The 55,444-nt window shown below is 63.6% G+C and carries 58 protein-coding genes (2 of these 58 running past the window's edge); 19 read left to right on the forward strand and 39 right to left on the reverse strand.

Features of this window, described 5'->3' with window-relative positions:
• A protein-coding gene (locus AC1A0G_RS04125; RefSeq protein ID WP_476527754.1) for a hypothetical protein crosses the window boundary here: on the reverse strand, positions 1-785 show its 5' portion. The gene continues 286 nt to the left of window position 1, outside the view; the window shows 785 of its 1,071 coding nt (coding positions 1-785); its start codon is at positions 783-785; its stop codon lies beyond the left edge, outside the window.
• On the reverse strand, positions 782-1,801 hold the full coding sequence (locus AC1A0G_RS04130) for a hypothetical protein (RefSeq protein ID WP_476527757.1): 1,020 nt from the start codon (positions 1,799-1,801) through the stop codon (positions 782-784). The genes AC1A0G_RS04125 and AC1A0G_RS04130 overlap by 4 nt, the downstream gene beginning before the upstream one ends.
• Positions 1,802-1,993: 192 nt before the next feature.
• Between AC1A0G_RS04130 and AC1A0G_RS04135 the strand changes: the two genes are divergently transcribed.
• Both AC1A0G_RS04135 and AC1A0G_RS04140 read left to right on the forward strand, forming a co-directional pair.
• Positions 1,994-2,692 carry a response regulator gene (locus tag AC1A0G_RS04135; RefSeq protein WP_476527759.1) on the forward strand — a complete coding sequence of 233 codons (699 nt, stop codon included), beginning with the start codon at positions 1,994-1,996 and terminating at the stop codon, positions 2,690-2,692.
• Positions 2,668-3,867, forward strand: coding sequence for a histidine kinase (locus AC1A0G_RS04140; RefSeq protein WP_476527760.1), 1,200 nt, complete (start codon positions 2,668-2,670; stop codon positions 3,865-3,867). Before AC1A0G_RS04135 ends, AC1A0G_RS04140 begins: the two co-directional genes overlap by 25 nt.
• Positions 3,868-3,893: 26 nt before the next feature.
• On the opposite strand, the gene AC1A0G_RS04145 is transcribed toward AC1A0G_RS04140, so the two are convergent.
• From AC1A0G_RS04145 to AC1A0G_RS04175, 7 genes are all read right to left on the reverse strand, one after another.
• Entirely contained in the window at positions 3,894-4,169 is a 276-nt protein-coding gene (locus AC1A0G_RS04145) for a hypothetical protein (RefSeq protein WP_476527762.1), read from the reverse strand.
• A 136-nt stretch (positions 4,170-4,305) separates the two neighbouring features.
• Positions 4,306-5,058, reverse strand: coding sequence for a hypothetical protein (locus AC1A0G_RS04150; RefSeq protein ID WP_476527764.1), 753 nt, complete (start codon positions 5,056-5,058; stop codon positions 4,306-4,308).
• A gap of 29 nt (positions 5,059-5,087) precedes the next feature.
• On the reverse strand, positions 5,088-6,029 hold the full coding sequence (locus AC1A0G_RS04155) for an ABC transporter ATP-binding protein (protein WP_476527765.1): 942 nt from the start codon (positions 6,027-6,029) through the stop codon (positions 5,088-5,090).
• Entirely contained in the window at positions 6,026-6,553 is a 528-nt protein-coding gene (locus AC1A0G_RS04160) for a hypothetical protein (RefSeq protein WP_476527767.1), read from the reverse strand. Before AC1A0G_RS04160 ends, AC1A0G_RS04155 begins: the two co-directional genes overlap by 4 nt.
• 148 nt (positions 6,554-6,701) lie before the next feature.
• Positions 6,702-7,358 carry an ATP-binding cassette domain-containing protein gene (locus tag AC1A0G_RS04165; protein ID WP_476527769.1) on the reverse strand — a complete coding sequence of 219 codons (657 nt, stop codon included), beginning with the start codon at positions 7,356-7,358 and terminating at the stop codon, positions 6,702-6,704.
• 3 nt (positions 7,359-7,361) lie between these two features.
• Positions 7,362-9,458, reverse strand: a complete 2,097-nt coding sequence (locus AC1A0G_RS04170; protein ID WP_476527771.1) for a hypothetical protein — start codon at positions 9,456-9,458, stop codon at positions 7,362-7,364.
• A gap of 13 nt (positions 9,459-9,471) precedes the next feature.
• Positions 9,472-9,855: a hypothetical protein gene (locus AC1A0G_RS04175; RefSeq protein WP_476527772.1), complete on the reverse strand. Its 384-nt coding sequence runs from the start codon at positions 9,853-9,855 to the stop codon at positions 9,472-9,474.
• A 234-nt stretch (positions 9,856-10,089) separates the two neighbouring features.
• On the opposite strand from AC1A0G_RS04175, the gene AC1A0G_RS04180 reads away from it, so the two are divergent.
• The 6 genes from AC1A0G_RS04180 to AC1A0G_RS04205 all read left to right on the forward strand — a co-directional run bounded on the left by AC1A0G_RS04180 (position 10,090) and on the right by AC1A0G_RS04205 (position 15,985).
• Positions 10,090-10,728 (forward strand): GNAT family N-acetyltransferase, encoded by a 639-nt coding sequence (locus AC1A0G_RS04180; protein ID WP_476527774.1) that lies wholly within the window; start codon positions 10,090-10,092, stop codon positions 10,726-10,728.
• Between the two features lie 118 nt (positions 10,729-10,846).
• Positions 10,847-12,172, forward strand: a complete 1,326-nt coding sequence (locus AC1A0G_RS04185) for a Fic family protein (RefSeq protein WP_476527776.1) — start codon at positions 10,847-10,849, stop codon at positions 12,170-12,172.
• Positions 12,173-12,353: 181 nt separating this feature from the next.
• Entirely contained in the window at positions 12,354-13,055 is a 702-nt protein-coding gene (locus AC1A0G_RS04190; RefSeq protein WP_476527778.1) for a LuxR C-terminal-related transcriptional regulator, read from the forward strand.
• 104 nt (positions 13,056-13,159) lie between these two features.
• Entirely contained in the window at positions 13,160-14,353 is a 1,194-nt protein-coding gene (locus AC1A0G_RS04195; protein WP_476527780.1) for a sensor histidine kinase, read from the forward strand.
• 402 nt (positions 14,354-14,755) lie between these two features.
• Positions 14,756-15,643 (forward strand): DsbA family protein, encoded by an 888-nt coding sequence (locus tag AC1A0G_RS04200; protein WP_476527781.1) that lies wholly within the window; start codon positions 14,756-14,758, stop codon positions 15,641-15,643.
• A 48-nt stretch (positions 15,644-15,691) separates the two neighbouring features.
• Entirely contained in the window at positions 15,692-15,985 is a 294-nt protein-coding gene (locus AC1A0G_RS04205; protein WP_476527783.1) for a chorismate mutase, read from the forward strand.
• 26 nt (positions 15,986-16,011) lie between these two features.
• Here the strand turns inward: AC1A0G_RS04205 and AC1A0G_RS04210 are convergent, their stop codons facing one another.
• Both AC1A0G_RS04210 and AC1A0G_RS04215 read right to left on the reverse strand, forming a co-directional pair.
• Positions 16,012-16,341, reverse strand: coding sequence for a hypothetical protein (locus AC1A0G_RS04210; RefSeq protein WP_476527785.1), 330 nt, complete (start codon positions 16,339-16,341; stop codon positions 16,012-16,014).
• A gap of 72 nt (positions 16,342-16,413) precedes the next feature.
• A complete protein-coding gene (locus AC1A0G_RS04215; RefSeq protein WP_476527787.1) occupies positions 16,414-17,346 on the reverse strand; it encodes a DUF2142 domain-containing protein in 933 nt (310 codons plus the stop codon).
• A 148-nt stretch (positions 17,347-17,494) separates the two neighbouring features.
• On the opposite strand from AC1A0G_RS04215, the gene AC1A0G_RS04220 reads away from it, so the two are divergent.
• From AC1A0G_RS04220 to AC1A0G_RS04230, 3 genes are all read left to right on the forward strand, one after another.
• The gene (locus AC1A0G_RS04220; protein WP_476527789.1) at positions 17,495-18,016 is read left to right on the forward strand and encodes a GNAT family N-acetyltransferase; all 522 of its coding nucleotides are present in this window, start codon (positions 17,495-17,497) and stop codon (positions 18,014-18,016) included.
• Positions 18,017-18,131: 115 nt separating this feature from the next.
• Complete coding sequence (locus AC1A0G_RS04225; RefSeq protein ID WP_476527791.1) at positions 18,132-18,620, forward strand: N-acetyltransferase family protein; 489 nt, start codon at positions 18,132-18,134, stop codon at positions 18,618-18,620.
• A gap of 604 nt (positions 18,621-19,224) precedes the next feature.
• The gene (locus AC1A0G_RS04230) at positions 19,225-20,547 is read left to right on the forward strand and encodes an MFS transporter (protein WP_476527792.1); all 1,323 of its coding nucleotides are present in this window, start codon (positions 19,225-19,227) and stop codon (positions 20,545-20,547) included.
• Between the two features lie 130 nt (positions 20,548-20,677).
• On the opposite strand, the gene AC1A0G_RS04235 is transcribed toward AC1A0G_RS04230, so the two are convergent.
• Positions 20,678-21,382, reverse strand: a complete 705-nt coding sequence (locus AC1A0G_RS04235) for a GNAT family N-acetyltransferase (RefSeq protein ID WP_476527794.1) — start codon at positions 21,380-21,382, stop codon at positions 20,678-20,680.
• A gap of 85 nt (positions 21,383-21,467) precedes the next feature.
• Here AC1A0G_RS04235 and AC1A0G_RS04240 point away from each other — a divergent pair, with 85 nt between their 5' ends.
• Positions 21,468-21,884: a peptide deformylase gene (locus AC1A0G_RS04240; RefSeq protein WP_476527797.1), complete on the forward strand. Its 417-nt coding sequence runs from the start codon at positions 21,468-21,470 to the stop codon at positions 21,882-21,884.
• 36 nt (positions 21,885-21,920) lie between these two features.
• Here the strand turns inward: AC1A0G_RS04240 and AC1A0G_RS04245 are convergent, their stop codons facing one another.
• Positions 21,921-22,394, reverse strand: a complete 474-nt coding sequence (locus AC1A0G_RS04245; RefSeq protein WP_476527799.1) for an aminoacyl-tRNA deacylase — start codon at positions 22,392-22,394, stop codon at positions 21,921-21,923.
• Positions 22,395-22,572: 178 nt separating this feature from the next.
• Here AC1A0G_RS04245 and AC1A0G_RS04250 point away from each other — a divergent pair, with 178 nt between their 5' ends.
• Together AC1A0G_RS04250 and AC1A0G_RS04255 are read left to right on the forward strand one after the other, a co-directional pair.
• Complete coding sequence (locus AC1A0G_RS04250; protein ID WP_476527801.1) at positions 22,573-23,961, forward strand: MATE family efflux transporter; 1,389 nt, start codon at positions 22,573-22,575, stop codon at positions 23,959-23,961.
• Positions 23,962-24,178: 217 nt separating this feature from the next.
• Positions 24,179-24,568: a winged helix-turn-helix transcriptional regulator gene (locus tag AC1A0G_RS04255; RefSeq protein ID WP_476527803.1), complete on the forward strand. Its 390-nt coding sequence runs from the start codon at positions 24,179-24,181 to the stop codon at positions 24,566-24,568.
• Between the two features lie 87 nt (positions 24,569-24,655).
• Here AC1A0G_RS04255 and AC1A0G_RS04260 read toward each other — a convergent pair whose 3' ends face one another.
• The 14 genes from AC1A0G_RS04260 to AC1A0G_RS04325 all read right to left on the reverse strand — a co-directional run bounded on the left by AC1A0G_RS04260 (position 24,656) and on the right by AC1A0G_RS04325 (position 35,494).
• Positions 24,656-25,036, reverse strand: a complete 381-nt coding sequence (locus AC1A0G_RS04260; RefSeq protein ID WP_476527804.1) for a hypothetical protein — start codon at positions 25,034-25,036, stop codon at positions 24,656-24,658.
• A 108-nt stretch (positions 25,037-25,144) separates the two neighbouring features.
• Positions 25,145-25,510: a C4-dicarboxylate ABC transporter gene (locus AC1A0G_RS04265; RefSeq protein WP_476527805.1), complete on the reverse strand. Its 366-nt coding sequence runs from the start codon at positions 25,508-25,510 to the stop codon at positions 25,145-25,147.
• Positions 25,507-26,100 carry a MerR family transcriptional regulator gene (locus AC1A0G_RS04270; RefSeq protein ID WP_476527807.1) on the reverse strand — a complete coding sequence of 198 codons (594 nt, stop codon included), beginning with the start codon at positions 26,098-26,100 and terminating at the stop codon, positions 25,507-25,509. The genes AC1A0G_RS04265 and AC1A0G_RS04270 overlap by 4 nt, the downstream gene beginning before the upstream one ends.
• A 52-nt stretch (positions 26,101-26,152) precedes the next feature.
• Positions 26,153-26,590 (reverse strand): FHA domain-containing protein, encoded by a 438-nt coding sequence (locus AC1A0G_RS04275; RefSeq protein ID WP_476527808.1) that lies wholly within the window; start codon positions 26,588-26,590, stop codon positions 26,153-26,155.
• Positions 26,591-26,603: 13 nt separating this feature from the next.
• Positions 26,604-27,440 carry a DUF881 domain-containing protein gene (locus AC1A0G_RS04280; RefSeq protein WP_476527810.1) on the reverse strand — a complete coding sequence of 279 codons (837 nt, stop codon included), beginning with the start codon at positions 27,438-27,440 and terminating at the stop codon, positions 26,604-26,606.
• 6 nt (positions 27,441-27,446) lie between these two features.
• Positions 27,447-27,779: a small basic family protein gene (locus tag AC1A0G_RS04285; protein ID WP_476527811.1), complete on the reverse strand. Its 333-nt coding sequence runs from the start codon at positions 27,777-27,779 to the stop codon at positions 27,447-27,449.
• 2 nt (positions 27,780-27,781) lie between these two features.
• A complete protein-coding gene (locus AC1A0G_RS04290) occupies positions 27,782-28,771 on the reverse strand; it encodes a DUF881 domain-containing protein (RefSeq protein ID WP_476527812.1) in 990 nt (329 codons plus the stop codon).
• Positions 28,768-29,424 (reverse strand): CDP-alcohol phosphatidyltransferase family protein, encoded by a 657-nt coding sequence (locus AC1A0G_RS04295; protein ID WP_476527814.1) that lies wholly within the window; start codon positions 29,422-29,424, stop codon positions 28,768-28,770. The genes AC1A0G_RS04290 and AC1A0G_RS04295 overlap by 4 nt, the downstream gene beginning before the upstream one ends.
• Before the next feature lie 12 nt (positions 29,425-29,436).
• Positions 29,437-30,288 carry an ATP phosphoribosyltransferase gene (hisG, locus tag AC1A0G_RS04300; protein ID WP_476527816.1) on the reverse strand — a complete coding sequence of 284 codons (852 nt, stop codon included), beginning with the start codon at positions 30,286-30,288 and terminating at the stop codon, positions 29,437-29,439.
• Positions 30,289-30,366: 78 nt separating this feature from the next.
• The gene (locus AC1A0G_RS04305; protein WP_094729938.1) at positions 30,367-30,630 is read right to left on the reverse strand and encodes a phosphoribosyl-ATP diphosphatase; all 264 of its coding nucleotides are present in this window, start codon (positions 30,628-30,630) and stop codon (positions 30,367-30,369) included.
• 108 nt (positions 30,631-30,738) lie between these two features.
• Positions 30,739-31,407, reverse strand: coding sequence for a ribulose-phosphate 3-epimerase (rpe, locus tag AC1A0G_RS04310; RefSeq protein WP_476527817.1), 669 nt, complete (start codon positions 31,405-31,407; stop codon positions 30,739-30,741).
• A 65-nt stretch (positions 31,408-31,472) separates the two neighbouring features.
• A complete protein-coding gene (gene lgt, locus AC1A0G_RS04315; RefSeq protein WP_476527819.1) occupies positions 31,473-32,399 on the reverse strand; it encodes a prolipoprotein diacylglyceryl transferase in 927 nt (308 codons plus the stop codon).
• Between the two features lie 116 nt (positions 32,400-32,515).
• Positions 32,516-33,385 carry a tryptophan synthase subunit alpha gene (trpA, locus tag AC1A0G_RS04320; RefSeq protein WP_476527821.1) on the reverse strand — a complete coding sequence of 290 codons (870 nt, stop codon included), beginning with the start codon at positions 33,383-33,385 and terminating at the stop codon, positions 32,516-32,518.
• 21 nt (positions 33,386-33,406) lie between these two features.
• Positions 33,407-35,494, reverse strand: a complete 2,088-nt coding sequence (locus AC1A0G_RS04325) for a bifunctional indole-3-glycerol phosphate synthase/tryptophan synthase subunit beta (protein ID WP_476527823.1) — start codon at positions 35,492-35,494, stop codon at positions 33,407-33,409.
• 153 nt (positions 35,495-35,647) lie between these two features.
• Between AC1A0G_RS04325 and AC1A0G_RS04330 the strand changes: the two genes are divergently transcribed.
• Complete coding sequence (locus AC1A0G_RS04330; RefSeq protein WP_476527826.1) at positions 35,648-36,013, forward strand: phage holin family protein; 366 nt, start codon at positions 35,648-35,650, stop codon at positions 36,011-36,013.
• A gap of 85 nt (positions 36,014-36,098) precedes the next feature.
• Here AC1A0G_RS04330 and AC1A0G_RS04335 read toward each other — a convergent pair whose 3' ends face one another.
• From AC1A0G_RS04335 to AC1A0G_RS04370, 8 genes are all read right to left on the reverse strand, one after another.
• Complete coding sequence (locus AC1A0G_RS04335) at positions 36,099-37,181, reverse strand: Wadjet anti-phage system protein JetD domain-containing protein (protein WP_476527828.1); 1,083 nt, start codon at positions 37,179-37,181, stop codon at positions 36,099-36,101.
• Between the two features lie 62 nt (positions 37,182-37,243).
• The gene (locus AC1A0G_RS04340; RefSeq protein ID WP_476527829.1) at positions 37,244-40,789 is read right to left on the reverse strand and encodes an ATP-binding protein; all 3,546 of its coding nucleotides are present in this window, start codon (positions 40,787-40,789) and stop codon (positions 37,244-37,246) included.
• A gap of 1 nt (position 40,790) precedes the next feature.
• Positions 40,791-41,483: a DUF4194 domain-containing protein gene (locus AC1A0G_RS04345; RefSeq protein ID WP_476527831.1), complete on the reverse strand. Its 693-nt coding sequence runs from the start codon at positions 41,481-41,483 to the stop codon at positions 40,791-40,793.
• A gap of 1 nt (position 41,484) precedes the next feature.
• Positions 41,485-43,011 carry a DUF3375 domain-containing protein gene (locus AC1A0G_RS04350; protein WP_476527832.1) on the reverse strand — a complete coding sequence of 509 codons (1,527 nt, stop codon included), beginning with the start codon at positions 43,009-43,011 and terminating at the stop codon, positions 41,485-41,487.
• Between the two features lie 85 nt (positions 43,012-43,096).
• A complete protein-coding gene (locus AC1A0G_RS04355; RefSeq protein WP_476527834.1) occupies positions 43,097-44,296 on the reverse strand; it encodes an ABC transporter permease in 1,200 nt (399 codons plus the stop codon).
• Entirely contained in the window at positions 44,289-45,194 is a 906-nt protein-coding gene (locus AC1A0G_RS04360) for an ABC transporter ATP-binding protein (RefSeq protein ID WP_476527836.1), read from the reverse strand. The genes AC1A0G_RS04355 and AC1A0G_RS04360 overlap by 8 nt, the downstream gene beginning before the upstream one ends.
• Positions 45,191-46,309 carry a peptidoglycan-binding protein gene (locus AC1A0G_RS04365; protein ID WP_476527837.1) on the reverse strand — a complete coding sequence of 373 codons (1,119 nt, stop codon included), beginning with the start codon at positions 46,307-46,309 and terminating at the stop codon, positions 45,191-45,193. Before AC1A0G_RS04365 ends, AC1A0G_RS04360 begins: the two co-directional genes overlap by 4 nt.
• A gap of 147 nt (positions 46,310-46,456) precedes the next feature.
• Entirely contained in the window at positions 46,457-47,245 is a 789-nt protein-coding gene (locus AC1A0G_RS04370; protein WP_476527839.1) for a hypothetical protein, read from the reverse strand.
• Between the two features lie 163 nt (positions 47,246-47,408).
• Between AC1A0G_RS04370 and AC1A0G_RS04375 the strand changes: the two genes are divergently transcribed.
• Positions 47,409-48,080, forward strand: coding sequence for a response regulator transcription factor (locus tag AC1A0G_RS04375; protein ID WP_476527840.1), 672 nt, complete (start codon positions 47,409-47,411; stop codon positions 48,078-48,080).
• Positions 48,077-49,456 carry a sensor histidine kinase gene (locus AC1A0G_RS04380; RefSeq protein ID WP_476527841.1) on the forward strand — a complete coding sequence of 460 codons (1,380 nt, stop codon included), beginning with the start codon at positions 48,077-48,079 and terminating at the stop codon, positions 49,454-49,456. The genes AC1A0G_RS04375 and AC1A0G_RS04380 overlap by 4 nt, the downstream gene beginning before the upstream one ends.
• 135 nt (positions 49,457-49,591) lie before the next feature.
• Here the strand turns inward: AC1A0G_RS04380 and AC1A0G_RS04385 are convergent, their stop codons facing one another.
• From AC1A0G_RS04385 to AC1A0G_RS04400, 4 genes are all read right to left on the reverse strand, one after another.
• Positions 49,592-50,404, reverse strand: coding sequence for a M15 family metallopeptidase (locus AC1A0G_RS04385; protein ID WP_476527843.1), 813 nt, complete (start codon positions 50,402-50,404; stop codon positions 49,592-49,594).
• A 216-nt stretch (positions 50,405-50,620) separates the two neighbouring features.
• The gene (gene pcp, locus AC1A0G_RS04390) at positions 50,621-51,271 is read right to left on the reverse strand and encodes a pyroglutamyl-peptidase I (RefSeq protein ID WP_476527844.1); all 651 of its coding nucleotides are present in this window, start codon (positions 51,269-51,271) and stop codon (positions 50,621-50,623) included.
• A gap of 41 nt (positions 51,272-51,312) precedes the next feature.
• Positions 51,313-52,266, reverse strand: coding sequence for a DUF979 domain-containing protein (locus AC1A0G_RS04395; RefSeq protein ID WP_476527846.1), 954 nt, complete (start codon positions 52,264-52,266; stop codon positions 51,313-51,315).
• A gap of 1 nt (position 52,267) precedes the next feature.
• Positions 52,268-52,987 carry a DUF969 domain-containing protein gene (locus AC1A0G_RS04400; RefSeq protein ID WP_476527847.1) on the reverse strand — a complete coding sequence of 240 codons (720 nt, stop codon included), beginning with the start codon at positions 52,985-52,987 and terminating at the stop codon, positions 52,268-52,270.
• A gap of 260 nt (positions 52,988-53,247) precedes the next feature.
• Here AC1A0G_RS04400 and AC1A0G_RS04405 point away from each other — a divergent pair, with 260 nt between their 5' ends.
• Together AC1A0G_RS04405 and AC1A0G_RS04410 are read left to right on the forward strand one after the other, a co-directional pair.
• On the forward strand, positions 53,248-54,849 hold the full coding sequence (locus tag AC1A0G_RS04405; RefSeq protein ID WP_476527848.1) for an ABC-F family ATP-binding cassette domain-containing protein: 1,602 nt from the start codon (positions 53,248-53,250) through the stop codon (positions 54,847-54,849).
• A 66-nt stretch (positions 54,850-54,915) separates the two neighbouring features.
• Positions 54,916-55,444, forward strand: partial view of a cation diffusion facilitator family transporter gene (locus AC1A0G_RS04410; RefSeq protein WP_476527849.1) — the 5' portion only. 500 nt of this gene lie beyond the right edge of the window; the window shows 529 of its 1,029 coding nt (coding positions 1-529); it begins with the start codon at positions 54,916-54,918; the stop codon falls past the right edge of the window.

The following is a 55,444-nucleotide window of genomic DNA, read 5'->3' on the forward strand; positions in this document are numbered from 1 at the left end:
GCGAGGAAGGCGGACAGTCCGAGCAGGTACATCAGCGCGCGCACGATGAGGTCCTTGTCCCGTTGGGGCTGTTCCGTGTTCAATCGGTGCGGCACGAGTATCAGGCCGGCGTCGCGGCTTCCCGTGATGAACTCGTCGAGCTGGGTTCGGGACGGGTTGAACATGACCGTTTTGGTCACCGCCTCTTCGAGTTCGATGTCGTTAAGCCGGCTCAATGAGCTGGGGGCGAGCCGGATGACGAGACACCGGTCCAGGTTGATGCCGGCGGTGTTCGGGTCGAATATGGCCGCCGAGGCCGGCAGCGTGCCGGACACCTTGACGTCGGTGCCGGCGATATGCACGCTGTCGGGCGCCTGCGCCCGGTCCACCCGGTAGCCGGTGGACGCGCAGGGCGCGTGGGAGCACAAGCCCAGCCGGGGGAACACGTCGTCGACGTTGCCCATCAGGACGATGGCCGGTATGCCGTTGGCGAACCCGGGATCGTCGATCTCGATGTTGTTGATGATCGCGGAGTACGCCCTACCCTGTTCCAGCATGTCCTGCAGGCCATCCACGACCTTGGGGTCCGTCTTGCTCGGGGACTGCAGGAGGTACTGCGGGGAGAACGTGACCGCGTCGGCGGCCCGCAGACGCGCCTCGCCGCTGATCACGCTGGACTCGGTCAGCACGTCACTGAGCGTCATCGTGAACACGCTGCCCGCGAAGACGACGAGCAGCGTGATGCCGAGGATCGATCCCCATCGCCTCAATCCCATGCGGACGCCGGTCATCAGTTCATGGATCATCGTTCCACCTCGTCATTCGATCGTATGCCGAACCATTCGGCCAGGCCCGTCACGAGCGTCGTCAGGACCGTGCCAACGGTGAAGGCCGCAGCGAACGCGATGGCCGGGCCGATGCCGGTCCTGCCCGACACCACGATGATGAGAACGGCGCTCAACATGGTTCCCGCCAGCACGCCCGTCACGATCGGGACAACGGCCTCGCGCACCCGGCCCGCCCACACCTGTCTTCCGGTGGCGCCGAACAATCGTCTGACATGCAGGTCGGCCTTCCTCGCCGTCTCCATCGTCGTCACGCACACGCAGGCGCAGACCAACGCCAGTACGAGGAACAACAAGGTGACGCCCACGAAGGAATCCCCGGCAAGGGACGACCACAACGACTGCGCCTGCGGACGGGTCACGTCCATGCCGCAGCGCGCGAACAGATCCGAGATCTCCCGGAGCCGCTGCGGGTCGCTCGTATTCACGTACACGCTGCCGGGAAACAAGGGAACCGCCCCCAACGGGAGCACGTACTGCAGGTTGCCACCCGTGTTCATCCCCGGAACCCTGACGGCGCCGCCGACGGAAAACCCCTGGGGCAGCAGCGGGGCATCCCCGTATTCGCGCCACTGGCCGGCCGAGAACGACGACTCAATCACACAGGCCATGCGACTGTCCATGTCCCGGCATCCGCGCGGAAGCGCATCGGCCCATCCAATCGAGGACCCCGACGACTGGAACACGATCGCCGGCCAACCGTCCCCCACGGAACCCTCCAACAGGGAAATACCGTGACCGGAAAGATACTTGGCCAGATCACGCGTCGCCTCAAGATTCTTCCCGTCATCGTGCCCGGCATCCGCCGAAGCAGTCAGCACCAGTTGCGTCCGCGCATCTGACATGCCCCATTGCGAGCCACGCCAATCAAGAACGCTCCAGTACACAGCCCACGCAAAAAACGACGACAACACACCCAACAGCAACGACACCACGGCAATGGAGACGCGGAACCTATTCGGAGATGACCCATCCATGCAACGCCCTCCAACCTTTGCCGGGAACATGACAGCCGTCACACCGATCGATATCGAATCGACCGATCCGGCCAGCTGAATGCATTACATACCCTCGCGCATCACATCCGCAATGTCATGTCAAGCAATCGCATGACAGCGATGCCGTTTCATGCCGGGAAACCAATGGTCACCGGCGGTACAGTGGGCTTTATGGGACTTAGAAGCGAGCCGGAGACGGCGGGCGTGATCCGTATCGGCGTGTTGGATAATGATCCGTTCGCGTTGGATGCGATGTGTGCGATGATCGCGGCCATGTCCCGGGATTTCCGCGTCGTGTGGTGCACGGGGTCGCCGGCGGTGGCGATCGAGCACTGCCACAACGCGCATACGCGGCCGGACGTGCTCGTGCTGGACATGGCGTTGGGCGGCATCACGGGCGCGGACGTGTGCCGACGCATTCGTCGCAGGACGAGCGAAGTGGGCGTCATCTGCGTCACCTCGTATTCGACGGACGCCTACCGGGATGAAGCGATTGCGGCCGGCGCGCAGGGACTGCTCGCCAAGGAGCGGCTCAAAACCGACATTGACGAAGCGGTGAGGCGGGCGGCCGTCGGCATGCCGACCGTTGCGCAGGCCGCCTTGGGATTCCGTGGCGCGGCATCGGCGTATGCGTTGCTGTCCGGCACGGTGCCGGTGAGGATGTCCGAGGACATGAAGGACTCGTTGTCCTCGCGTGAGAAGGACATCCTACGCCTGTACGCGCAACGCTTGACCACCGACGAGATCGCGGCCCGGCTGGGCATTACCAAGGGCAGTGTGTTCACGTACGTGCATCGCGCGGCCGACAAGCTCGGCGTGACCAGCCGCAGGGAGGTGCTGGAGGCATGCGCCAGATACGATCTGCTGTAAACCGGCTTGTCAGACGACTTGGCCCCGGCAACGATCATCCGGTCATCACAACGGCATGCGTGCTGCTGGCTGCGGCCCTCATCGCGGAATACATGACCCGGGTTACGACGGATGCCTCCTCAACGGTGAGCGTGCAGCATCTTGTCTTGGTTCTGGTGATGCTCGTCGGTCTGATCGGTGGCATGTTCCGCCCGCGATGGTTCCTGTGGGCGGCGCTTGTGGCCGGGGAGATGCTCATGCTGGCGATGCCGATGATCACGCCGCTTGCCGTCATCATCACCTGCACGGGATTCCTCGCCTACTTAGATACCTGGTCGGGTGCGATCGCCACCGGCATGCTGCTCATCTCCACCACGTTCGGCGTCGAACCCAGTAGCGGCCGTTTGCTGGTGGCGACATTGCAGAATCTCGCGTTCTACTGTTTCCCGCTATTGACCGGCCTGTTGCTGCATATGATGCGTCAACGTGACCATGACTCGTATCTGCTGCGCCGCCAGCAGGAACGCGAGGACACGGCCCGCAGCCTGCACGACACCATCAGCAACGACCTCGCCTACCTCATCCTGCGCATCGACCACGCCGAAACCAATGGCATGCCCGCCGGCGAGCAGGAATACCGGCGGCAGCTCCGGGAGCTACGCGCCGCGGCCGATTGCGCCATGACCCACACGCACGCGGTCATCGACTCACTGGAAATACAGCCATCGCGGCAGCCGCAGTCGGAACCGTCGGAAGCACAGGACGGAGCGCCGGCCTCGATTCCGAACGACAACTCCGTCACCGCGCAGCAAGGCGAGTTGCAATCCCTGATCGACGACGAGGAGGCGAAACTCGAATCGCTCGGTTTCGCCGGCGACAACCTGCTCGGAGAACTCCGCCGCCCACTCTCGCTCGACATGATGCGACTGCTCACTGGACTGCTGACCGAACTCTATGCGAACATCGCCAAGCACGCCGACCCGGTCGAATGGTACGCGGTCTCTATCAGCTTCGATATGAACGACGCTGTTCATGTCTCCGTCAGCGACACCATCGCGGAACATGACGGGAAACTTGGATTGGGTAGCGGTCTCGACCGTTACCGTACCATCATCGAGGCAGACGGCGGCAGCTTCGCCATCCACGCGGAACAGCGGCACTGGCAACTGGATGTCACCATCCCGAACAGGCCGTGAACCATCGGTAGGTTCGGCAGCTTGGGCTACAGGAGCGCAATCACCAGAGCGATAGCCGCCAAGCCTGCCGCTACGCCAATCCCTATGGCAAGGAAGGAGCTCGATTTCGCGCTGCCTTTCAAAGCCGCGAGCAGAGCCATGACCAGCAATAGCACTCCAACGGCTCGGCAGAGCAGGCTCAAGACGTCTTCCGGGATCGCAAATGCGAGAGCCTGCAATGCTATGGATGCGCACACCAGGATCACGACCAGCCTTCTGATGCCGCCGTTTTGTATCGACTTGTTATGAGTGGGCTTTTCCATTGCGATCACTCCCTTTCCTCGGGGTTCGGTTTCCTCGCTATATCTATTCAATCCAAGAACGTCCGACAGTACAACATGGCGTCAAGTAATCGCATGACAGGAATCTTCGTAGCCATGTAAGTTCTTCCGCATGCCTTTAGACATCCCTTTGCATCTGGGCCACGCAAGCGGCGGTGACCGCGATGATGACGTATGCCAGTGCGATCAGTCCGCTCAGCGTCGGATTCATGCTGGGAGACTGTTCCAGTATGGCGGTGCCGGCGATGGAAGGTAGCCACTCGTGCAACGTCCGCGGGTTCGGCAGGTTCGCCACAGCGATGGGCAGCAGATAGTACAAGGCGATGTAGGCGATCGCGCCCTTGCCGGCCGAGTTGAAGGCCACGCACAGTGAGGCGGCGACGAGCATGCGCCCTGTAAGTATCAGCGCCACGGGAAAGCAGAGGAGCAATGATGCGGACAGCGGCGCGGGCCATACTCGCGCCGGTACGACCGAGCCGAGGATGAGACGGGAGGTGCCGGTCGCAGCGAGCCCTCCGACTGCGGCCGTGATGAGACCGACAGCGACGATGTCGGCGCACAGGGTCAGGAACAGTCGTGTTCGTTTCGGTTCGATCAGGAACAACGGCATGGCCGTGGCCGTGTTGGTCAGGACGCGGACGGACAGCAGCGCCGCGATGATCGCCACGGGTTCGATCATGGGCATGACCGCCCCGGCGATGCTTGGCCCCAATCCCGTGAGCGTGGCGAGACCATCGAGCTTGGAACCGGAGGAGAGCATGAGTCGGACGGAGGCGCTGGTCAGTGCGGCGAACACGGCGAACGCCGTCGGCAGTCCGGCCCATGCCGTGAGCGGCGCCGGGCGGCATACCACGTAACGCATAAGCAGCATCAAGCGTCGCCAACACTGTCCGCATCCGTTCATGACGCGTCTTCCTTTCCCGAGGATCGGCGAATCATGCCGGTCATCACCTCGCGCAGCGTCGGCTCGGCATGGTCAAGCCGGACCAGTGGAACGTCATGTCTGGCCGCGACGGCGAACACGCCGGCCGCGTCCATCCGTCGGGCCAGGTATTGGCCGTCCTCCAAGGAACGAATGTCGGCTCCCATCGCGGTCAGATCATCCAATGCCAGAGCTTTCCCGGTTTCGTCCGCGTCGGGAGCGAACCGGAACATGGTTCCCGACTCGCCTCCACCGGTGGCGACGACCTGTGCGAGCGGACCGTAGGCCATCTGCCTGCCGTGCATGACGATCAGCACGTGAGTGGCTATGCGTTGCAGTTCGTCGATCTCATGGGCGGCCAGAACAACGGTCTTGCCGGCGGCGGCCCACTGTTGCAGCAAATCGTGCAGCCACAGCCTGCCGGCGATGTCCAGCCCGTTGAACGGTTCGTCCAGCACGATGATCGGTGCGTCGGCGAGCATCGCCCCGGCCACGCCCAACCGTTGGCGCATCCCTGTGGAATACCCCTTGATCCGAGCCTTCGGCCAGCGCTCCAACCCGCAATCGCGCAACACACGGCGCACGCGGCGGCGCACGTCGGGCAATCCCATCATGCCGGCCATGAACGTCAGATACTCTCCGCCTGTCATCGACTCGTCACCCAGCCGCCCGCCCAGAAACACGCCCACATGCAGTCCCGGCTGTTCCAGCAGCCGGTACGGGCGTCCCATGACCAGCGCCCGACCCCGGCTGGGAGCGGACAGGCCGAGCACCATGCGCAGCGTGGTGGACTTGCCCGCACCATTCGACCCGGCCACCGCCAACACCTGACCCGGCCAAGCCTCGAAATCGATCGGGCCAACCGTCGGACCGGACACATACCGCTTGACCAAGCCACGGGCCTCGACCACAGCGTTCATGACAAAACCTCGCCGTGAAGAACCTTCTGTGCCGAGTCTTGCTCATCCGTCTCGCCGTCGACCGTCCCATCGTCGGCAACGATATCATCCGGTTCCGCCGGTTTCTCCTCCAAACGGACAACACCCTTGCGCTGATCCAGCACCTCATGCACCAGATAGACCACGAACGGCACATACAGCAGACTGCACACCATCGTCACGACCATCCACGCGAACTGACGGCGAGCCCACTGCCGATACGCCAACACCAGCCAAACCGCCGAACACGACCACTGGAACACCGTCACCTGCACAGCGGCAGGCGGCGCGGACGGCACCCCAGCCAACAGGTTCGAGAACACCTCCCGCGCATACCCGCCATACGACGGCAACGCCACGACCTCCGCGACACCCAACCATGCGATCAGCACGCCGACCAACACCAGATACCACCAATGCAACGTCGCCCGCCGACCACCGGCAATACGCCACTTGACGCCCTCGAACCAGACCGAAAGCCTGACCGATACCGTGCGACCATCCATGACAAATCCCCCTCGACAATCACTGTGACACATCAAGCTATAGCGGCGATATGCGGGACGGGACAACATGCTGTCAAGCGATCGCATGACAGCAATCTCAATCACGGAACGCGCTCATGCGTCATCCCCTTCTTACGCCGGCCGCACATTACAGTTGGATGGTGTCGTCGCAGGCGTTGGCGACGTGATCGGAGTGGGTGGCGATGATGACGACGCCGCCGTTTTCGGCCATGCTGCGCAGGGTGTGGATGACCATGTCGGCGTTGTCGTGGTCGAGGGCGCCGGTGGGTTCGTCGGCGAGGATGACGCCGGGCCGTTTGACGATGAGGCGCGCCAACGCGACGCGTTGCTGTTCGCCGCCGGAGAGCCGGTAGACGGGGTCGTGCTCGCGTCCCTTGAGTCCGACGCGGTCCAATGCCCGGCTGATTCGGTCTTGCCTGTCCCGCCTGTTGGCTGTGCCGTGCATTGCCACGTCGAGGTTCTGTTCGATGTCGGCGTTGTCGATCAGCGCGTAGTCCTGGAACAGGTAGCCCAGGATGCGTTTGCGGAACAGTCTGGCATGGCGCGGGTTCATGGCCGTCAGGTCGTCTGGGCCGCATTCCAGGGTTCCGGCGGTGGCGTGGTCGAGCAGGCCGATGATGTTCAGCAACGTCGATTTGCCCGAGCCGGACGGTCCGGTCAATGCGATCATCTGTCCCGGTTCGATGCGGAACGTGAGATCGTGCCACAGGGTTCGTTTCCCGAAGGTCTTCCCGAGTCCGGTGGCGATGATGGGGGCGCCGGGCAGGCAGTGGTGGTCGTGCATGGTTTATTCCTCTCTGGAGTGGTTGGCGGCGAGGATGCGCTCGTAGCGTGCGGTCGCCAGCAGGTAGACGAGCATGTTCACGATGGTGACGGCGGCGATGAACGCGGGCTGCCAGCCGCCCAGCAGGTAGATGTCGGCGACGCTCCGGGCGCCCATAGGGGTTCCGGCGCGCAGTCCGCTTTGGATGATCTGGTAGGTTGAGAAGAGGATCGGGGCGAGGGCCAGCATGGTTTCCGCGGTGATCGCGAGCTGGTGGGTGGCCGGGAAGCTCCAGCCGTGCACGTAGCGGGCGAAGATGCGTTGGGCGCCGCCGCGCACATGCGTCTGGGCGGCGGCGATGGCTGAGGCGATGAGGATGGCGATGGCGACGAGCACGTTCATCAGGTGGATGCGCAGGTTCGTTTGGAGTTTCGCGAAGTCCGCGGCCGCTTTCGCGCTGACGCTGCTCACGGCGTAGATGAACGGCTGCAGTCCGGCCTCGCGCAGCGAGACGAGCGCCTGGTCCGGGTCGGTGAGCATGGCGTTGCCCGCGGAGGCGTAGGCCGTGTAGTCGTCGGGCGAGAATATTCCGGTGTCGGAATCCACGCCGACGAGCACCGCGTCATGGAACAGGGTCTTCTGGTTCGGCATGTTCTGCTGTCCGTAGCCGAACAGGGACTGGCCGGACTTCCCTGTTAACACGGTGATCCGGGGCGTCGCGACGCCATGCATCTGGTTCTGCGAGCCGATGAACGCCCGTACGACGTTCTCGATCCTCTCGCGTTGATCCTGTTTCGAGGCGGGTATCACCACCAGCAACCCATGGTCCGGCACTCGTGTGATCCGCCGGCCCGAGGCGTCCTGCACCGTCTGCGCGTGCAGATAGTTCGAATTCACCACCAGCACGTCCCCGGACAAGGCGGACGCGCCGTCCGCGGGCGAGCCCGTCTGGCTTGTAACGGCGGAAAGCTGTTCCAGCGTGTATCCCTCCTCGGCGAGGATCATACGGCCCTGTCGTTCCTGAGAGATCAGCCATCGGCCCGTCGCGGCCGCATACCGGTCCTGCTCATCCGAGGAGAGCCGGGGGTTGAGCCTGATGGCGCTGGCTTGGCCCGCCGTGGCCCACGCCCGTTGCGCTTCGGCCTGGTCCAGGGCCTGGCCCGCGGCCATTCCCGCGTAGATGACCGCCCAGACGGCCAGGATCACGGCGGGCACGCGCACGCAGTAGACCAGCCCGGACGCCAAACGCGCCGACAGTCGCCCCTTGAGCGATGCCAGCAGCGGCGAACGGGACGCCACCATAAACCCGATGAGATACGCCACGACGATCACCATGAGGAACACGGCGAACACGCCGGCCGCCAACGCCAGCGCCATGCCCATATGCGACGCATGGTTGTACAGGGCCAGGAATCCCATGAACCCCAGCAACACAACCAGGGTCGCGGCCAGGGCCTGGCGAATGTTGGCATGGACGTCACGCGCGATGACGCTCCAGCCGGAGTTGCCCTGCAGACGCTGCACGGCATACCCTTTGACGTTCATCAACGCGAACATGCCCGCCAGCATCGCGCACAGCAGGACCGTCACCGCGAAGCTCACCCCCAGCGGCTGGTTGCTCAGCCACTGAGCGTACGAGACCGTGTAGTCGGTCTTGACATCCACCTCGTACCCGTCCGTGTGGAACCGCTCGGCGAACGCCCGGGTCGCGGCCGGATCACCGTACACGTAGTAGCTGCCGCGCGGGTCCTGCCCCGAAAGCCGGGAGAATGATAATACCGTCGTGTTCATCGAACGCGTGAACCCCGGATACCCGTCGGCCAGCCAACGGGCCGGCTCCCCCGACCCGTCCCCGACGGCCACATACAGCGTGCGGGCCCCGCCCGGGTCCCTGATGTCCTCCACCAATTTGACGATGTCGGCACCCGTATCACCAGCCGTCCGTTCGACTCCCGCGATGGTCGACGAACTGGGCGCGGACGGCGTCGACCCCGACACCTGCACCGTGCCCCGCACGCCCAACGGCGCCACGGCATCCAACCCGCTGAGCATCACGAACGAACCGACGGCGGCGACCAGCACCGCCACCAGCACCGCAAGCTGAATGGTCCTGCCTCGCATTACAGCCTCCCTGTCATGCCGCGTGGCGCAGTTCCAGCACCCGGTCGCATTGCTGCGCGATGCCGGTGTCGTGGGTCACGACGATCAGCGTCTTGCCGTATTCGTGCTGCAGGGCGAGCATCTCGTCGAAGACGTGCTGGGCGAGCGTGTGGTCGAGCGCCCCGGTCGGCTCGTCGGCAAGGAGCACATCAGTGCCGACTGCGCCCAGCAGCACGCTCAGGGTTTGGTCGGACCGGTCCTGCGGCACGTCGGACGACGACAACAAGCGCCCCTGTTTCGGATACTCGCGCATCGCCGCGAAATACCTATCACCCAACACGAACACCGACATCAAACCGGCCAACGAAACCAACACCACCGTCAACACACAGACGGCCACCTTCAACAGCCTGTTCATGACGCTTCCCCTTCCCGCCGCAACCTCGCGGCGAACGTTACGGCTCCATACTCCCTTGATTCGCGGGGGTTCTCCATCGGGCAAAGGAATGAGCGCGCGTATCATCCGCAAGAACGATGTGTCCGGTTCCGACGACTCCTCCGCGCGTGAAAACGGAGCCGTTCCTCGTTCGATGACCACAATGAGATAACGTTGGCGATAAGATCCGTACACGCCAATCAACCGGGAGACCCAATGAGCGAGATCATCGAAACCGAACGCCTGCTGCTGCGCCCGTGGAAGATCGGCGATATCGCTGAGGCTGATTCCCTGTTCCGGTACGCTTCGGACTCGCAAATTGGACTGTTGTGCGGCTGGCCGCCGCATCAGGATGCCGAAGAGAGCATGAACGTCATCCGTGACGTGTTCTCCCCGGTTGAGCACAACTGGGCCATCACCATTCGGGGCGGCTCGACGGCGAACGTTGGCACCGACGAACCTGTCGGCTGCATCGAGTTGAAGCCTCTTCGTCATATCGGCATGGACACTGATGCGTCGGACTGCGCGCTTGACGAACGCTACTCCCGATACGTCGGCGATAACGCCTTGGAACTCGGCTACTGGATCGGCCGCCCGTTCTGGGGCAAAGGATACATGCCCGAAGCGTTGCATGCCGTGCTCGCCTACGCGTTCGACACGCTGCATGTGGACGCCGTGTGGGGCGCCCATTACACGGACAACACGCAGTCCGGTCGCGTGATGGAGAAATGCGGCATGCGAGTCGCCGGCGAATCAAAGCACAACCATTTCCCGCTGATCAACGAATACCACGACGAGACCCTCCGCATCATCACCGCCGACGATTGGACGGCGAAGCGCGAAGTCATCCGTTAGGCCCGTTACGCTCATGGCAGACACTCCCCCACCAAGGCCCGGTCATCTCGTGAATAAGTGTCGGCACGGCCCTTATCCACTGATAGATACCACAATATAACCTATCTATAGGTTGATATTGTCGAAAACAACCTATAGAAATATGGTTGCGGACTGTGTAACGGTCGCCCAACTGGAAAGCGGCATATACGAAATGGACTACAGGAGCGTCAGACAGACCGCGCATATGAGCCGGTCCACGAAGAAACTAGAGGAAATCGCCGATGAAGAATACTCGCGCCGCCTTGATGGATGGAGTACATTCCGTTCCGGCATCGTGCTGCGCGGGTACGAGGTTTTCGTCGTTAACTTCCGCGAACTCGCCACATGCGCCGATGCGATTCGCGAACAGGACAACAACGTCACCGCCTTGTGGGACTCATTGCCGACGCTCGCACGCCGCGCATATCTGTATGACCTTATCGGCGAAGAGATGAAAAGCACCAATGACATCGAGGGCGTGCGATCCACGCACAAGGAGATTGGCCTGGCATTGGAAGCCGCGATCAAGCATGGCAGCCACGCCCGGTTTAGTGAGTTCGCCCGCCTGTTCCTCGCGCTCAGCGACGACGATCCCGCACGCTACGCGCCGCCGGAAACACTCGAGGACATCCGCGGCATCTACGACAAGGTCGTCGCCGGGGAACTCGACGACAACGACAAGCCGGACGGCGACCTGTTCCGCAACGATCCCGTGTACATCGACGAACCCGCGACCGCGCGACGCATCCACACCGGCATCACCCCGGAATCCGAGATCAAGGTCGCGCTCACCCAATGGCTCGCGCTCACCCGCAACCGGGATGTGCCGCCGCTGATCCGTGCCGCCATGTGCCATTTCGCGTTCGAGTACATCCACCCGTTCTACGACGGCAACGGCCGCACCGGACGGTTCCTCTTCGCCCTCCAGCTTCGCCAGCATTTGAGCGCACCCACCGCCATGAGTCTCAGTCCTGTCATTTGCGAAGGCAAAGACCGATATTATAAGGCGTTTGAAGATGCGCAGCACCCGTTGAACCGTCGAGACGCCAGCCTGTTTACCTATCGAATGCTGCAATTCATCGCAAAAGCGCAGAATCGTCTCATCGACGAGCTGTCGACCAGACGATCCATGCTTATGCGGTCTCTCACAGAACTTGACCGACTGCGTTCGGCACGGGATTGGGACGACGATGCGGCGAACATCGTGGCCATGCTCATTCAAGAGGAATTGTTCGGGGTTGCTTCCCGCAGCATCACCCGACCGCGGTTGCGCGAATCGACGGGATTGGGACGAGACAGAACCAATCATGCGCTGGATGTTCTCACCGAAGACGGAACCCTCATCGCCACGGGACAACGGCCTGTGCGCTATGAGCTGTCGGACGCCATACGCGCTGCGATTATAGGGGAAGATCGGAGGTGACGTTCCACTCGGATGATGCGATGGAATATCCGTTACGGTCGCAGCGCGTTGCTCATCGGAGTTCTTGTCATGAACGGCGGCGACGATCCGGCGCGCGGTCCAGTCTGCCCCCGCGGCTGGCACCTGCGGACGTCACTGACGATATGATGTCCGGTGACCGAATTGTTTCGAGGAGTGGCATATGTACGACAGCAGACGTTTCAGCCTTGCCGTGGTGGACAACGATCAGCTGACGGTGAAGATGCTGACGTTGCTGGTCCGTCGTGATCTCCCCGAGGTCGACGTGACGTGGGCGTGCCGTCGCGGCCGGGATGCAGTCGCCCGTTGCCTATCGGCCGAATCGCGTCCGGATGTGCTGCTGGTGGACATGTCGCTGGAAGGATTGAGCGGCGTCGAAGTGTGCCGACAAATTCGCGCGGCGACGGCCGATGTCGTGTTGATCGGCGTCACGTCGTTCTCGTTGGAGTATTACGCGGCCGATGCGCTGGCCGCGGGCACCCAGTGCGTGATGGACAAGGCGCAGGTGGCGGACATCTGTGATGCGGCGGTCGCGCTGGTCAACGGGCGCACGCCGCGCACCCGGTATGTGTCTGATTTGACTGCCGCGCAGTCGCATGCGCTGCTTGCGAAACGTGACGATTCCGATGCTGATGACGGTTCCGCTGCGCGTCCGGCAAATGTAGCTGCGGCGGCAGCATCGTTGACGGATCGTGAGCGTGAGGTCATGCGCTTGTGCGCGCAGGGCAGGAGTTCGCGTGAGATCGGCGAGCTGCTTGGCGTTGGCGAGTCGTCGGTGAAGACGTATGTGATGCGCGCGGCGAGGAAGTTGGGTGCGCGGAACCGGACACAGGCGGTGGCTGAATGGCTGATGTTGCAGGACTGATCAGACGCTCTAGCGCTCGTATCGGTGAGCGTGTTCGTGCCGCCGGTGTGGGGCCGGTCATGTGGTGCGTCGTATTGTTGTCCGCCGGGTTGACGGTGCTGGAGATGTTCGAGTATCCGGCGCAGTTCGTGGCGACCACGGTGTTGACGGTCGTGCATATCCTGTGTCTGCTGGTGTTGCCGTTCTATCCGTTGCCGATGAGTGTGGCGATCGCTGTCACGTATGTGGCGTGTGCGTTCCTGCCGGATATGAGCGGTGCGAGCCTGTTCTACGGCATGTGGGTCGCATTGGCGGCGGTTGGGCGGTATGGCAGGTCGCGATGGTGGTGGTTGATGCCGCCGTTGATCGCCGCGGTGCGTTGGATGGTCGCGGCCCGCGCCGGCATCCCGTTCGGCGATTACGTGATACTGCTGGTGTCGTTCTTCGTCGTGTATGCGTTCGGCCGCGCGATGTCGTGGAGGGCTGTGGCCGTGCAGGCGGAACAGGATCGGTTGCGTTACGAGCGGGAGCGCGACCGTCTGGAGGCCATGCGTCGCGACGCGCGGGTCGCAAGCCGGATTCACGACGCGGTGACAAGCGACCTCGCGTACATGGCCATGCGATTGGATTACGAACGCTCACGTTCGGCGAACGATGAGCAACACGCGGCGTTGTTCGATGACCTGTACCGGCGCACGATCGACACACTCGGCGAGGTACGCACGGTCATCAACATGCTCGACGGGAACAATGACAGCACTGATAGCGGAGAGAATCATGATTCCACCGGGGACGGTCACGGAGTCGTTTCTCAAGGGGATGGTATCGGTGGCTCTCAACGTACTGGCGATGACGGCAATGCCGAAACCGGAAGTTCAGCTGCAACGTCTTCGTCTTGCACATCGTTCCCCGAACACGTTCGCGACGTGCTGGAACAGGGCAATCGGTATCTTGCGCAGCTCGGTTTCGCCGGCGACTCGACGATGATCGACAATCTGTCCACGGACAAGCCGACGGATGCGGACGATGTCACTCGCGAACTGATCGATCTGCTGCGCGAGCTGTACACCAACATCGCGGTGCACGGCGACCCGTCCGGCGAATACCGTGTGGTCGTGCGCCGCAACCGTGACGGCCTGTCCGTCGATCAGGTCAACGACATCGCCAAACATTCCCTCCTGCCGGACAAACCGCACTCCGGCAAAGGACTGACATTGCACCGCACCCGGTTTACATCCCTCGGCGGCTCGATCAATACCTCTGCCGAAGACGGCACCTGGATACTGCACGCAACCTTGCCGTCACCATCGAATAAGTGAACCGTCATGGAATAACGATCATCCGTCGTCCGACGACCTCCAATGATCCCCTTCCGCGCTCGGACGCAAGAAATATCGAGATCGGACGGACAATAACCGATGATCAGCCCCTTCTGTATTCGGACGCAAGAAATTCGGGCAATCAGCCCAGTCGTCCCGAAATCCTTGCACTGACCAACGTTCACCGCAAGAAATTCGGGACGATCGGCATCGTTCCCCGAATTTCTTGCGCCCGGAGACGATACGCGCGACGACTGCGGATATTTTTGCCGTGATGTTGGCGTGATCGTATGGCTGTTCGTTTTCTTTGCCGGTAGACGACCGCCAAAACCTCATGTCGTCTTTGGTTGACAAATATCCTTTCGATTGGCGCGATCCCGCATGAGCAATCATCATGGAGGGGTGAAACGCAGTAATACGCAACGGCAGGATTCTCGAAACGACATGACGGTTTCGGCGGCGGAGCGTCGTCAGCAGACCATCATCGGAATGCTGACTGTCGCGATCATCGCCGTTCTGCTGGTCGTGTGCGGTGTTGCGTTGTATCGCAGCATGTCGGTCAATCGCTCCGCGACGGAGGACACCCCGCAATCGGAACAGGCCGCACATGACGCCTTGCGTAAGGTCAAGGTCAAGCCGTCGCTCGCGGACGATCAAGGCGGCATCTTGATCTCCAAAAACGGGTACGGCAGCAGGATCAACGGCGTGCCGACCGTCGGCATGTATCTGGAACCGTTGTGCCCGGGTTGCGCATTGGTGAGCCGTACGCTCGATCCGACGATCAAGAGCATGCTGGACGCGGGGCAGATCAATCTCGACCTGCATTTCATGACGTTCCAGGATTACAAAAGCAGCGACGAGTATTCGACCCGCGCGTTCAACGCGGCCGTCACGATCGCGCAGCAGGATCCGAACCCCGACCATCTGCTCGGATATCTGATGAACATCTACCGCGAGGACTTCCAGCCCGGCGAACTCAGCGAATATCACAGCGTGACCGACGACCAGCTCAAACAGCAGGCGCTCGACGCCGGCGTGGACAAGACAACGGCGGATGCAGCGTTCGACGCACGATACCGGTATCGTGCGTGGCTGAAGGCGGCGGACGACTACACGATTCTGCGATCGGAACTCTATGCGCCGGGTAAGAACGGCTTCTCCACGCCAACCGTCATGATCAACGATCGTCGCTGGCAGATGGACGGCAACGATCTGAAAGGCGGCTTTCTCACCGCCGTCGGCCTGGACGAGAACGAGGTCGGCAATCCGACAGTCAAACCGAAAAACTGATTGCACACGCGTAGTTACACATACCATGACATTTGAGGAGCGGTACTGATGGAACCGATACATACTTGCGAAAGCCTTGATGAGGTACGCGCCAATATCGACCGCATCGACGCCCGACTGGTTGATCTGATAGCCGAGCGCGGAGCCTATGTGGCGCAGGCCGCGCAGTTCAAGAAGAGCGCGGACGGCGTCAAGGCGTCGGCTCGTGTAAACGCGGTCATTGCCAAGGTGCGCGGATTAGCGGAGACATCCCATGCCGACCCGGATCTGGTCGAAGCGGTCTGGCGCACAATGATCGAACACTTCACCAATGCGGAGATGAAGGATTTCTTGCGCCGATAACGGGACCGGCCCATCGCGCGACCGTACTACCGCGTGAGATTTCTTCTGATTGCGTGTAACGCGTCGGCACACTGCATGGCCAGTGGCGGCACCAAAGGCAGGAAGTATCGGCTGTTGATGCCGACGACGCCGGCTTGTCCGGTCAGTGTGAACTGCGTCCATATTGCTACGTACACCAGCGTCACGCAGCCCGTGATCGCCGTCCACGACATCAGCCAGAACAGCAGACGTTGCCGATCGCGTCTCCAGGCGATGACGGTCAGCATCAGGGCCGCAACGGTAAGCGTCCAGAACAGGAACAGCAGTGGTGGCTCCCACCATGACCAGCCCTGCAGGTGGATGATGCTGTAGACCATTCGCGGCAGGAACATATGCGGGGCGGCCAGCAGTTCCCGTTGCCTCTGCTGTACCGCGTCGTACGGGACACGTTACGGGTTCGTGGCGAATCCGGTTCCGATTTTCAACCATGTCAGCAACAACATAACCGGCAACACGCATCCGGTGACGAGGATAAGCCGTGAACGCACCGGCATACGACGGCGGACGACCATCGGCAGCAACGTCATGAGCAGGCACGGCGCATACGCGAACTTCGACAACGCCAGTACCCAGGTCACACCGGCCAGCAGCACGCAGCCGCCGCCACTGAGCCGAGCGGCTTGCAGACATCGGACCAGCATGCAGGCCAATGGCAGCGACAGTGCGACCACCGTCGAGTCGGGAGAGAACATGAACGAATCCGGCACCGCCAGACACACGGCCAACAACCCGGCCAACAGTCGAAACCAACGAGACGAAACCCCGGCCAACAAATGCAAACCGATCCACACCGCCACGAGATAGACGGCTAACTGGAACACTTCGGCGAGATAGAACCGCCATGCAGCATCCAATCGCAACAGCCGTCCGGCGGCGAAGGCGGCCAACTGCGGCAGGTACGCGATCGGCGGGTACACGGCGGTATTGTCGAACGGCACCTCGCTGCGACGCCCGCCGCGGACGGTGACGGACGAGGCATCGACCAAACCTGATACGTAATGGCGATCGTTGGCCAGCGAGAACGCGACCACGTCATCATCGACCCAGCCGCCCGTGTTGTGTTCCGCGTCGGGATGGTAGTCGGACGCCGCGCGCACCGGGCGGGCGATCACGTCGCCGTTGAGCATCGCGTCCACACGGTACACGTGCGCCCACACGTCCGGAGTCGACCCCGGAGGGGTCAGTATAATGCCCAACACGCCGTACAGCATCACCAACGCAAGTACGATGACCGTCGTTCGACGCTGACGCGACCGGCCATCGTGACCATTCGGATACGGATTCGTGACAAACCACCACAGGACTCCGCGGACCGGCACCATGCCGGACGGATTCCATGATGACCGCCTATCCGGGATTCATGCCAATCGAAGCGGAATCCGTCATCTTTAGACGACAGCAGGGTGCAAGAACACGGCGATCCAACCGACCGAGGGTAATGTGATCCGCAGCGTAACAAGGGAGGCGACTATGCAGTTGATCGAGACATGGCTGGCGGGCCCGGAGCGCGCGTTCGACCTGTTCGCGAAGTTCCCGGCGGAGGAGACGGGATTCGAGAACCCCGCGGCCGGCATGGACCATGAACAGTTCGCCGCATACGTGGAAGGCCTGCACGACGAGTCGCTGGGCATCGGATTGCCGGACGGCTGGGTGCCGGCCACCAAATACATCCTCGTCAACGACGAAGGCAAGTACGTGGGCATCTTCAACCTGCGCCACCGGCTCACCGACTTCCTGCGCAACGGGCCGGGCCACATCGGCTACGGCATCGCCCGCGAATACCGTGGCCGCGGCTACGCGACCGCCGGGCTGAAACTCATTCTCGCCAAGGCACGAGAACTCGGCATCCAGGAAGCGTATCTGAGCGTGCACAAAACCAATCCGGCAAGCCTTACCGTGCAGCAACATTGCGGCGCGCGCATCGACCATGAGGACGAGCGGGAATACTACACGCGCATCGACACGAGTGAAGGAACAATGCGCGATGAGTGACGATACGACACTGACCCGATGTCCCCATTAACGACGACACGCTCGTCGTACTCGAACAGTTCAAGGTCACAGAACGGCTCTAGCATGGCATAGGACATCGGGAAGGAAGCATGACATGACGATTCGTATCGCTCCGATCGAACCGCGATGGTTCGAGGAGAAGGCTCAAGTGCAGTCGCGCACGTGGCGGGAGCTCAGCCAGGGGCATATCCCGCAGGAGATCGTGGACGCCATCACCCCGCAGTTCGCGCTGAAACTCACCGAAGCCCATGCCAAGGATCCCAATCAGGTCACGTTGGTGGCGCTCGACGACGATCATGTGATCGGATTCGCGGAACTGCTGCGCACGCCGCGCCCACCGATCGACCGTCCCGAAGCGGCGGAACTGGCCTCGCTGTATGTGTTGGCCGACAAGCATCGGCACGGCGTCGGACGCATGCTGGTCGAAGCGGGTAAGCAGGCCATCGGCAATGATCGTCTTGTGCTTTGGGTCGCCGGGTTCAACGCCAACGCGCAGGGCTTCTACCGGCATATCGGCTTCCACGAGACCGGACGCACCCAGACTGAAGACATGGGAACGGAACTCGAAATGATCAACTACTGAATGTCGGCGAAGTCCATCTCTTCGAGACGACGGCCAATCACCGTTGATGCCGCATATCGGTTTTGAACGGCACGATCACACTCCGGCAAGCCGCCGCGGCACGGCAAGAACATCATTCGCGGCGTTATAAGATTCCGCCGGCAGCAATCCGGCCAGTCGATGACGATCATCGGCAATATTGCCATGCGACTGATTGGCACGCGGACATCTTGCCGCCGATATGCCACGAGACGAAGGAACACGGGCCACGCGATGTCAACCATCGTCGACATGAACATCCCGAAACGTCGTGTCCGCTCCCATCATGGTTTATCATGGTTATATCAATCGCTGCGGGATATATCGATCAGACGATCCTGAAGCGGTATTTGTCATCATCGGTCATAGGAGACACTTGCATGTACGTCGTTCTAGAATCCTTCGCATACGACTAAGCGGATTGACGGCTTGTTTTCCCGTCTCTTCCCTATCGCCGCGGGCCGGTTCAGGCTCGCGCGATATGTCGTTATGCCTGATTCCCGAACGTATCCCCTGAACGGAATCCGCGACTGCCATATTCGGCTGTTCGTATGCCGTTCATGGCCGTCATGAAACGAGTTCCACCATGAACACCGATACCCATTCACCCAACCAAGCCATCCCCGACTCTGCACGCAACCCTCGCTCGCTGTGGAGCCTGGCCGCGTATCGCAACTGGTTCATCTCCGACACGAGCGACGTGTTCGCGGTCAGTCTGCGCACGTTCGCCATACCGTTGATCGGCCTTGCCCTGTCCGGTTCCCCGTTCGTCTCCGGCCTGCTGGTCACCGTCGAATCGGCCATAGGACTCGTATTGATGTCCGTCGGCGGCGCGATCGCCGACCGACACGATCGCAGACGGCTGATGATCCTGCTCGGACTCGTCGGCATGGTCCTGTCCCTTGCGACGACCGTCCTGCTTGCCGCCGACATGATGAGCACGATGATGTTCGCGTTGTTCGTCGTCCTGTTCGCCGTGATGAACGGCCTGTTGGGACCGTCCAACGACGCGATGCTCAAGTCGATCGTGCCGATGGAACGCTTCGCCAAAGCGCAGGCGATACGCGAGGCGCGCGAATCCTGCGTCGAACTGTCCGGCGGCGCGATCGGCGGACTGCTGTACCGGCTCGCCGGCTGGCTCCCGTTCCTCGCCTCCACCGTACTGTATCTGGCCGCCGCGCTCACCGCGCTGATGCTGCCGAAGAAAACGTCACCCACACCCGAACCGAAGGATGCGTCATCAGCAAACCAGCAAGGCGACGAACAGCCAACCGCCCCGTCGTTCCTCACCCAGTTCGTCGAAGGCTGGCAATGGACGCTGACCAGACGGACGATCCTCGCCGCCATCATCCAGGGCGCGGTCATCAACATCGCCTGCTACGGGAGCATCATCGGCGTGCAGATCATGCTCGCCGCACAAGGCACGGATGCGGCCCTCATCGGCCTGGTGGGCACGGCCACCGGCATCGCGGCCCTGATCGGTTCGCTGACCGCCGGCTGGCTGGTCGACCACATCCCGACCGGCAGACTCATCATCCTCACCTTCGCCGTGTTCACGCTTGCGATGGTCCCGCTGCTGTTCACCGACTCGTATGGGGCGATCGTCGCGTGCATGAGCGTCGCATCCCTGCTGTTCCCAGCGTTGAACGCCGGCGAACTCGGCTTCATCTACGGACGCACCCCGGACCATATGCAGGGCAGGGTGTCCACCGTGTTCGAAACCACGATCGGCGTTCCCGGAGCATTGACTCCCGCACTGGTCGGCTGGCTGCTGCAAGCGCCCGGGCTCGGTTTCCGCGCGGTCATGCTGCTCGCCGTCGCATGTGCGGCCATCGGCCTGCTGCTCGCCTGCATTACTTCGACGAGAAACATTCCCTTGCCCGCGCGATGGGAGCAAACCGAACTCTAAGGTCGGCGGTGACCGGTGTAGGAGAGTCCCACGACCGACTCACCACGTCATGCGCACATTTCGATACGCGTCTCGACAGAACCGCAGTAGCCGTCTGTATCATTCGAAGCCGGTCGGGGAATATTAAAGTCTACGACCGGCCTTCGTAGAGGTAGAACGTTTCCGTAGCTCCGCTGCGCAGGGCCGTCTGCCGTTCACGCAACCGAGCCAGACCCTGATGCTCGTAGAAGCCGATGTTGCAACTCGTATCGGTAAACAGGAAGTACCGGTCTACGCCGGCATCCCGGAACCGGCTCATCGTATGATCGAACAATACGCGGCCCACACCGTGCCCGCGTGCGGCATCATCGACCAGCAGCAGCGTCACCTCCGCGTCGAACCGCGAGCGCAACCCGCGCATCAGTCGCGCGTCAATGCGAGACAGCGACAGCATCTCATGCAATCCGCGTCGTCCTTCAACGGACAGCAGCAACGGCATCGCCGAACCGATGACGCGCAGACGATGCCATCGTGACCGATGCACGTGACGTGGCGCTTGCGAACGCGACTCGTCCGCATCGCCCGCTGTGCGTGGCATGTATTGTTGGCCGGTTCCGGATGGATTCTTGCGTTTGTCGATACGCGTCGTGATGATGCCGGCCACCGTGCCGTTGCGTTGCGCGACGACGGCGTCATCCGAACAATCCAGACTGTGGTGCAGGTCGATCATGGCGAGGCGGCGGGCGCATGACGGACTCATGCCGGGATTGTCATACCACATGCGGTGCAGCATGTCGACGATGACGGGGTAGTCGTCGCGTCTCAGCGCGCGCAAGGTGATGGTTTCGTCGTTCATGGGAGCCGCCTCGGATAGTCGGGTAATGATGGCTGGTACCATGCAGCTTACAGACAACGCGTCGCATCAGCGGAAAGGAACGACCATGCAGCAGCCGATCATGACCGACGAACGATTCCTGAGCCGGCCGTCCGAACCGGCGGACGAAGCCGATCTGAGTGTGGCGGTCGACTTGGCGGACACGTTGGTCGCGCATGCCGATTCGTGCGTTGGCATGGCTGCGAACATGATAGGCGTGTCCAAGCGGATCATCGTGTTCGCGGACGAGGCGACCGGGCGGAACATGACCATGTTCAATCCGCGCATCGTCGAGCGCTCCGGCGAATACGAGACCGAGGAAGGATGCCTGTCGCTGAGCGGCATGCGTCCGACCGTCCGGTACAAGCGGATCTCCGTCACGTATTGCACGCGCCGGTTCCGCGAGGTCACCGCCACGTTCGAGGGATTCACCGCGCAGATCATCCAGCATGAGATCGATCACTGCGACGGCGTGCTGATTTGAGCCAGCAGACCGGAGTATCGGAGGCCGTTCAGCGGCCTATGACTGTTGTGCGAATCCGCCGCCGTCGAACCAGCTGGCGATGTCGTTGTGTTCGGCGATGAGCCGCGGATCGATGGCGAGCGTGTGATGTGCGTCCTCGGTGCCGCAGTAGACCATGTCGTGCGCGAGCAGCCGGCGGTCCATGTACATGGGAATGCCGAGGAACAGCGGTCCGACCGTGCCGACACCGTAGCCGGTGCGTTCCTTCACCAGATCGGGCGATGCAAGGTGCAGTTGCCGCAATCCCAGCGCGCGACCGAGCGCACGCCAGCGAAGATGACCGGATGCCAGTGCGGCTACCGCGAACACGCCCTCCTTCGCCTCCACGACGTACGTCGCCGCCGCACGGTTCACGTCGAACACGGTCGCCGCCGATGCAAGATCCACGATCGCCGTCCCATGTTCGATGATCCGCGCGCGATCCGCATGTTCGGCCGCGAAACGTGTGATCCGTTCGTACTTGTCGTTCATATGCAAGTCTCCTTGCCGTCGGGCATCGGCTATCGTCGACCTTACCGCCGATCGCCCCTACGTCGCTTCCTCAAGTGTTCCGGCGTGTCGTTTGTCCGCACTGTGGCGGCTATGATGCCCGTGACATCGCGCCGCAATAGCCGGCGGGCGCACGAGCGAAGGAAGGACGACGATACGCATGGATGGCGAACTGTTCGAGAAGGCCCCGGTGCCGAAGGCGTATTTTTCGTTGGCGATGCCGGTGGTGCTCGGCATGCTGGTCACGCTCGTGTACAACCTCATCGATACGTATTTCATCGCGCATACCGGAGACACGAGCATGGTCGCCGGCGTATCCCTGACCGCGCCCGTGTTCACGGTGATGATCGCGCTCGGCGACATCTTCGGTCTCGGCGGCAGTTCGGTCATCTCCCGCCTGTTCGGCCAGCGCCGGTATGCGGACGGCAAACGGCTGAGCGTGTTCTGCTTCTATGCCGCCATCGCCACCGGCATCATCATTCTCATGCTCGGTCTCGTCTTTCGCGATCCCATGCTCACTCTGCTCGGCGCGACAGCCGACACGTGGCGGCACGCATCCGACTTCTATACGCTCATCATCGTCGGCTCGCCGTTCATCATCGTGTCCATGACGCCGGTCAACCTGCTGCGCACCGAAGGCCACGCGGTGCAATCCATGATCGGATCGATGGCCGGCACCGCAGTCAATATCGTGCTCAATCCGCTGTTCATCCACGTGTTCGGCTGGGGTGCGGCGGGATCGGCCGGCGCGACCGTGATCGCGAACATCTGCACCGACCTGTATTTCGTCTGGTTCCTGCTGCGTCGCAGCCCGAACCTGTCGATCGACCCGCGGCTCATCATCGACCATGTCGCGCACAGGCTGCGCATCGCCGCGAACGAAGTACGCGACATCTTCGCCATAGGCATCCCCGCGGCCATCACGAATCTCACGCAAAGCATCGGCATCGTCATGATCAACCTGTTCCTGCTGCCCTATGGCACGGATGCGGTCGCCGCGATGGGCATCGCTCTGAAGATCATCATGATCGCCGTGCTGATCTTCGCCGGATTCGCGTTCGGCGCGCAGCCGCTCATCGGATACAATTACGGGGCGCGCAACATGCCGCGGCTGCGCGCGATCATACGGTTCTCCTACGTGTTCCTGTGCCTGTTCGCGCTTGCCATGACCGTTCTGCTCAGCCTCGCGGACCGTATGTTCATGCGGTTCTTCATCGCCGACGAGACGATCGTCGCGCTCGGCGCGGGCATGCTGCGCGTCCAGTTGCTCAGCCTCGTGTTCGTGACCGTGGTGATGGTTACGACCTGCACGTTCCAGTCGGCTGGCAAGGCGTTCGGCGCGTTCGTGCTGTCGATCAGCCGGCAGGGCGTGATCCTGGCCGCCACGCTGTTCGTCGGCTCGCGTATCGCCGGCTACTCCGGTGTGATCGCCGCACAGGCGCTCGCCGATCTGCTGACCGCGGCGCTGGCGGTCGTCCTGTTCGTCGTGATGCTGCCGGAACTGCGCGCATCGAATAAGGGCGATGCACGGCAGACGACCTCCGATTGATTTCCTACACCGCACGGAGGCATCGGCGGGTTCCCTCCTTCATTCGGATGCCGCGCGTACGGCCATAACCGTCGAGTCCGTGGGAGCTGCATCTCGAGAGTCTGCGACGCATGCAACACGCAGGAGTATGACAAACTCTTGCGCTTTGTAGAGAATACCCGGTATGCTCTCACGTTATGACAACATTGTCATAAAGGTATCGGCAAGGAGACAACGTATGTCCACGACCAGCAGCAAGCCCGGGAAAGACCATCCTTGCTTTGATTTGATTGACATTATGTTAAATCGCAATTCCATTCAGGTCATTGAGATGCTTCACGGCAAGGAACTTCTTTTTGACGAATTAAGACAACGTTTGCATAATCTGTCGGAATCCACTCTGATGTCCACGCTGTACCAGTTGCAGCAGGCCGGCCTGGTATCGGATCTCACCAACGACCGTTCGTTGAACGAGACGCGATACACCCTGACCCGGATCGGCGTCAGCGCGCTCAACCCCATCTTCGCATTGCACACTTGGGCGAAGACGCATTACGAGGACGCCATCGACTACGCGGCCGCAGAGGCGTCCGTCAAACGATTCCTCATGATGCACCGTTCTCGATGATTTCATGCCAGAGCGCCCCGTGACAGGGCACTCTGCACAGCGACGACCATCGTCCCGGCATCATAATCGGCCGGAAAACGAATCGAGCTAGAACAGCGGGTCCATTCCGGCGTCCTTGCCTTGCCCCGCATCCGGCCTCCCCTTGTATTTCGCCTCGACCAGCCATTTGCCGTTACGGCTCAGCGTGCGCGCATCATACATGAGGCTTTCGAATCCGCGCCGTTCGCCGTGCTTGATCTTCCACGCGGCAGACCACGCCGCACGTCTGTTGGCCGACTCCAATATCACATGCCACCCCGCATGCGCCTGCAACCATGCCGCCAGTTCGGGGCCGTTGCGCTTGACCACGCCCATAGGGCGAGGGTCCTCGCGGGATGCATCCAATCCCTTGCGGTAACACGCCTGAAGAAACTTCGCCGCCTCGATGTCATCGTCGAAAACGACCCGAATCACCGTCCTGTTACCCATAGCCGACATCTTAGACCATCATGGTGCGGCATGCCACCGCGCAAGACACACAAGACACGCAAGACCGGCATACGGCAACCGCAATGCCGGACGTCCAATGCCGGCCTCTCAGCGTTTGCGGCTCAATACACGATCGATCTGGGTGCGTTCGGCACGTTTGGATTGCAGGAACATCAGCACCCATTCGACAGCGACCGGAACGACCGCGATCGCCGCGCCGGCGATCTGCCATCGGTCATACCAGTCCAGCATGCCGGCACCGATGTCATGCTGCAGCAGGATCAGCGCCAGGAACGGCACGGCGCACAGCACCACGGAACACACCTGCGCATAGATCACGTTCCAGCGTACCGGCTCGACCTGCGGATGTTTGTCGGCGGAGAGGAAGCGGCCCCGAATCAGACAGATCACGCATACGGCAAGCGACCAGACCAGCGAGAACACCCACAGCGCCATCGGTATCAGGTCGATCATGCCGTCTCCTGTCTCGCCCGCCGGGCCTTGTTCAGGGCGATTTTCTTGCGCATGCGCATCGCCGTCAGCTCGTCGATCGGACGGCGGGCGCTGATCGACATCGGCACCACGGTCAGATCGACGTAATCCTCGTCCTCCAGAGCCTGCTGGATCTGATGCCACAGCGAACTGACGGACACGGCGAACACGGCCTTGCCGCTTTGCAGCAGGTCGAGCATCTGCTCGCTGGTCGTGCATTCGTGCACCTGCTGGCCGTCGCACATGATGGTGACATGCTCCAGCTGCGCCGTGGTACGCTGCGACAGAAAACCGATCGCCGCGGTCACGTTCTGCAGGTTCACGCCGGCGTCCAGCAGTCGCTTGGACACGGCGAGAATCACCACGTCCTTGAAGGAGTACAGCCGGCGCGAACCGGAACCGTGCGAGGGCGTGATCGAAGGCTCGACGATCTGCTTGCGCGCCCAGTAGTCCAGTTGCCGGTAGGTGATGCCGGCGACTTTGGACGCGACCGTGCCACGATAACCCCGCTTCAGGGTTCGGCTTTCCTCTGTGGCGAATAGTTCGCCTTGCACGGGCTGCGGCACGCTCATCGCATCGTTCCTTGGTTTCGACTCTCGACCGCGTCGTGCACGGTTCGGCCGGTCAGGCGATCACGGCGGACTTGGTGAAGAACACGAGACGGAACTTGCCGATCATGATCTCGTCGCCGTTGCGCAGCGTGGCATGGTCGACACGCTGCCGGTTCACATACGTTCCGTTCAGGCTGCCGGCGTCGACCACTTCGAACGTCGTGCCGGTGCGGCGGAACACCGCGTGGGAGCGAGACACGGTCGAATCGTCCAGCAGGATGTCGGCACGCGGGTCGCGGCCGACCGTGATCTCGTCCTCGTCGAGCAGGTACCGCGAGCCGGACACCGCGCCGCGAGTGGACACGAGCAGCGCCGTGCCTTCGGACAGGCGCGCGATGGTGTCAAGATCCTCCTGGGTCAGCGGACGGTCGCCGGTGGTCGTGATCGGAATGGTAATGGCAGGAAGACCGATGATGGTCGTCTCTCCTGCGGTCGGAATCGGATTAGTCATGCTGCTATTCTACCTACTCATCAACCGGCGTTGCGTACTTATACTGCTGTGCCTCGCGGATTTCGTCGATTTTCACCTCGTCCTGCGTGGTGACGGTCACATCCGCGCCGTATTTCACCTTGAGCCGCGAGCCTACGCCGCCGGCGATGTTGACCGCGTTCGTCAGCGCCTGCGGGTCGCCGATGGCCTTGACGATGTACGGCGTGTCCAATGTCGTGCCGTCGCAGATCAGCTTGCCGTCGACCGATTCGCTGATGTACGTGGAGGTGACCACGCGCACGGTGTTGATGGCGATCACCTCGGCGCCCGCGTTGCGCAGCTCCTCAAGCAGCGTGAACATCGTGGACGCGTCGACGTCGGCCTTGGTGCCCTCGCTGATGCGGATGGTCACGCCCTGCCCCTTGGCCGGCAGACGGCCGGAGAGGATGCCGTTCGTCTCCTCGTTCTGCTTGGCGATCTTCTGCGCCGCCGCCTGTTTGTCGGCCGTGGCCTTGAGCGAGTTGAGCTGGCTGGTCAGCTCGCTTTTGCGCTGTTCGAGGCTTTGCACCTGGTTGCTGGTCTCGTTGATCAGACGAACCAGCTCGTCCTCGCTCATCGTCTCGTACGTGGATTTCGTATTGTTGATCTGGATCATGTAGGCGAACGACAGCAACGCGCACATGACGGCGATCAGGATGCTGGTGACCAGCCGCATGCGCGTCGCGTTCGCGTTCAGCGAACGTTTGCCGGCGCGTCGTTTGCGTACGACCGGAAACGAACCGGTTTCCGTATGGTCGTTGACCTTGTCCTGCGCATGCTGGACGTGCAGTTTGGTGAGGATGTCCTGCGGCTGCCGTTTGCGTCGTGCCATGCTGCATCAGCCCTTGAAGATGAAGCGGCGGATGGCCGACACGTTCGAGAAGATGCGGATGCCGAGCACGACGATGACCGCGGTCTGCAGCTGGGAGCCGACGCCGAGCTGGTTGCCGAGGAACACGAGCAGCGTCGCGGTAACGACGTTCGAGATGAACGAGATCACGAAGACCTTGTCGGAGAAGCTGCGTTCGAAGTAGGCCCGGGCGGCGCCGAGCAGCGCGTCGAGTGCGGCCACGACCATGATCGGCAGATACGGCTGCAGGACGACGGGGATGGCGGGCTTGACGAATAATCCGACAACCATGCCGATGATGAGACCCAGTACCGCTGCCATCGTTATTCGTCCTTTCTCATGTAGGAGAGGTTGCCCAAAGACGCTGCTTCCAGTGTAAGCGATCTTGATTTCGAGACCTGCGGGTAAATGCCGGCGTTTGCCAGCGAGGCGTAGAGTTTCGGCTGTTGTTTGGAGCTCACCGCCGCGGACAGGCCGTCGCGGTCGCCGATCGCCTCGATGACGTATGGGCTTTGCACCGGGTTGACGCCGACCATGATCGTCTGTCCGGCGGTTCGGATGGAAGTCTGCACGCCGATACGGAACCCGTTGACGGATATCGCCTCCGCTCCGGACTGCCACAGCAGGGAGACGAACAGTTGCAGGTCGGAATCGGAGACGAGCCGGATCTGCGACGACGAATTGTCGCGATGGTACGTGCCGTCCGTCGCGGCATTGTCCGCCGCGATCGGGTTGGCGATGGTCAGGGTGACGCCCTCCCCCTTCACCTTCGACAGTCCGTTGACCATCTCGTCCTGGGTGAGCGCGCCGGACTGCGTCGTGTCGCCGAGTTGCCTGGACTGCTTGGCGACTTGGCTTTGCAGGTCGGCGACCTCGTTGTTGAGCTTGTCGACCTGCGTGTTGAGGCCTTCCAGTTCGCTGGCCCAATTCTGACGGACCGCCTTGCGGGGGTCGGTGTGCAACTGCTGGACGAACAGGCAGGTGAAGAATCCGACCGCGATGCAGATGACGAACACGATCACGCGGGTCAGCCACATCTCCCAGGCCGGAACCTTGCGCTGCGTGGTGAGACGGGAATCGGAGAACAGCGGGTCCATCGGACGGTTCGTCAGATCGTCCAGCAGTTGCAGCGAGCTGTCGTGCGCCTTGCGACGGTGCCGCCGCGACGCCTGGCCGGCGTTGGACGACAGCGATGCGTGATGCGATTCGATGCCCGAAATCGACGATGAGAACACCGCCCGGCGCCGCATCGACGCGGTTTCGTCCGGTACGGGAAACGATTCGGGGGAATCGGATGGCATCTGGTCGCTCATCGGCTGTTCGGCTCCGTGTCGTGTTCGCCGGCTCGTGCGGCGGCGTCATGCCAGTCGTCGCGGATCAACGCGATCCCCTGCCGCAGGTAGATGTATCCGGCGAGCCAGTACAGTCCGACGCCCCAGATGCCGGCCGCCAATGCGGCCAGATGCAGCAGGTCGACCATCGGGTTGACCCAGATGTCGCAGAAGATCAGCGCGGTGATCGAGATCATGAGCATGGCGGTGCCGGCCTTGCCGACGAAGTTCACCGGCAACGGGCCATAGTCGTGCTGGGCGAGCCACAGCACCTCGATGCCCATGAGCAGGTCGCGCAGCCCGACGATGATGATCATCCACCACGGTATGATTCCGGCGATGCCCAAGGCCAGCACGCTGCACAGGATCAGCAGCCGGTCGGCGATCGGGTCGAGGATCTGGCCGACCTTGCTGACCTGGTTGAGCAGACGGGCGAGGATGCCGTCGACGCCGTCGGATACCGCCGACAGGGCGAGCACCGCCAGCGCCTCGATCATGTGATGGTGCGACACGAGCGCCGCGATGACCGGGATGGAGATGATCCGCAGCAGGCTGATCATGTTCGGCACCGTCAGATAGATGTCGCGCGGCTCCGGACTGTATTTTTTGCTGAACTTCCGTTTGAAATCGATCATGCGTTCAGGCGGTTACATTCTCGAGGCCTGCAGCGCCGTGACGATGATGCCGCGCGCGCCGACTTCGTACAGCTGGTCCATCAGCTGGTTGACCTTGGCCTTGGGGACCATGACGCGCACCGCGTTCCACTGCTTGTCGTGCAGCGGGGAGATCGTCGGGCTTTCGAAGCCCGGGGTGACGTCCACGGCCGCCGCGACCTTGGACACCGGAATGTCGTAGTCCATGAGCACGTAGCGCTGTGCGGTGAGCACGCCCTGCAGACGGCGGGAGAACTTGATGAGGCGTTCGTCGTGCTCGTCAAGGCGCGGGGAACGGATAAGCACGGCCTGGGAGTGCACGATCGGGTCGGCGAAGATGCGCAGGCCCGCGTTGCGCAGCGTGGTGCCGGTGGACACGACGTCGGCGATCAGGTCGGCGACGCCCAGCTGCACGGACGATTCGACGGCGCCGTCCAGGTGGATGGTCTCCGCCTCGATGCCGTGTTCGACGAGATAGTCGTGGACGAGCTTGTCGAAGGAGGTGGCGACGCGCTTGCCTTGGATGTCCTCAAGCTTGCAGATCGGCGAATCGTTGGGTGCCGCGAACCGGAACGTGGACGCGCCGAAGCCGAGCTCCATGTGCTCCTTGGCCTCGGTGCCGGAGTTGAGCAGCAGGTCGTGGCCGGTGATGCCGACGTCGATGGTGCCTCGGCCGACGTAGACCGCGATGTCGAGCGGACGCAGATAGAACAGCTCGATGCCGTTGTCGGGGTCCTGGACGACGAGCTGGCGCGGATTGGAGCGCAGCTGGTAGCCGGCTTCGGACAGCATGTTCCATGCGGGTTCGGACAGCATGCCCTTGTTCGGCACGGCGATTCGCAACATTTGGTTTTCCTCCCCTTGTGGCCGGCATCGCACGGGCATGCCGCAACGGCATGGCGCGTCACCGGCCGGATGTGTGGTTCACAGGTTCTTGTAGATGTCTTCGAGCGTGATGCCGCGGTCGATCATCATGACCTGCAGGTGGTAGATGAGCTGGCTCATCTCCTCGGCGGTGCGCTCGGCGCCCTCGTATTCGGCGGCGATCCAGGTTTCTCCGGCCTCTTCGACGATCTTCTTGCCGATGAAGTGGGTGCCCTTGGCCAGTTCGTCCACGGTCAGGGAGCCGGCCTGCTTGGTGGCGGCCTTTTCGCTCAGCTCGGCGAACAGGGATTCGAAAGTCTTCATGATGGGATCCTTACGTGGGTTGCATGCGGTCGCATGACGGGTCGTGCACGATGACCGAGACGGTCGCATCGCGCACGACCCCAAGGTTGGTGTGCTTGCGTGCGGCGGTCAGGCGCGAAACGCGGCCTGGGCCTTGGCACGGATGTCGTCGATGGCCTGGGCCGGGTTCTCGGCGCCGTACACGGCGGAACCGGCCACGAGCACGTCGGCGCCGGCCTCGGCCACGATGTGCGCGGTCTTGGGGCTGACGCCGCCGTCGACCTGGATCTTGGTGTCCAGGCCCCGGCGGGTGATCTCGTCGCGCAGGCGACGCACCTTGGCCATCTGGTTGTCGAGGAACTTCTGGCCGCCGAAGCCGGGCTCGACGGTCATGACGAGGATCATGTCGAACTCGTCGAGGATGTCGAAGATCGGTTCGACCGGTTCGGCCGGGCGCACGGCGAAGCACGCCTTGCAGCCCATGTCGCGCAGCTGGCGTGCCAGACGCACCGGCGCATGGGTGGCGCCCATGTGGAAGGAGACGGAGGCGGCGCCGAGCTTGGCGTATTCGGGGGCCCAACGGTCCGGGTCCTCGATCATGAGGTGCACGTCGACCGGCAGGTCGGTGACCTGGCAGATGCGGCCGACGATCGGCTCGCCGAGGGTCAGGTTCGGCACGAAGTGGTGATCCATCACATCGACGTGAACGAGATCGGCGTTGGAGATGGCCTTGAGATCGCGCTCGAGGTTGCAGAAATCAGCGGACAGGATGCTGGGGGCGATTTGAATCGTAGTCATGGTTGCCTATTCTATGGAGTCTGAGCGACGAACGGCCCCTTGCAGTGCCGTGCCGTCGTGGTTGTTCATTGATTGTTCGTCTTGGCCTTGCCGTCGGCGATCGACTGGCGTTCGAGTTCGTCAGCCGTGACCGCGGACAGCCTGCGGGACAGGATCTCGCTGTCGCCGCCAAACCGCCAGAGCAGGACGAACAGGACGCATCCGAGGATGAAACACAGGATCGCGGTCCACACGTTGATGCGCAGGCCGAGGATGATCGTCGAGTAGTTGATGCGGATCATCTCGATCCAGGTGCGGCCGAGACCGTACCACATGAGGTACATGGCGAACTGCTGGCCCGCCTTGAGCACGCCCCACAGCTTGTGGCCGAGCCATACGATGATGGCCGCGCCGATGAGGTTCCAGATCATCTCGTACAGGAACGTCGGATGGAACAGCGTGCCGGTCGGGCATGCCTGGCCGTTGTAGCAGATCTCGGTCTTGCCGATCGCGTCGGCGTCGTTGAGCTTCAGGCCCCACGGCAGGGTCGTCGGCTTGCCGTACAGCTCCTGGTTGAACCAGTTGCCGAGACGCCCGATGGCCTGTGCGACCATGAGTCCCGGGGCAAGGGAGTCGGCGAGCAGCGCGAACGGGTAGCGCTTGTGGCGGCACCACAGGAACGCGGCCAGCGCGCCGACGGAGATGCCGCCGAAGATCGCCATGCCGCCCTCCCACACCTTGAGGATGTTGACGAGGCTGCCGGTGGGCGGGAAGTACTGGTCGGGCGTGGTGATGCAGTGGTAGAGACGCGCGCCGACGAGTCCGCTCGGTACGGCGACCAGCGTGGTGTCGAGCACCTGATCGAAGGTGCCGCCGACGTGTTTCCAACGTTTCGTCAGGATCGCGACGGCCGCGCAGATGCCGATCAGGATGCAGATCGCGTACATGCGGATGGTGACCGGTCCGATCTGGAAGTATGAGAACGTCGGTGACGGGATATATGCCAAGTTCATCGTGTGATGCTCGCCTCTCTACTCTTGGATTGCCTCTGCCAGCCTACCGCAGTTCGGCCGGGATCGGTGGTTTTATGCAACCGATCCCGGCCGAACTTGCGGCGATTCGTCGGAGTCTAGCGGGCGTTGTGGATGCCGTCGGCGAGCGATTCGGCCTTGGCGGCAAGATCCTTGAGGCCTTCAGCCGGGTCCTTCGCGGTCCGGTCGTCGGCGTTCAGCAGCGTGTGCACGAGCGCGGAGCCGACGATCACGCCGTCGGCGTACGCGCCGACCTTCGCGCCCTGTTCCGGCGTGGATACGCCGATGCCGACGCACACGTTCTTCGCACCGGCCTTGCGGGTGCGCTCGACCAGCGTTTCCGGGGACGCGTCGATGGAGGCGCGTTCGCCCGTCACGCCCATGCGGGCCGCCGCGTACACGAAACCGCGCGCGTTCCTCGCCACGACGGCCAGACGCTCGTCGGCCGAATCGGGCGACACGAGGAAGATGCGGTCGAGGCCGTGGCGGTCGGACGCCTCGATCCACTCCCCCGCCTCGTCCGGGATCAGATCGGGGGTGATGAGTCCCGCGCCGCCCGCGTTCTCGAAATCACGGGCGAAGCGTTCGACGCCGTAATGGTAGATAAGGTTCCAGTAGCTCATGATGAGCGGCACGCCGCCCGCGTTGGCCACGGTCTCGACGGCCTTGAACACGCCGTTAATGCTTTCGCCGTTGTTCAGGGCGATCTGGCTGGCGGCCTGGATGACCGGGCCGTCCATCACCGGGTCGGAGTACGGCAGACCGATCTCGACCGCGTCGACGCCGTGCTCGACCATCGTGCGCAGCGCGTCGAGCGAGACGTCCGGGTTCGGGAAGCCGTACGGCAGGTAGCCGATGAACGCGGGCTTGTTCTCCGCCTTGAACGCGTCGAACATCGCCTCGGTGCGGCTGGGCTTGTGGCTGATGCCAAGGGGCTGGCCCGACGGCGTGGTTGCTGTGTTCGTCATAATCGATTCTCCCCTCGTTCCTCAGGCCACGGTGTCGCCGTGCGCGCCGGTCACGTCGAGCGCGGCCGCCTGTTCGTCGGTCAGATAGCCGAACCACTTGCCGGCGGTGGCCATGTCCTTGTCTCCTCGGCCGGAGATGTTGATGATCATCACGGCTTTGTCGTACCCCTTCGCCTTGAGGTCGGCGGCGGCCTTGTACGCGCCGGCGACCGCATGCGAGCTTTCGATGGCGGGAATGATGCCTTCGGTTTGGCTCAGGTCGCGGAACGCGTTCATCGCCTCGTCGTCGGTCGCCCAGCTGTAGTTTACGCGGCCGATGTCCTTGAGCCATGCGTGCTCCGGGCCGACGGACGCGTAGTCGAGGCCGGCCGAGATCGAATACGTGTCGAGCGTCTGGCCCTCGTCGGTTTCCAGCAGGTAGCTCTTGGCGCCCTGGAACATGCCGAGCTGGCCGGTGCCGGGAGCGAAGCGGATCGCGTGCTTGCCGGATTCGGGGCCGTTGCCGCCCGCCTCGTAGCCGTAGAGGTTGACGCGGTCGTCGTCGAGGAACGCGTTCATGATGCCGATGGCGTTCGAGCCGCCGCCGACGCACGCGCAGATCGCGTCCGGATGGTCGATGCCGTACCAGTCCTTGAGCTGCTCCTTGGCCTCCTCGCCGATGATCTTCTGGAAGTCGCGCACCATAGCCGGGAACGGGTGCGGGCCGGCGACCGTGCCGAGCAGGTAGTGCGTGTCCTTGACGTTGGTGACCCAGTCGCGCAGCGCCTCGTTGATCGCGTCCTTCAAAATGCGGTCGCCGAGCGTGACCTCCACGACCTCGGCGCCGAGCATGCGCATGCGGGCGACGTTGAGCGCCTGACGGCGCGCGTCGATCTGACCCATGTAGATGCGGCACTTGAGGCCGAGCATCGCGCATACGGTCGCGGTGGCCACGCCGTGCTGGCCGGCTCCGGTCTCGGCGATCACGCGCGTCTTGCCCATGCGCTTGACGAGCAGCGCCTGGCCGAGCGCGTTGTTGATCTTGTGCGCGCCGGTGTGGTTGAGGTCCTCGCGCTTCAAAAAGATGCGCGCGTCGAGTCCGGTCTTGGCCTTGACCAATTCGGCGAAGCGCGGCGCCTCCGTAAGCGGGCTGGGGCGGCCGACGTAGCGCTGCTGCAGCGTCATGAACTCCTTATGGAATTCGGGGTCGGCCGTGGCCTCATCGTAGACGCGTTCGAGCTCGTCCAGCGCGGTGATGAGCGCCTCGGGCACGTATCGGCCGCCGAACTGGCCCCAGTACGGTCCCTGATGCTCGCTTAACGGAGTGGTTTCGGATGCTTTCACTCTTGCTCCTGCCTTTACTAGTCGTTCCACTGCAAGTTCATGATCGGCGGCCGTGGCCACGCCCTCACCCACCAGCACGGCGTCCGCGCCGGCCCGGCCGTAGTCCTCAACCTCCACCGCACCGAACACGCCGGATTCGGCGACCCGGATCACGTCGTCCGGCAGGTTCGCCGCCAGCTCGTTGTATTTGTTCACGTCGACCTTGAGATCCTTGAGGTTGCGCGCGTTGATGCCGATCACCTTCGCGCCGGCCGCGATCGCGCGCTCGATCTCCTCGCGGGTGTGCGTCTCGACGAGCACGGTCATGTTCAGCTCATGCGCAAGATCCAGCAGATGCCTGAGCGTCGCGTCGTCCAACGCGGCGACGATGAGCAGCACGAGATCGGCGCCGTGGGCACGCGCCTCGAAGATCTGGTAGTCGGTGACGATGAAATCCTTGCGCAACACCGGGATATGCACCGCGGCGCGCACCTTGTCGAGATCGTCGAGCGAGCCGAGGAACCGGCGGCCTTCGGTGAGCACGGAGATCGCGCTCGCGCCGCCAGCCTCGTATTCGCGGGCCAGCGCGGCCGGGTCCGCAATATCGCTCAGATGGCCCTTGGACGGGGAGGCGCGCTTGATCTCGGCGATCACGGGAATGCCGTCGGTACGCTTAAGCCATCGCTTCGCGTCGATCGGGGCCGGGGCCGCCAGCGCGGCCTTCCTCACATCATCAAGCGACACGGTGCGCTCGCGGGTCTGCTGGTCCTCCAGCGCGCCCGCCACCAATTCGTCCAATACCGACATGATCCTCCCTTTGTTCGTGGTCGATCATGCGTCACTGTATGACACCTCGCCCGACGATCGTGTTCTTCGTCCTACATTTTGGGCGATTCGCGGCGAGACCGGCATCCGCTTCTCCACACTCCGGTGACATTTCGGCTGGAATAATCGAATGGTATGAGTCATTTTGTTTCCCGTTGGCTGGTACTGACGATCGCGGCCGGCGTCATGGTCGCCCTGCTGCCCGGCATGGAGGCGGTCGGCGAACCGCCGATCCTCGGCATCGCCGCGTTTTCGCTGTTTCTCGCGCTCATCAACGCGTCGATCAAACCGGTCGTGCACCTGCTCGCCCTGCCGATCTCGATCCTGAGCTTCGGCCTGTTCGCGCTGATTTTGAACTGGCTGTTCATGGAACTCGCCTCATGGCTGGCGCTGACCCTGTTCGACGTGGGCGTGGTCATCCACGGCTTCTGGTGGTCGGTGCTCGGCTCAATCATCATGGCGATCGTCTCCGGACTCGTCGGCGACGTCATCGGCGAATAGCTAATCCCCGATCCTCCAAATATCAACCATGCTTCCGGAATCGAGCCGGTGCCGTGGCTCGTCGCATACCGGCGGGAAAGCGTTCTCAATCCGTCACTACGGGAATTCCCATGCCGCGCAACGCTTCCGTCGCATCGGAGATCGGGATGCGTTCCTGCTCGAGCCGCAGATAGGGGACCTCATCCCCCATGCACAGCGCTTCGTACAGTTCCCGCTCGCCTTCGTGCAGTCCGGGCAACGGTTTCGGCTGCTGGCGCTTGAGCGGCTTGTCGTCCTGGTCGCGGTTCGTGCCGAACATGCCATACCGGTCATACGCCGCACGATCCATGAACAGCGAGTCGCAGTCGATGCCCAGCTGCCGGACGGCTGACAGTATCTCGAATCCGGCCGTATCCATATCGCCCCAGTACACTATGCGAATGTTTGCGGATCGCTCGTCGAACAGCCACGGCAGCAACGTCAATCCGTCCACCGCGGCCCTGCCCGAACCGAACACGCACAGTCCGTCCCTGATCGGCGGCATCAGCTGGTACGTGTCCTTGTTCTCCACGATCACCACATACCGGATGCCCAGCCCGGCACCGTCTTCCCACGCACGGACGATCACGGCGTCCGGCAGCAAAACGCTCGCCGGGTCGAGATGTCGGAATCGCAGTTCGCGCGGGCGCTCGTCCAATGCCAGCGACGGTTTGCCGCACAGCAGTTCCACCGCCTTGCGTCGCTTCGCGGCCTTGCGGTCCAGCCATTTCGCGCTGAACCCGGCGAGCGGTACCGCGCGCGGGCGCAGACCGGCCACGTCGTGCGAGGCGCAGTATTCGGCGACGTGCAGCAGCAGCGCGAAATCGACGTCGTTCTCCGCATCCGTCATCCTTGCGACGGTCAACGCGTCCGCCGTCGGAATATGGCCAAACCGCTCATGAACCTGTTCGAGTCGCCGTCTTGCACGACGATAATCAGCCGCGGTTGCACGGTCCGAAGCCCGCAACGCAACGGACTCAGATCCGACGGTGACATTCAAGACCAGTTCGACCGTCACGTTGCCGATGAGCCGACGCTGCACGGTCGTCTCGCAGCCGGTCTTCTCTGCCCAATCCCGGATCTCCTTGTTGTTGGCATGCACGGCGAGCGCCGCATCCTCGAGATCGTCCTGCCGTGCCGGCAGTTGCACGGACACCGTGTACGGTCACGGGTTGTCGTCCGTGTATCTGCTGGCCGCCAGCCGTCGTCCGATCATTGCCGCGATGTCCCTGACCGTGCGCATCCGTCACTCCCAGCGTTGTTGGGATCAGTGTCGAGGCTGGCCTCACGCAGCGTGGTGTGTCCGGTGTCGGGGTCCTTGTAGGTGACGTACGCCTTGGTGGACACTTCGAGGATCTCGCCGGTCTTGCTTTCCGGCGCGGAGACGATCACCTGGAAGCCGAGCCGCGGCAACACCATGAGTGCGCGCTTGGTGTACCGTCCGTCGGCCTTGATGAGCGCCTCGTCGAGGAACAGCGTCGTGTAGGAGGGTTCGCCGGTCACGCTGCCCTCGCCGAGCAGGTAGATGAGCGCCGCGCCATAGACGAATGAGGTGAGCTCCTGCAATGCGCCGCCGGAACGTCCGCCGGTCGAGGTGATGCGTTCGTCCGGCCCGTCCTCGTGATGCACGGTCGCGTAGAACGAGGATCGGCCGCGCGGGTCGAGATCGTGCGCGCCGTACTGTTTGATGCCGCCGGCGTCCTTGACCTGCGCGAGCTGGTCGTGCAGCATGTCGACGAACGGACGGCAGGAGCGGAACGTCTTGCGCAGGGCGATTGCATCGGCGTCGGGCTGCTGCTCCCATGCGGTGAGCGTTTCGCTCATGCGGCGCAGGGCCATGCCGAACGCGCGTTCGGGCGGCCGTACGGTGACGTTCAACGACAGGCGGCCATGCTTGGGGCCGAACTGTTGGCCTTTGAGCATCGAGTTGATGCGCGACAGCTGTTCCTTGATGGTGGCCTCGTCGGATTTGAGCGTGCGCTGCAGGGTGAGGGCGTCCCAATACAGTTTGTGTAGGCAATTGGCGTATTCGGCTTCGGTCGCATCATTGGCGGCCAAGTGCGACAGACTGTCCAGTTCCTGCTCGTAGTACCGGTAGTCGGCGACGGTGGCGGTCAACGCGTCGTCGTCCTTCGCGTATACGTCACGGTACGCCTGCATCTGCGATTCGAGCGTCCTGCGGGCCGCGTCGGCCTGCTCGGCGAGCATCGTGCGACGGGCGTCGATCTCCTTGCCGATCTGATCGGCCATCGTGTTCTCGAACCGCATGTCGTCGGCCACGGCCGTACGTCCGGCTCCGATGATCAGATGCGCGCGCGCGGTCGGGTCGGTCTGGCCGGCGAACTGGCGCTCGTAGGCGGCGCCCAGACGTTCCGCGACCTCGTCGCCGAACGTGATGTTCCTCTCCCCGCCGTCCGCATCGCCAGCCTTGATGCCGTCGCCGATCCCGTTGCGGCTCAGCCATGCGCGGGCCGCGTCCGCTGCCTGCGCGCACGAGTCCGCGGCGTTCTGCGCCTTGAACCGGCGGCTGTTGCTGCGTTCGAGTTCCTGTTCCAGTCGTTCCCGCGTGGCGGTAAGTTCGGCGAGTTTAGGATCTCGGCGGATCGTGTCGATGTCCTGTTCGATGCGTGCGATGCGCTGTTCGACGTCCTGTACCGCGACGCTGCTCCAGTCCGTGTCGTTCAGGGTTTCGGCGAGCGCGAGTTCGCGGCGCAATCGTTCGGCCTGTTGCCGGATCGCCTCGTATGCCTGATCGGCTTCGGCGAACGCGGCTTTGGCTTCCTGCGCCTGTTGAAGCAGTTCGTCGAGATAGGCCTGGTTGACGAATCCGATGACCTGGCGGATGTCCTTGATGCCGTGCTGGCCGTGGCGCCCGGATTTGATCTGGCCGTCGCGTTGAACCTGGCGAGTCTGTTCGTCCGTGTCGTCGATGGAGTCGACGCACAATGCGTCGTATCGTTCATTGGAGGTCTGTGCGCGCAGCCAGCCGGCGAACGGGGAGTCCTCCCGGTAGCGCAGTTTGCCGGACAGCCAAGGTTCGTCGTCTGCGTGATTCGCTACGGCGTCTGCATCCCCGCGGTCGCGGCCCGTGTCCACGAACCGCCAGGTGCGCCGTGACATAAGGTGCGGGTCGATGGCGCTCACGCGTGCGGCGAAACCCTGTTCGTGCCGTTGGTCGACGAGGATCGTGCGGGCGATCGGACCGTAGGCGACGTTCATCGCGGTGCGCCATGCCTCCTCGTCCTCGCGCACGTCCATGAGTTCGGCGACATAAGGCAGTTCTTCGGCATTCAGGCCGGTGGCACGGCAGAGCATGGCGCGCTCCTCGTCCATCTGCTGGGAGATGCGCGTGCGCTGGGTGCGCTGACGTTCATAGTCGCGGGTGAGACGGTCCAGTTCGTCGTTGGCCTGCGAGCGCGCGGCCGCGGCCTCGTACTGGTCTCGGTCGAGTTGCTTGCGTCGACGCTCGTAGTCCGTGACGAATCGTGCGGCCTGATCCCGCCGTGTCTGCCATGCGTCGCGGGTGTCGGGGATGTGCTCGCCGATGGCGGCGAACTGGCGGGCGACCCTGTCGTGGTTGTCGGTCACGGCGTTCAGGGTCTGCTTGGCTTGGGTCAGGTCGAGTTCGAGCCGGGCGAGGCTGCCTCCGTCGACGCCCTGGATCTGCGCCTTGACCGCGTCGATGCGCGCGGTGATCTCCTCGCCGTGCGCGCGTTCGGCGGCGGCGTCCTGCAGGTGCCGGTCGCGTTCGCGCTCGTCGTGCGGCAGTTGGGCGTTCACTTCCTCGGCCATGTGCGCCAGCGCCCACCGGCGGATGGCGGCGCGTCCGGCCTCGCCGTTCGGGTCGACGGCATCGAACGCGCGCACGTTCGCCTGCGCCTTGTCGTATTGCCCGTAGGATTGACGGATGCCTTGCAGCATCTCCATGCGCCGGGCCTTCTCCTCCATGCTGTCGAAGTTGGCCGCATACCGCTCGTAATCGCCGGCAAGGTCCTCGGCCTTGCCGATCGCCGCGGGCACGCCGAGCACGCCCTGTTTGAAGATGTCGTCCAGCCGGGACGGCGCGTCGGCGGACTGGATCTTGTGCAGCAGCCGGCATGCCTCCTCGGTCAGGCCCATGACGCCCCAGATGCGGGCGTGGAACGCATTCGCGTTCGAGAAGATCGAACAGCCCTCATAGGTCGTCTTGAGCTGGGTCGGCGTGAACGGGCCGTCTCGGAACTGGTCCATGAGACGCGGGTCGATGACGCGGTTCCAGGTGACATATTGGCGGCGTACGTCGCCGCGTCCTTCGCCCGGCATCAGGTAGAGGAACTTGCCGCATGACAGGGTCTGCCCGGTGGTGGCGTTGCGGTACGTGTCCACGATCGCGCCCCACACGCTCTGCGGCATGCCGTCCGCGTCGGTGCCGCGCAGGTACATCGGCGCGTCGTCGGTGTCGCCCACGCCGATCATGCCGCGCAGGTACGTGTAGTCGCTGCGTTCGGAGCGTCCGGAGTTCGACGCCTTGTTGAATGGCGTGCCGGACGGGTACAGCAGGGAGATCTGCGCGTCGACCAGCGTGGATTTGCCCGATTCGCTGGCGCCGGCGAGCAGCGTCACCGGCAGTTTGTCATCCGTGGACGGGCGGAAGACATGGTATCCGTCGTAGGAGCCCCAGTTGACGAGCTGCCGGCTTTCCATCATCCAGCGGTCGGGGACGATCTGGATGTCGCGCGCGCCATCCGGCATCGTGGATTCGCTCATGGTGTCCGTCATCTCACTGCCTTTCCTCGATGTCGCCGGTCTCGCCGATCGCATCGTCCGTTCCGTCGTCAACCGGATCGGCCGAATCATCATCCGCGTGTGCGTCATCGTCGATCTCGTCCCTGCCGTCCAGCCACGTCCGTGCAAGGTCGCGATCCAATACGACGGGCACGAGTTCGGTGATGCGCAGCATCGTCTCGTCGTCGGCGGACCGTTCCAGGTACCCGTATGTGGTCATGGACGAGACGATCGCGCCGATGAGCTTGAGCACGCCTTCCTCGTCGTTGCGCGAGGCCAGATAGCCGGCTCCGGTGGCGAGCGCCGCGCGGATTTCTTCGAAGCTGACGAGCCATTCGTCCGCGGGCGTATGCAGGTTCTCGTATTCGAGGACGCGGATGCGCAGGAACGCGAGCAGCGCCGCCTCTTCGCGGCGCAGGCTGACGCGCGTTTTGAGCGATCGGGGGTTCTGGTCGGCGTCCGGGACGGGGGTGGCGTACATGATCCGGTAGCGTTCGTTGACGACGAGTTCGAGCATGTCGTTGTTGAGCGAGCGGATGACCTGGTCGAGGTTGTCCATTGCGGTGTCGTAGGTGGCTCCGCTGATGTACCGGTCGCGTTTGAGCGCGATGGCGGCCATGCGGGCCGGCGCGCTCATGTCGCCGGTGTCGCCTTCGAACAGTGCGGCGGTCGTGTCTTGCTCGTCCATGTCATCCTTCCTTGATCGTTTCGTTGAGTTCGTCCATGCCGGCGGTGACCCGTCCGGTCGTCCAGTCGCGCGGAGTGCCGTCGAGTGATGTGCAATGCCAGACCGTCTGTTCGCCGCCGACCGTTGCGAGGGCGGACAGGAAGCCGATGATCTCGCTTTCGCGTCGTTCGTCGGCGGGCAGTCGGTTGAAGCTGGCGGCGATGTCGACGCGTTCGTCGCCGTCCGGTCCGGTCACGGTGACCGGACCGTGCATGATGAGGCGGATCATGTGTCTCATGCGCGGGCCTCCCCCGACGATCATGGATCGGATGTCCGGCTCAGGAATGCTGGTCGGCGCGGCGTGTTCGCTAAGGCTGGGCACCGTCGCGCGAGACATGGATCGTGCTGGTCGAGTCGGCAGCCCGGTGAACGTGACGTCGCCCACGTCTGTGCGGTAAGGTCGCCGGCCGTCGTTCGGGTGCGCCTTCGCGGCCGCGTTGATCGTGGTGTACAGGCGGTTGAGCGTGACAAGCATGGTGCGGTATCTGGTGTCGGTCTGCTGGCGCACGAGTCGGCTGATCGCCTCGTCGGAGACGCGTATCTGCTGGCGGACCGCTTCGATCCCATCGTAGATGCGTTCGAGTTCGGCGGTGATCTGGTCGAGCAGTACGCTGGATTCGCCAGCCAGATACGGTGTTTTGGCGATGGCCGCGACGGCGTCGTCGATCTGCTGGCGGCCTTCGTCGGTGATGATTACCTGGAAGGCGTCGTTGAACCGGCGGCCGGAGTCGGATTCGTTGAACGAGCGGCGGAATGCGTCATGGTAGGAGGTGAGGTTGTCGTTGACGTCCATGTCGCCGGCCTGCATGCGCCGGCGCAGCGCGTCGCCGTTGTCGCGTTCGGCGAGCACGAGTTCGCGCAGGTCGATCGGCACGTCGCGCAGCGTCTTGTGGACGACTGAGATGATGTCCTCGACCTGTTCGTCGCTGAGCCGGTCACGTTGGCGTCCTTGTTGGATCTGTTCGATCTCGCGCTCGCGGGCGGCGATCTCCGCGTTGAGCAGGCGGATGCGTTCGTTGGGGTCGGCGGTCAGCTGCATGCGCGCGTGTTCGATCTCCATGATGATGCTGTTGGCCTGTGCGCCGGACAGCGAGCTGGTGGTGTCCTGCAGTCGGCCTAATGCCTCGATGGCGCGGTGGGCGCGTGCGGTGAGCCGGTAAAGGAACCGGTGCGAGGCCATATCGAGCGAGTTGGCGAGCCACGCGTAATCGCCGTCGCCTTCGCGGGTGAGGTCGACGAGGATCTGATGCGCCGCGCCGATGAGATCCTGATCCTCTTCCAGCGCGTATTCGCCGGCGTCGATGAGATGAGACAGGCTTTGCGCGAACCTCTCCTCGAGGATTTCGCGCGGCAGCTCGCCGGTCAATGGGTTGAACGCGGCGCGTAATAGGGCCACGTACATCATGGAGTTCTTACGCAGCAGCAGACGGAGCACGCCGGTCTCATAGACCGGTCGCAGCCGTTCCATTTCCCGCCTGACATCGCCCATGAACCCAGCCTCGCTTTCCTTGCCGCAACTTACAAGGCTATCATGCCGGTTCCCGGGATTCGGCGCGGCGATCCCGGGAACCGGTTTACTCGCTTCTGAGCGCCTCGGTCGGGGTGAGCCGGGCGGCGCGCGAGGCCGGGTAGAGGCCGGCGAGGATGCCGACCGTCACGGCCGCGCCCCATGCGAGTGGCAGACCTTCCCAGTCCAGGGCGATCGGCTGGCCGGCCGCGAGCGCCACGCCGCCGGCCGCGCCCGCGCCGATGAGGATGCCGGCCAGTCCGCCCAACGCGGAGAGCATGGCCGCCTCGGTCACGAACTGCATGCGGATGTTGCCGGGCGTGGCGCCCAAGGCGCGTCTCAGGCCGATTTCGCCGCGGCGTTCCATGACAGTGACGATCATCATGTTGGCGATGCTCATACCGCCCACGGCGAGCGCGATCACGCCGATCATGAGGCCGAGCGTGGTCAGCGAGTCGTTGGTGGCGTTGCGCGCCTTGGACAGGTCGGCGGATGCGGTCACGCTCACGTTGCCGCCCGTGAGGTTGGCCGCGTGGGCGATCGTGCGGCGCAGGGTTTCGGCATCACCGGACGTGGTGCGTACGTAGATCGCGTTGATCCTGGCGATGCTGGCCGCCTGGTCGGGATAGTGCGCGATCGCCCATGCCCGGCCGATGATGGCGGACGTGTTGAGCGTTGCGGCCTGCGGCAGCGGATCGAGGATGCCGATGACCCCGTACCATTCGTTGTCGATGAGCACGCGGTCTCCGACGTCGGTGACGCCGAGCCGCCATGCGGCCTCGGAGCCGAGCACCACGACGGGCAGATGCTCGTTGTTCCGGTCGATGCCGCGGCCTCGCGCGTAGGTCGCGCCGAGCGTGTCCAATGCTCCGGGCGCCATGATGTTGAGGGCGAGCGCGTTGCCGTTGGAGGTCGGCACGAGCTGGTTCTTGAAGATCTGGATCTTCTCGGGCGGTGTGTAGAAGACGCCGACCTGTTCGACGGCCGGTTGGCGGGCGATCGTCTCGGGCGCGTAGTCGGGCAGCGGGATGGTCTGCCGGGACGCATCCTGCCCGGGGGTGACGACCTGCAGGTTCGCGCCGAGCGCATCGAGCCGGGCGAGCAACGCCGCCTGGTTGGAGGCCGCGATGCCGGACAGGGCCACGTAGGCGGCGACGCCGAGCGCGATGCCGAGCGAGGCGATCACGGTGCGCGAGACGCATCCTGTCGCGCCGATCCACGCGGAATGCAGCAGGTCGGCGATACGTGTGCGCAGCGGCTTACGCATGATTACTCTCCTCTCGCGTCATCGCAGTTCGTGCGGCATCCCCGGTCAGTGGGAGCCGTCCGACTTCGTCGGATTGAGGGGATTCCGCCGTTGTCTCCCCCGCTATCTCACGCACCACGCCGTCGCGGATGCGCAGTCGCCGCGGGAACCGTGCGGCCACGTTCGGATCATGCGTGACGACGACGAGGCTCGAGCCGCTGTCGGCCGCGTCGAACAGCAGCTCGAGGATCGTGTGTCCGGTGTCGGTGTCGAGCGCGCCGGTCGGCTCGTCGGCGAAGATGATGTCGGGCCGTTTGACGAGCGCTCGCGCGATGGCGACGCGCTGCTGTTCGCCGCCGGACAGTTGCGACGGCCGGTAACTCAGCCGATGTCCCAATCCGACCTGCTCCAATGCGACGGCCGCACGGTCGCGGCGCTCCGCACGCGGCAGGGTCGTGTATTGCAGGCCGACCATCACGTTCTCCAGCGCGGATACGCCGGCGATGAGATGGAACTGCTGGAACACGAATCCGATGCGTGCGGCGCGCAGGTCGCTGCGTTGCCGTTCGCCCATCGCCGTCACGTCGTCGCCGTCGTATCGCAGCGTGCCGGATGTGGGCATGTCGAGCGTGCCGAGCAGGGACAGCAGCGTCGACTTGCCCGAGCCGGAAGGTCCCACGATCGCGATGCGTTCGCCTCGGCCGATCGTCAGCGTCGTCGGATGCAGGATCTGCGTCATCATCCCGTCTTTGCCGGCAAATGATTTGGTGACGTTCTCGAGCGTCAGCAAAGCATCCGCAGGATCGGAAACATTCACTCCCCTCAGCGAGGGGAACCCGTCTCCGGTGTGTTCCGGCTCCCCCTGCCAAGGGGAGCTGTCAGCCATCGGCTGACTGAGGAGGTCCATGCCCGCAATCACGACACCACCACCTTGTCGCCGACTTTCAACTCGTCGGCCTTGGTGAGCTGCACCTGTGCGTTCGCGACCAGTCCGATCTCGACCGGCACACGAATAAGCATGTCTCCGCGCACCACGTCGACCGCGTATGTGTTCCCGGCGGATGCGACGATCGCAGTCACCGGCACGATCAGCGTCTCCGCACTCGCCGACGTGGACGTGTTCGGGATGACGAGGCTCACCGCGACCGGCCCGAATTTCACGACCTGCGACTGGTCGGGGAAATCGACGCGCGCCGACGGCGAGGTCACCTGCCCGTCCGTGCCGGTGGACTGGCCACCCTGATCGACGGCGGCGAGCGTCGTGTCGATGGTCGTGTTGTCCGGCAGTATGACCTGCACCTTGTCGCCGGCCTTGAACGTGGCGGCCTGCGTGGCGGTGAGCGTGGCCTCGACATGCAGCGTGACGTTCGTGTAGCTGGCCGGGCTCACGTTCGACTCCCCCAGTTTCGCCTTGACCTGCGTGATGCGGATCGGCGCGGATGGCGCGACGGCCACGGACGACGGCTGGAACACGCCATCCGCCGCGCTGCCGGTCAGGCCGAGCGAACGCTGCCATTGGCGGACCGCCTCGCGGGTCAGCCAGTCGAAATGCGCGTCCGGCGTGCCGCCGAAGAACCCGAGTTCGGCGAGGTTCTGTTCGAGCTGAGTCACGTCCGGACCGTCCGAGACATCCGTCTGCAGGGTACGCCAGAACGGGCGCTCGCCGTGGAACAGCGGCACGGGCACGCCGTCCATTTCGTACACCTGTTCGCCGGTGTTGATCTGTTTGCCGGCGACCGGCAGCTGCGTGACCGTGCCGGCCGCGGCCGCGAAATCGCTCGCCTTGTCGTATTGCAGGGTCGCGCCGAGCCGGGTTTCGGCGTTGAGTACGCCCCTGGTGACCGGCTGCGTGCGCAGCGTGGTCACGTCGACGTTCCGCGACGACGACTGTCCGCCCGCGGTCAGCCGGCCGACCAGATTCCACGGTTTCATCACCGCGCACGTCGCGGCCAGTCCGGCGATGACAACGATCGCCATGATCGTCGCAACGACTTTGCGTCGTCTGTCGAACCGTCGCGTTTCCGTTCGTGTCATATTCGTTGCTCCTTGACGTGAGTTCATCAATGTCTGTCATGTCGACCGGAGGCGCAGCCGGAGCGGAGACATCTTTCCTGTCGGACATCCCCGTGCAAGATTTCTCGACTCGCTGCGCTTGCTCGAAATGACAGATGCCGGACGCGCTCACTGCGCGTCGCGCATCACCTGCGTGTAGTCGTAGCCGAACTCCTCGGGCGTGCCGTCGAATCCGAACGAGACGCCCGTCTCGCCGACCGGGCAGTCCTTGAGGAAGCGGCGGAACTCCTCCTCGCTCACGGTCTTCGGGATCATGATCGTCGTCGGATTGTCGCCGTCCGGGTCGGCGACCCAGCTGTAGCCCTTCTCGCGCGCTTTCTTGGCGAAGTCGAGCGCCGCCTGCTTCTGCGCGTCGGAGACGGCCGGCTGCGTGTTCGCGTCCTGCACGGGCTGGGTGAAGTCCGGCACCTGCGCCTGGCATGCCGCATAGTCCTGCTGTTTGGATGCGTACGGGCTGCCGGCGAGCGCGGTGGCGTCCTTGAACATGACCCATACCTTGTCGTCCTCGACGGTTGTGAACGTCGCGCCCGCATACAGTTGTTGCGCGTCCGAGTCGACGGTCATGCCGTTCGAGTCGCCGCTGACCTTGACCGGGTTGCCGGCCGTGTCGATCATGCGCAGTTCGACCGCGTTCTTCACCGTCGGCGCTTGGGACGCGTCCGTGGAACCGGACATGTCGGGTGCGGCCGCGGCCTGCGCCTCGATGCCCTTGCCGGTCAGGCATGCGATGAATTTCCTGACGTTCGCGTCGGTTGTGGCCGTGGCGTCACCGCCGGATGTCGTGGCGTTCGACGAGTCGCCGCCGTTCGCCGTGAATGGCGTGGAGCAGCCGGCGAGCGCCGACAGGGTGAGGGTGGACGTGAGGGCGGCGATCAGGATGCGCTGGTTTCGGTTCATGGTTCCTCCTTGGAAACGTTGCGGTCACGACCCATCCAACCGTGCCGTCCGTGGCGTGTCGGTGAGGTTCCGTTTTACTTTCGCATTACCCAGAAGGCGGGAGGATGGGGATGATAATGGGTGGAGCAACCGAACCGTACGCATCGCACGAAAGAGGCACGACATGCGAATCCTGATCGTCGAGGACGACCGCGAACTGGCCGCCGCGTTGGACGACGCGCTGCGCTACGAAGGCTACGCGACGAGCCTCGCCGCGACCGGCACCGAGGCGTTGCAGGCGCTCGCCGACCAGAACGTCGACATCGTGCTGCTCGACCGTGATCTTCCGGTGCTCTCGGGCGACGCGGTAATGGCGACGATCGCCGCGAACCGCATCCCCGTCGCCGTCATCATGCTCACCGCCGCGGCCGAAGTGAGCGACCGGGTCAGCGGCCTCGACCTCGGCGCCGACGATTATCTGACCAAACCGTTCGCCTATCCGGAACTGCTCGCCCGCATCCGCGCGCTGCAGCGACGCGCCGGTACATCCAATACGACCGCGGCGGTGCTCACGCGCGGTGACATCACGCTCGACACGACACGGCGGCTCGTGTTCCAAGACCACGGGCGCACGCTCGTCAAACTCACGCCGAAGGAGTACGGCGTGTTGCTCGAACTCATGCGCGCCGACGGCGGATACGTGAACGTGCCGGAACTCTACGAGGCCGTATGGGACGATCCGACCGCCGCGGAACCGGCCGACGTGATCAAGACCACCGTGTACTCGCTGCGCCGCAAGCTCGCCGACCGCGACGCGATCGTCTCGACCCGCGGGGAAGGATACCGGTTACGATGAACCATATGCGCTCGATCGTCTCGCGATTGAGACCGCGCACGTTCAGGGCCGTCATGGTGCTGTCCATCGCGGTCATCGCCATGCTGATGATGGCGGTCGTCATCATCGCGCAGAACGTCATCGTCGCCCGTGTCGCCGCCGAACAGAACATGGCCGTCATGTGCGTCTCCTCGTTCGACCCGTCCGGCTCGTCCGACTCATCGGGCGGCGCCGACGCCGACTCCTCGGATGCGAAGCCGTCGGATGTCTGCGATCAGGGCGCGGTCACGCTCGGCGACGGGGCGAACATCGACGTGTTCGGCCAATCCGATGCGGACCACTACTCGTTCGGTATCGCCAGAACCGTGGACTCGGTCACCAGTTCGTTCGTGAACACCATGCGCGCGTCGTCCATCGTCATGATGGTCGTGTTCGGACTGCTCGCGCTTGGCGTCGCATGGATCGTCGGCACGAAGCTGTCGAACCGTGTCGCCGACGTCGGCCGGCAGGTCGAATCGCTTAACCCGGACGATCTGCACGCACGGATCGACGGCATGCACGATCACGATGAGATCGGCCGTCTGGTCACGTCGATCAACGGTCTGCTCGACCGAGTCCAAGCCGTGTCCGAGGCCGAGCGGCGGTTCGTGTCGAACGCGTCGCACGAGCTGCGCACGCCGATCGCCGCCGTCGAAACGAACCTCGACGCGCCGCTATCCCAAGGACGATTCCCGGCCGACGTGGAGCCGTCCGTGCGCCGGGCGCTCGCCGCGAACCGTCGCGGCGCACAGCTCGTGCAGGCGCTGCTTACGTTGTCGCGTATCCAGAACGGCGCGATCGGCGGGCGACAGGCGACCAACGATGAAGCGAATGCCGCGGCGCACGGCACAGAGATGCCGCAGACCGCAGCGGATGCCACCGATATGGTCGGTGCCGTTCGGATGACCGATCTGACCGGCTGCGTGAACGACATGATCGACGACGTCGCGGACGACGCGGCAGCGCACGGCATCATCGTGCACGCCGACGATCTGCCGGCCGTGCGCGTGGCCGTCGACCGCGCACTGCTGGAACTGGCCGTGGGCAATCTCGTGCGCAACGCTGTCGTGCACAACGTGGACGGCGGGTCAGTCGACATTGCCATCGCGGCAGACGCTGACGGCAGCGACGGAGCGACGTTGACCGTGACGAACACCACCAATGAGACGTTGCCCGACGATCTCAATGATCTGACCCAGCCGTTCCATCGCGGCGAACATTCGCGCATCAGCGCCGTGCCCGGCGTGGGATTGGGACTGTCGATCGTGGACGCCGCATGCGATGCGATGGGCGCGACGCTTACGTTGTCGCAGCCCGATTCCGTCACGTTCCGCGCGGCGATCCGCTTGCCCCGCTAATCAATTCCCTAGGCTTCCCCTTCTAGGGGGAGCTGTCGAGCAAGGCGAGACTGAGGGGGTCGGCGGGACATCCCCTCGAACCCCTCAGTCAGCCTTTGGCTGACAGCTCCCCTAGAAGGGGGAGCCTAGGTGTACTCACCGCTCGTACTCCTCGAGCGTGATGCCGCGCTCGTGAATGTCCTTGGCCGCCTCCGCTCCGACGAACCGGTAATGCCACGGCTCGTACTGATTGCCGGTCACGTCGGTCTTGCCGTCCGGGTAGCGCAGGATGAACCCGTATTGCCATGCGTTCGCGGCGAGCCAGTCGTACACGCGCTGGTTGGCGTCCGCGTCCGCCGCGCCGACCGCATTCAGGTCGACGGCCAGTCCGATCTCGTGTTCGCTGGTGCCGGGGATCGCGACGAGCCTGCCCGCCTCCTGCTCGGCGTCCTTGGCGCTCATGCCCTGGTTTTCGTACAGGAAGATCTTGTCGCTCATGATCTGCTGCTGCTCGTCATGGGTGCGGTATCCGGCCGTGACCTCGGGATTGAGTCCGTCGACGCGCATCGCGTCGAACATGCGCTGCAAATCCGGGTAGATGCGCGAGTCGACCTGCTGGCCGTTGGCGAGCTGCGTGAGTTCGGGCGCGGGATAGTCGTCGGGGATGCGATGCCAACGGTTGACGACGATCGTGTTCCATGACTGCGCGGAATATTTGGCTTCGGGGATGCCCGGGGCGAACGGGCCCCAGTGGGCGATGCGGCCGAGGCCGAACAGCGCGCCGACGATGAGCGTCACGACGGCGATCGTCGCGATGATCAGCCGCGCCACGGCCTTGGCCATGCGTTCATGCCGGTATTGCGCGAAGCTGCGCACCGCTCCCCTGCCATTGTCATTGCCCGCTTGTCCGTTGCGGCCGTTCGCGTTCATGCGCCCCGATGCGACGGGGTCCATTGTGGTTCGTGTCATCGTTCATCCCTTTCCCTGTCGACGGTCGCGCCGCGGCTGGTTCGCAGCCGAATCCGCGTGCAATAGAAAAACCGTTGCGATACCTCTCAATCGTAGGAATCGCAATGGTTTCGCACTATCAGTCGACGGGATGAACCGGCCCTGATTCTTCGGGATGACCACTCGGGCACAACCCCTAAGGGTCACCCCGAACCGGCCGTCTCGGCCGCTCGCCGGTCAGTGGGTCTCGCCCATGATCTCGGTCGCGTCGGTCGTCGCGGTCACGGCCGCCTCGATCGCGTATCCGAGGGCCTTGGCCATCGTGGCGATCTCCATGACCGGCGTGCCGTTCGGCTTGCCGACGCCCTGTTCGACCGCGTACGGCACGTGGATGAAGCCGCCTTTGACGCCGGGGAACCTGCGGTCGAGCAGGTAGAGCACGTTGTACATGATCGCGTTGCACACGTAGGTGCCGGCCGTGTACGACATGAATGCGGGGATGCCGTGGTCGTTGATGTTCTTCACCATCGCCTTGACCGGCAGGGTCGCGAAGTACGCGGTGTCGCCGTCGGCGCGCAGGGGCGTGTCGAACGGCTGTTCGCCGTCGTTGTCGGGGATGCGCGCCTCGGCGAGGTTGATCGCGACCTTTTCGACGGTGATCGCAGAACGGCCGCCGGCCTGGCCGACGCACAGCACCCAGTCCGGGCGTTCGCGTTCGATCGCCTCTTCGACGACCTGCGCGCTGCGCGTGAAGACGGTCGGGATCTCGAGTTTGACGACCGTCACGCCGGCGATCTCGTCCGGCAGCAGTTTGACGGCCTCGAACGCGGGGTTGACGGGTTCGCCGCCGAACGGGTCGAATCCGGTGACGAGGATCTTCTTGGACATGGTGAACTCCTTTGTCGTTGGTTGTCGTTGGTTGTTGATGGTTACTGTGCGATGAGCATGTAGACGATCTGCACGACGATCATGACGAGCGCCGGCAGCACCTGGTTCTTGATCACGCCCATGCGGTCCTTCATGTCGAGCATCGCGACGGGCACGATGTTGAAGTTCGCGGCCATCGGCGTCATCAGCGTGCCGCAGTAGCCGCAGGTGAGCGCGAGAATGCCGATCACGGCCGGATCGGCGCCGTAGGCGAGCACGAACGGCGCGCCGATGCCGACGGTCATCACGGTGATCGCGGCGAACGCGTTGCCCATGATCATGGTGAACAGCATCATGCCGAGCGCGAACACGATGATGCCGACCGTCACGTTGCCCTTCGGGATCACGCCGCCGACCAGTTTGGCGATCACGTCGCCCACGCCGGCCGCGGTGAAGATCGCGCCGAGGCTGGCGAGCAGCATCGGCAGCATGCACAGCGCGCCCATCGCCGACAGCAGTCGTTCGGAGTCGTTGAGGAACACCTGCGGCTTGTTGTCGCGCGAGTACGCGTACAGGATGATCGCGGCGACCATCACGCCGATGCAGCAGCCGGTCAGCGCGCTGATGGACGGGATGAGCGCGCCGATGATCGCGAACACGCCAAGGCAGAGGGCGGGCACGAAGATCTTCATGCCGATGCGTTTGAAGTTCGCGGCGACCTCGGATTCGGTGGGCGCGCTCTGGTCGGACGCGGTGCCCTTGCGCACCTGACGGAAGATCGCGGGGATGATCATGACGATGATGAGCACGCCGTCGGCGATGGCCGGAATCCAACGGCCGAACGCGATGACGACGCCGAGCGCGGTCCAGAAGACGAACGTGCCGTAGCGCGCCTTGTTGGTCGTGTCGCGCAGGTTGCGCACGCCCGCGTACACGGACATGAAGCCCATGAAGATGTAGAAGACCTCGAGGATCTTCGTGCCGACGGTCACGGTCGGGTCCATGAAGAACTGCATGTCACGCCTCCTTGCCCGCGGCTGCGACCGGCTTGCCGCCGTCCGTCGCGTCGCCGTAGTACTTCCTGCGCAGTCGCGCGTCCTTGACGATGTAGTAGACGGCGGCCACGCCGACCGCGATCACCGCGACCGGGATTTCGATGACGGCCATGCGCAGCAGGTCGACGTCGTAGCCGAGCGGCTTCATCGTAGACTGCACGAGCAGCGCGCCGGCCGTGCCGACGAACAACACCTGGCCGAAGAACCAGGCTATGTTCTCCATGCCGGACGCCATGCCTTTGAGCTCCTCCACGTATTCGTCCTTGGGTTCGTGGCCGGCAGCCTCGATCGCTCCGACGGCCATCGGCATGATGACGGGCCGCACGAAGCCGGCCACGCCGCCGAAGCTCACGTTGAACGCGGCGAACACGAGACGCATCACGCCGTAGATCGCGATGACCATGCCGGGCGTCGCGTTCCTCACCTTGCCGATGAGCTGGGCGGCCGCGGTCTTCAGGCCGTTGCGCTCCAGCGTGCCGGTGACGAGCAGCACGATGATGAAGATCGCCATGCTGCGGTTGGACACGAACGACGTGCCGAGCGTGGTGAGGAACCCGTCGACGCCGATGCCGCCGACGAGGGCCGTCACCACGGCGGCCACGATGATGATGAGAATCGCGTCGAGCTTCAGCGCGAAGCCGACGATCACGATCGCGATTCCCAGAAGCACCAGATAATCCATGCCGGTGTACCTCCTGAATTGTTGACTGGTCGTGCGTCGGAATGCTTGTGGCACCGTTGCACGCTGATCGTCCAGTGTAACGCGCGAACCGCGGTGAACATCGTCACGCCACGGCGGAATCTCGCGGATTCGTTCCGGTGTTCGATACCCATTCGCTATAGTGGACGGTTGGACTTTGACCGGCACGTGACGTGCGGGCCGGCATATGACGATACGCGACGCAATACGACGACACAGGCGAGAAGGACGGACGAACAGGCATGGCCATCGAAGCGCAGGGACTTGAAATTCAGATCGGGGCTCGCACGCTCCTGCACCCGACCGACTTCCACGTGGCCAAGGGCGACAAGATCGGTCTGGTCGGCCGCAACGGCGCCGGCAAGACCACATTGACGCGCGTGATCACCGGCGACATGCTGCCGTCCGCCGGCAAGGTGCGCGTCTCCGGCAAGCTCGGCTACCTGCCGCAGGACACGCACGCCGCCGACCAGACGCAGACCGCGCTCGACCGCATGATGAGCGCGCGCGACATCGCGACGATCATCGCCCGCATGCGCAAATGCGAGAAGGAGATGACCGACCCGGACCCGGACGTGATGACGCGTGCGATGAACCGCTACGACAAGATCATGCAGGACTTCGACAAGGCCGGCGGCTATGCGGCGCAGTCCGAGGCGATCGCGATGGCCGACAGCCTGGGCCTGCCGCAGGACGTGATGGGCCGCGAACTGGGCACCCTGTCCGGCGGCCAGCGCCGACGCATCGAACTGGCGCGCATCCTCTTCTCCGACGCAGACACGCTGATCCTCGACGAGCCGACCAACCATTTGGACGCCGATTCGATCGAATGGCTACGCGGATTCCTCAAGAAGTTCGAAGGCGGGTTCCTCGTGATCTCCCACTCGACCGAACTGCTCGACGAGGTCGTCAACAAGGTGTGGCATCTCGACGCGCAGCTCGGCCAGATCGACATGTACTCGCTCGGCTGGAAGGCGTACCTGCACCAGCGCGCGGTCGACGAGGAGCGCCGCCGCCGCGAGCGCGAGGTCGCCGAGAAGAAGGCCGAACGCCTCATGAAGCAGGGCATCCGACTGCACGCGAAGGCCACCAAGGCCGTGGCCGCGCAGAACATGATGCGCCGCGCCGAACGACTCCTCGAAAACACGTCCGAGGCGCAGAAGAAGGAGAAGGTCGCCGACATCCGCTTCCCCGAGCCGGCACCCTGCGGCCGCACGCCGATCATGGCGAAGGACATCTCCAAGGCGTATGGCTCCAACATCGTGTTCGCCGGCGTGAACCTCGCCGTCGACAAGGGTTCGCGCGTGGTCATCCTCGGCTACAACGGCGCCGGCAAGACCACCACGCTGCGCCTGCTCGCGCACATCGAACAGCCCGACACCGGCGTGGTCGAATACGGTCACGGCTGCAAGATCGGCTACTTCGCGCAGGAGCATGACACGCTCGACCTGAACGCGACCGTGCTCGAGAACCTCACCCACGTCGCGCCTGAGCTGAACGACACGCAGGCACGCTCCATCCTCGGCTCGTTCCTGTTCTCCGGCGACGACGCGTTGAAGCCCGCCCGCGTGCTCTCCGGCGGCGAGAAAACGCGACTCGCGCTCGCCACGCTGGTCACGTCCCGTGCGAACGTGCTGCTGCTCGACGAGCCGACCAACAACCTCGACCCGGCCTCGCGCGACGAGATTTTGAAGGCCATCGCCAAGTACGAGGGCGCGATCGTGCTCGTCACCCACGACGAGGGCGCGGTGCAGGCGCTCAACCCGGAGCGCGTGCTGCTCATGCCCGACGGCGACGAGGATCTGTGGAACGACAGCTATTTGGAGCTTGTTGCCGAAGAGTGATGTCCCGGTCCCCGATGCTCCTACAATGTGTGGTGTTTCAGGCACATCATGGGCAAGAGGGGAATCATGAGCGAAACACATAACCGGGTTGCGTCCGGCAACACGGAAATCCAACAGCAGACCAAGCACGCGGGAGCCGCCGTCAAGGCGGCCCTCGCCGCGAACATCGGCGTCGCGGCCGCCAAACTGTGCGCGGCCGCATTCACCGGATCGTCGGCCATGCTGTCCGAATCCGTGCATTCGATCGCCGATTGCTCGAACGAGATCGTCCTCATGATCGGCGGCCGCTTCTCCAAGCATCGCACCGACGGCGACCATCCGTTCGGCCTGTACCGTGCGAAATACCTCGCGTCGTTCGTCGTCGCCACGCTGCTGTTCTTCGTCGGCGGCTTCTTCTCCACTTCGGAGGCGGTCAAGAAGATCATCGCCGTCGTCGCCGATCCGGCGCTGCGCGACGCCAATCAGATCGAACTGACGGCCGCGCTCGTCGTGGTCGTCGTCAGCGCCTGTCTTGAAGGATACGGTCTGCATTCGAGCGTCAAGGAGGCGAACGAGCGCATGACCCGCACGCGCACGCCGCACATGGGCATCTTCC

It is taken from the genome of Bifidobacterium sp. LH_230, assembly GCF_056357555.1.

Bases quoted from the DNA above. Each gene is read 5' to 3' on its own strand.
- AC1A0G_RS04180 (WP_476527774.1), top strand. From the start codon at position 10,090: ATGAGCGAGATCATCGAAACCGAACGCCTGCTGCTGCGCCCGTGGAAG.
- AC1A0G_RS04295 (WP_476527814.1), bottom strand. From the start codon at position 29,424: ATGATCGATTTCAAACGGAAGTTCAGCAAAAAATACAGTCCGGAGCCG.
- AC1A0G_RS04130 (WP_476527757.1), bottom strand. From the start codon at position 1,801: ATGGATGGGTCATCTCCGAATAGGTTCCGCGTCTCCATTGCCGTGGTG.
- AC1A0G_RS04365 (WP_476527837.1), bottom strand. From the start codon at position 46,309: ATGACACGAACGGAAACGCGACGGTTCGACAGACGACGCAAAGTCGTT.
- lgt (WP_476527819.1), bottom strand. From the start codon at position 32,399: ATGAACTTGGCATATATCCCGTCACCGACGTTCTCATACTTCCAGATC.
- AC1A0G_RS04275 (WP_476527808.1), bottom strand. From the start codon at position 26,590: ATGACTAATCCGATTCCGACCGCAGGAGAGACGACCATCATCGGTCTT.
- AC1A0G_RS04330 (WP_476527826.1), top strand. From the start codon at position 35,648: ATGAGTCATTTTGTTTCCCGTTGGCTGGTACTGACGATCGCGGCCGGC.
- AC1A0G_RS04210 (WP_476527785.1), bottom strand. From the start codon at position 16,341: ATGGTCTACAGCATCATCCACCTGCAGGGCTGGTCATGGTGGGAGCCA.
- AC1A0G_RS04190 (WP_476527778.1), top strand. From the start codon at position 12,354: ATGTACGACAGCAGACGTTTCAGCCTTGCCGTGGTGGACAACGATCAG.
- AC1A0G_RS04305 (WP_094729938.1), bottom strand. From the start codon at position 30,630: ATGAAGACTTTCGAATCCCTGTTCGCCGAGCTGAGCGAAAAGGCCGCC.
- AC1A0G_RS04175 (WP_476527772.1), bottom strand. From the start codon at position 9,855: ATGAACAGGCTGTTGAAGGTGGCCGTCTGTGTGTTGACGGTGGTGTTG.
- AC1A0G_RS04270 (WP_476527807.1), bottom strand. From the start codon at position 26,100: ATGAGCGTGCCGCAGCCCGTGCAAGGCGAACTATTCGCCACAGAGGAA.
- AC1A0G_RS04370 (WP_476527839.1), bottom strand. From the start codon at position 47,245: ATGAACCGAAACCAGCGCATCCTGATCGCCGCCCTCACGTCCACCCTC.
- AC1A0G_RS04340 (WP_476527829.1), bottom strand. From the start codon at position 40,789: ATGACGGACACCATGAGCGAATCCACGATGCCGGATGGCGCGCGCGAC.
- AC1A0G_RS04145 (WP_476527762.1), bottom strand. From the start codon at position 4,169: ATGGAAAAGCCCACTCATAACAAGTCGATACAAAACGGCGGCATCAGA.
- AC1A0G_RS04245 (WP_476527799.1), bottom strand. From the start codon at position 22,394: ATGAACGACAAGTACGAACGGATCACACGTTTCGCGGCCGAACATGCG.
- pcp (WP_476527844.1), bottom strand. From the start codon at position 51,271: ATGTCCAAGAAGATCCTCGTCACCGGATTCGACCCGTTCGGCGGCGAA.
- AC1A0G_RS04205 (WP_476527783.1), top strand. From the start codon at position 15,692: ATGGAACCGATACATACTTGCGAAAGCCTTGATGAGGTACGCGCCAAT.
- AC1A0G_RS04215 (WP_476527787.1), bottom strand. From the start codon at position 17,346: ATGGTGCCGGTCCGCGGAGTCCTGTGGTGGTTTGTCACGAATCCGTAT.
- AC1A0G_RS04220 (WP_476527789.1), top strand. From the start codon at position 17,495: ATGCAGTTGATCGAGACATGGCTGGCGGGCCCGGAGCGCGCGTTCGAC.
- AC1A0G_RS04140 (WP_476527760.1), top strand. From the start codon at position 2,668: ATGCGCCAGATACGATCTGCTGTAAACCGGCTTGTCAGACGACTTGGC.
- AC1A0G_RS04150 (WP_476527764.1), bottom strand. From the start codon at position 5,058: ATGCTGCTTATGCGTTACGTGGTATGCCGCCCGGCGCCGCTCACGGCA.
- AC1A0G_RS04225 (WP_476527791.1), top strand. From the start codon at position 18,132: ATGACGATTCGTATCGCTCCGATCGAACCGCGATGGTTCGAGGAGAAG.
- AC1A0G_RS04155 (WP_476527765.1), bottom strand. From the start codon at position 6,029: ATGAACGCTGTGGTCGAGGCCCGTGGCTTGGTCAAGCGGTATGTGTCC.
- AC1A0G_RS04240 (WP_476527797.1), top strand. From the start codon at position 21,468: ATGCAGCAGCCGATCATGACCGACGAACGATTCCTGAGCCGGCCGTCC.
- AC1A0G_RS04325 (WP_476527823.1), bottom strand. From the start codon at position 35,494: ATGTCGGTATTGGACGAATTGGTGGCGGGCGCGCTGGAGGACCAGCAG.
- AC1A0G_RS04285 (WP_476527811.1), bottom strand. From the start codon at position 27,779: ATGGCAGCGGTACTGGGTCTCATCATCGGCATGGTTGTCGGATTATTC.
- AC1A0G_RS04170 (WP_476527771.1), bottom strand. From the start codon at position 9,458: ATGCGAGGCAGGACCATTCAGCTTGCGGTGCTGGTGGCGGTGCTGGTC.
- AC1A0G_RS04195 (WP_476527780.1), top strand. From the start codon at position 13,160: ATGTTCGAGTATCCGGCGCAGTTCGTGGCGACCACGGTGTTGACGGTC.
- AC1A0G_RS04160 (WP_476527767.1), bottom strand. From the start codon at position 6,553: ATGGATGGTCGCACGGTATCGGTCAGGCTTTCGGTCTGGTTCGAGGGC.
- AC1A0G_RS04135 (WP_476527759.1), top strand. From the start codon at position 1,994: ATGGGACTTAGAAGCGAGCCGGAGACGGCGGGCGTGATCCGTATCGGC.
- hisG (WP_476527816.1), bottom strand. From the start codon at position 30,288: ATGTTGCGAATCGCCGTGCCGAACAAGGGCATGCTGTCCGAACCCGCA.
- AC1A0G_RS04230 (WP_476527792.1), top strand. From the start codon at position 19,225: ATGAACACCGATACCCATTCACCCAACCAAGCCATCCCCGACTCTGCA.
- trpA (WP_476527821.1), bottom strand. From the start codon at position 33,385: ATGACGAACACAGCAACCACGCCGTCGGGCCAGCCCCTTGGCATCAGC.
- AC1A0G_RS04165 (WP_476527769.1), bottom strand. From the start codon at position 7,358: ATGCACGACCACCACTGCCTGCCCGGCGCCCCCATCATCGCCACCGGA.
- AC1A0G_RS04260 (WP_476527804.1), bottom strand. From the start codon at position 25,036: ATGGGTAACAGGACGGTGATTCGGGTCGTTTTCGACGATGACATCGAG.
- AC1A0G_RS04400 (WP_476527847.1), bottom strand. From the start codon at position 52,987: ATGGATTATCTGGTGCTTCTGGGAATCGCGATCGTGATCGTCGGCTTC.
- AC1A0G_RS04265 (WP_476527805.1), bottom strand. From the start codon at position 25,510: ATGATCGACCTGATACCGATGGCGCTGTGGGTGTTCTCGCTGGTCTGG.
- AC1A0G_RS04280 (WP_476527810.1), bottom strand. From the start codon at position 27,440: ATGGCACGACGCAAACGGCAGCCGCAGGACATCCTCACCAAACTGCAC.
- AC1A0G_RS04380 (WP_476527841.1), top strand. From the start codon at position 48,077: ATGAACCATATGCGCTCGATCGTCTCGCGATTGAGACCGCGCACGTTC.
- AC1A0G_RS04345 (WP_476527831.1), bottom strand. From the start codon at position 41,483: ATGGACGAGCAAGACACGACCGCCGCACTGTTCGAAGGCGACACCGGC.
- AC1A0G_RS04350 (WP_476527832.1), bottom strand. From the start codon at position 43,011: ATGGGCGATGTCAGGCGGGAAATGGAACGGCTGCGACCGGTCTATGAG.
- AC1A0G_RS04385 (WP_476527843.1), bottom strand. From the start codon at position 50,404: ATGACACGAACCACAATGGACCCCGTCGCATCGGGGCGCATGAACGCG.
- AC1A0G_RS04375 (WP_476527840.1), top strand. From the start codon at position 47,409: ATGCGAATCCTGATCGTCGAGGACGACCGCGAACTGGCCGCCGCGTTG.
- AC1A0G_RS04405 (WP_476527848.1), top strand. From the start codon at position 53,248: ATGGCCATCGAAGCGCAGGGACTTGAAATTCAGATCGGGGCTCGCACG.
- AC1A0G_RS04235 (WP_476527794.1), bottom strand. From the start codon at position 21,382: ATGAACGACGAAACCATCACCTTGCGCGCGCTGAGACGCGACGACTAC.
- rpe (WP_476527817.1), bottom strand. From the start codon at position 31,407: ATGACTACGATTCAAATCGCCCCCAGCATCCTGTCCGCTGATTTCTGC.
- AC1A0G_RS04395 (WP_476527846.1), bottom strand. From the start codon at position 52,266: ATGCAGTTCTTCATGGACCCGACCGTGACCGTCGGCACGAAGATCCTC.
- AC1A0G_RS04355 (WP_476527834.1), bottom strand. From the start codon at position 44,296: ATGCGTAAGCCGCTGCGCACACGTATCGCCGACCTGCTGCATTCCGCG.
- AC1A0G_RS04255 (WP_476527803.1), top strand. From the start codon at position 24,179: ATGTCCACGACCAGCAGCAAGCCCGGGAAAGACCATCCTTGCTTTGAT.
- AC1A0G_RS04250 (WP_476527801.1), top strand. From the start codon at position 22,573: ATGGATGGCGAACTGTTCGAGAAGGCCCCGGTGCCGAAGGCGTATTTT.
- AC1A0G_RS04290 (WP_476527812.1), bottom strand. From the start codon at position 28,771: ATGAGCGACCAGATGCCATCCGATTCCCCCGAATCGTTTCCCGTACCG.